The following is a 54,723-nucleotide window of genomic DNA, read 5'->3' as shown; positions in this document are numbered from 1 at the left end:
TGCGGACGGGACCTTCCGGCCCCTGGAGCCTGTCAGCCGTGAGGCCATGGCCGCTTTCCTCTACCGGATTAAGGGCAGCCCCTCCTATGCGCCGCCGGCCGCCTCCAAGTTTAGGGATATTGGCGGAAGCGAGTTCTACAAGGAAATCAACTGGCTCGCCGCCAAGGGAGTGGCTACCGGCTGGAACGGAAACACTTTCGGCCCCAAACTGGACATCAACCGTGACGCTATGGCCGCTTTCCTCTACCGCTTGGCCGGAAAGCCCGCCTACAGTGCACCGAAGGTCTCACCCTTTAGGGACGTTGCAGTGACCAACCAGTATTACAAGGAGATCAGCTGGTTGAATTCCACCGGGATTTCCACCGGATGGACCGACGGAACATTCCGTCCGTACGAGCCGATTAAGCGCGACGCCATGGCGGCTTTCCTTTACCGCTACGACGCGAAGTTCTAGTCCCTGCCCGCAGCACCCTGGCGTGGACGGCTTTGCCGTTCCGCCGGGTGCTGCAGTTTCCTGTCCGAATTCACTGAAGCACCGCCCCTTATTACCGGTACATCATTTCTGCAGTGTGGCTTGATGAACGGATGTAACGGAAGTGCAGTTAAGAAAATGACAATCATGAAAATGAAGCCCGCATTCCGGACCTTTGGCGTCCGTGTCTCCTGTGCCCTGATCCTCGCCTCTGTTGCCATTCCGGGCAGTGCTGCCGCCGCAACGGTCCACACCGTGCCGGCAGTGGCGGTGCCGGCCGTTGACGGGGCGGCACTTCCCGCTGAGCCGGAAGTTGTTGACGGGGCGGCTCTCCCCCCTGAAACGGAAGTTTCCGATGTGGCACCGGTGATGCCCGATACGCCCAGGCCGGATCCCGCCCTCCTGTCACCGGAGCAGGCCCAGGCCGCCGTCGATGCAGAGGCCGGCACCCAGCTGCCCGGTTCCAGTGCCGCCATACCCGACGGATCCGTGCAGTCGGTCCGCAGCGATGCCTACGCCGGACGGGTGTTCGACCTGATGAATGCCGAGCGCCGGAAGGTCGGGGTAGCCCCCCTCATCTGGAACCAGCAGATTGCCAATGGCTCCCAGGGCTGGGCAAACCATCTGTTAACGGCCACCGCTGATCCGAACTTTGATTGGGCCGGCATCCACCGGGCCGACGCCGGCCTGTCGATTATTCCGGCCGGCGCCAATTGGTACGGGGAGATCATTGCCTTCAACTTCACCCCCGAGTCGATAGTGAACTGGTGGATGAATTCCCCGGCGCACCGGGCAGCAATGCTGGATCCGCGGGAGACGCACACCGGCGTCGGCTATGTGGTGCCCACCAGCGGACCCTACCGGGGCTGGCACCTGGTCGTATCCAACCTGGCCGGCTATCCCAAGGCCGCACCCCTCGCCCCCGCGTCACCCTTCGCTGACCTGGTGAGCGGGCAGCAGTTCCTGGCGGAGATGAACTGGATGCATGCCAAGGGCATTTCCACAGGTTGGACAGAGCGCAACGGGACCAAGACGTACCGGCCTTTGCAGTCGGTCTCCCGCGAGGCCATGGCGGCATTCATGTACCGGCTTTCCGGTTCGCCCCAATTCACCCCGCCGAAGAAGTCCCCGTTCGCCGACGTCCCGACCTCCCACGCGTATTACAAGGAAATATCCTGGCTTGCGGCCAAGGGCATTTCCACGGGCTGGGTCCAGAAAAACGGAACCAAAGTGTTCCGCCCCTCGGCGGACGTCAACCGGGACGCAATGGCAGCCTTCCTGTACCGGCTGAAGGGCTCCCCGAACTACACGGCTCCGAAGACATCACCGTTCCGGGACGTTTCCAAGTCCAACCAGTTCTACAAGGAGATCTCCTGGCTTGAGGACCGCGGTGTGGCCGGCGGCTGGCCGGCCAGCGCCGGAGCGTCCGAATACCGGCCGGGCTCCACAATCGCCCGTGATGCCATGGCGGCGTTCATGAAGCGGTGGGCTTCCTAAGCCCAGCCGGTGTGTTCCGGGCGTCGCGGCCTGCTGTGGCCGCGGCGCCCGGTGCTGTTTAACCGCCTTTAACGGGCGGCAGCCGTCAGTTTGTCGGAAAGGGCCATGAAGCCCTGGTCCACTTTCTGCTCCGCCGGATGGGCGTCGTACCAGCGGAGAATTTCAGCGGCACCGTCCGCAAAGGGAATCCGGGCCTGATAATCCGGCACCAGGGACTTGATCTTTGTGTTGTCGAAAATGACCGAATGGGATTTGTCTCCCAGCAGGCCGGGCCCGTGGTCGGGATCATGGACGGCGATGGTCTCCGAGGAGACATGCACCAGCTCCGGTTCCGGGACCCCGGCAGCGGCGGCCATGATCCGGTAAATCTCGTTCCAGGGCAGGAACTCATCCGAGGTGATGGTGTAGGCATCGCCCACCGCAGCGGGCCGGCCCAGCAGACCGGTGAAGGCCTGAGCAAAGTCCCGGCTGTGCGTCAGCGTCCACAGGGAGGTGCCGTCCCCGTGCACCAGCACCGGCAGCCCCTCCCGCATCCGGTGCAGGTCCGTCCATCCGCCGGTGAGCGGGATCATCGTCTGGTCGTAGGTGTGGGACGGGCGGACCACGGTTCCGGGAAACCCCTCGTCCCGATACGCAGCGGTGAGCAGTTCTTCGCAGGCAATCTTGTCCCGGGAGTACTGCCAGTACGGATTGCGCAGGGGAGTGGATTCCAGGATGGGGAGCCTGGCCGGAGGCTTTTGGTAGGCGGAGGCCGAGCTGATGAACACGTACTGACCGGTCCGGCCGCGGAACAGGTCCATGCTCGCCTTGAGCTGATCCGGGACAAAGGAAATGAAGTCCGCAACGGCGTCGAACTCGCGGCCCTTCAGGACCTCCGACGCGGCGGCGGCATCGCGGATGTCCGCGTGCAGGACCTCGGTCCCGGCGGGCGCCGGCCGCGTGGCAGAGGCGCCCCGGTTCAGCAGGGTGACCCGGTGGCCCAGCCCCGCTGCGTGCTCGGCGACGGCGGAACTGATGACTCCGGTTCCCCCGATGAGAAGAATGTCCATGTGCGCTCCCTGAGTGGATGAAACGGCTGCAGATGGTGCCGGCCGCACGGAGTTTGTTCCGCCGGGCCTATTCTGCAGGACGCGCGGGGTTCTGTCCCGCGCTGTCCCCGCGGGTTATGGAGTTTCCTGGGTTCCGCCCGCGGTGCGCTCGCCGAGGCCGCTTTTCCGGCCCCCGCTGGTGCGCCGGGTGACGGCCGAAGCCCATACCCAGGTGGCCCGCCTAACGCCCGCGTCAGTCCACAGCACCTGTACCGCCCTGGCGTTCCAGGTGCAGGCCTCGCCCCTGACCCGTTCAGCCGAGCTGGGAAACCGGATCCAGGCCCACACCGGGATGCCCGGCAGCGAGGTGGTGGCCGGGTGATGCTCAAAGTCCAGCTCCTCGGGAGTGAGTTCAAGGGGCTCCGCACGCCGGGCATAGCGGGCGGCGATCCGTGCTGCCGCGTCCTGGTCCATGTTTAAAAGTAGAACACATATTCGAATACCGGGGACCTCTGGAGTTCTCCGCTGCGGCAGGCACAATGGGACTATGTGCGGACGATACGTGATGGCCAAGGCAACGTCTGACCTGGTGGCGGCGTTCGCCGCGGACCAGGCGGTGGGGGAGGAAACCGCCCCCTCATGGAACGTGGCTCCCACTGACGATGTGCCCATTGTCACCGAGCGCGCCCGCCGCGCGGAGAACGACGACGGCGGCGGCCGGGCGGCGGCGGTGCGGCGCGTGACCACGGCCAAATGGGGGCTGGTGCCGGTGTGGGCCAAGGACCCCAAAATCGGATCGCGCATGATCAATGCCCGCCGGGAAACGGTCCTGGAGAAACCGGCGTTCCGCAAGGCTGCCGTCAAGCGCCGGGCGCTGGTCCCCGCGGACGGTTACTACGAGTGGGAAAAGTCCGGCGGCACCAAGATCCCCACCTACCTGTATTCACCCATGGAGGATCCGCTGGCCTTTGCCGGGCTGTATGAATTCTGGCCTGATCCGTCCCTTCCCGAAGACCATGACCACAAGTGGCTGCTGAGCTTCACGATTATCACCACCGAGGCCAGCGACGCCCTGGGCCATATTCATGACCGCACGCCGCTGATTGTTCCGCCGGACTTGTATGCGGACTGGCTGGACCCGCAGCTGACCGAAGTACACGGCGTCCAGCAGCTGCTGGACACCATCCCCGAACCGGTGCTGACCCCGCGGGTGGTTTCCAGCGAGGTCAACTCGGTGCGCAACAACGGGCCGCAGCTGATCCGTCCGGCGGACGGGGCGGCCGACAAACCTGCCGGCAGCACTGTGCAGGGCCCCTCGGACGGGTGAAAGCCGCCCTTTACCAGGCGTAATCTTCCGGAGCCGTGCGGTGGCCGGGGAAAATGGTGTCGAGCTTGGCCAGCATCTCCGCGTCCAGCTCCGTATCCAGGGCCTTCAGCGCGTCGTCGAGCTGAGCCTGGATCCGGGGGCCCACAATCGGCGCGGTGACGGCCGGCTGGTGCAGCAGCCAGGCTAGGCCCAGGATGCCCGGAGCGATACCGATTTCGTCCGCATAATCCTCATACTGCACCAGTGCGTCGCGGTGGGTTTCCAGCTCCTCCTTGGCCCGGCCCTCCGTGCTGCGGCCGCCCTGTTCGGTCTTCTTGAGGACCCCGCCCAGCAGCCCGCCCTGAAGCGGCGACCACGGCAGCAAACCCAGCCCGTACTGCTGTGCTGCCGGAATGACTTCCAGCTCAACGGCGCGGTTGATGAGGTTGTAAATGGACTGTTCGCTGACCAGCCCGTTGAAGTTCCGCCGCTGCGCGGCTTCCTGGGCACGGGCAATGTGCCAGCCGGCAAAGTTGGAGCTGCCGTTGTAGATGATCTTGCCCTGCTGCACTGCCACCTCCATGGCCTGCCAGATCTCTTCCCACGGCGTGTTCCGGTCGATGTGGTGGAACTGGTACAGGTCGATGTGGTCGGTCTGCAGCCGGGTCAGGCTGGCATCCAGTGCCTGGCGGATGTTCAGCGCGGACAGGAAGGTGTCATTGGGGCGCTCGCTCATGGAGCCGTACAGCTTGGTGGCGATCACCGTGTCCTCACGCCGTCCGCCGCCCTTGGCGAACCAGCGGCCCACGATTTCCTCGGTCCAGCCCTTTTTGTCCCAGCCGTAGACGTTGGCGGTATCAAAGAAATTGATGCCTGCCTCCCGGGCGGAGTCCATGATCGCGTGGGCGTCCGCCTCCTCGGTCTTCGGTCCAAAGTTCATGGTGCCCAGGCACAGGCGGGAAACGCTCAGGCCGGAACGGCCCAGATGGGTGTACTGCATGAAAGTCATTCCTCATTTGGGGATAGGCAACGGTGGTACGCGGCCGGGTTCGGCGGCAGGACCCATTCTGCGCGTCCAGGCAGCCCCCGCCTAGGGGTACCGGACACTTGCTGCGGGAAATAGGGTGGAGGCAACGCGACGAAAGGCAGCCAATGACGTACGAACACATTCCCGGACTTGACCTGAACAACGGGGTCCGCATCCCCCAACTGGGGTACGGGGTTTTCCAGATTCCGGCGGAGCACACCCAGCAGGCAGTGGAAAGCGCCCTGGAAGCCGGTTACCGCCACATCGATACTGCCGCGGCCTACCGCAATGAAGCAGCCGTGGGCGCCGCCGTCGCCGCGTCCGGCCTGGCCCGGGAAGACCTGTTCATCACCACCAAGCTGCGCAACGGCGACCAGGGGCGGGCCCGTGAAGCCTTCGAGGACAGCCGCTCGGCCCTGGGCCTGGAGCAGATTGACCTGTATCTGATCCACTGGCCGGTGCCGTCGCAGGGTTTGTACCTGCAGGCATGGCGGGAGATGGAACAGATCTACTCCGACGGGCTGGTCCGGGCCATCGGCGTCTCCAACTTCCTGCCGGATCATCTGGAAGAACTCATGGGGAAAGCCACCGTCCCTCCCGCCGTGAACCAGATTGAACTGCATCCCACCTTCCAGCAGCAGGCGCTCGCGGATACGTCCCGCCGCCACGGCATGGCCGTTGAGGCCTACAGCCCGCTGGGCCAGGGGGAGGACCTGGAAAACGCTGCTGTTGCGCAGATCTCCCAGCGGCACGGGGCAACCCCGGCCCAGGTGGTGCTGGCCTGGCATTTGGCTTCGGGCAACATTGTCATCCCCAAGACGGCAACCCCGGAGCGGATGCGGGAGAACCTGGGTGCACTGAGCGTGGAACTCTCGCCCCGGGACATGGAGCAGATCAATGAGCTCGACGCCGGCAGGAGACTGGGAGCGGACCCCGCCACGGCGTCCTTCAGCCAGTACTGATCCGCCGAAGGATCCCTGAACGGCATGACGCCGAAGCGGTACTGGGAAACATAGTCACAAGAAAACCAATTAGCTATGGCATAAGCACTGGACCGTTAACGTGGGCCCCACCAAGAGGTGTCAATCCAACTGCTGACATCTCGGGCGGTAGAGCAGCAGGTTTCTCACACCTTATGGTTCTTTGAGCACGCTATCGAGAGGTTCCCATGGCTGTCAGGTCCGGAGACAGATCATTGCCAGGAACTGCCGTGTTCGCTGCCGTCATCGCAGGTGCTGTTGTCGGTGCTGTCATCGGAGCGCTGGCCATTGCATTTGATGTCGGGGATCCATCCTATTCCGGTCCGGACACACGCTCCGCTGGGTTGGCGGCTATCGCAGCGATGATCGGGGCAAGTCCGGGAGTGCTTGCCGGTCTCCTTGTGGGTTTGGGTATTTGGAAGCTGGATTATCTCCTCTTGCGCAGCTCCTCGTTCTTCTGGCGTTCGGTTATCGAGTGCGTGCTGATCGCGGCGTTCACTATCCTCTGCTCATCGCTCGCCTTCAGGGGGTTGCCTGCTGGAACGATTGCCATGGTGGTCCTTGGCGGAACCCTGGTTGCCTTGGCGCTTTCAGCCGGCTACTTCGCATGGCGTTACCGGAGATTTCATGAAACCCGGATGGTCTGATCGGCGGCGAGAGAGGGACACAAAGTGCCGCAAAACGAAGTCATTTCCCGCTGCGATTCGCAGTCGAAACCATTTTGCCGCTGTGACTCATATTGCTTGTTAGGAGAGTAGTGCCGGGATATCGCGGCGGGGGGCACGGCTTACGGAGCGAGTGGTCAGATCCCAGCCGATTACGATCTTTCGTCCAATCGTCGCAGGAAACTAACATGCGACGGCAGTTGGCTCCGATAGATTGGCCGCATGCAGCTGAGTTCCACCACCGTCCTGAGAGTTCAAGCGACTTGGGCGCAGATCCTCGGACTACCCCAAGAATCCTTGGCAGGCAACGACACGAGGATTTACCGCGAGACAAGCGATAGTTCCGTGCTCATGTTTGTTTCGTTGTTTGGGATAGGCGTTGTAACGGGACCAAAGTGGGCCGCTGAAATAGCTCGCGACCTTCCCGACCAAGAACTCGCAAGTCATACAAAACTTCTGGAAATCAGCGCTCCTTATGGTGGACGGCCATTGGGCGAGGCAGGACTCTATTTTTGTGACACCGTGCCTTCCGTCCCAGACCCCGTTCCGACCGTGAGCAGCAATCCGGAACATGCTTTCGCGTTAGAGCGTGCCTGCTCTCAGGACGACGTGGCAGAAGTCGGCCTGAGCGAGATGAAGAATACGTTCGTTCTGTTGGACAACGACGGCCCTGCGCTGCTTCCGTTGGCAGGATGTGGATACGACTCCTGGGGGTCCAGCCTGGCGCATATGGGTGTCCTCACCGCACCTAGTCAACGGCAGCAGGGATATGCTGCCAGGGCCGTTTCGGTTGCCATGGTTCAGGCCATGAAGTCGGGACTCGTCCCGCAGTGGCGTGCTAGGACGGACAATACCGCTTCCGTCCACACGGCCCTCCGTGCGGGTTTCATTCATGCTGGAACCCAGACGACTGTGCTCCTAAACGCCTAGACTCCGGATGACCGCTTATGGATCGGCTTATAGGATGTCGTTCCCTATCCCTCTTACCGAAAAGCAACACTGCTGCCGTCGACCACTAAAGCCTGACCGTCGCGTAGACCCCAGTAGGGCTGGCCCTCCCGGGTGTAAGCAGCAGCCACCCGGGTTAGGACCTCACTCTCGGGATGTTCCGGAGAACCGAGGTGAGGCACGAAGGGCCGATCCAGGATGTCGAGTCCTTCAAATTGGATGGCTCCGTACATGGATAAGGCATCCTCTGTCGAGTCGCACTCTTCGAGGCCCAACAGGGTTGGGGCGAGGACGCAGCCCCCGGCACTGAAGCCGGCATAGACCAGGGCGTCTGCCTCGAGGCGATCCGTAATGAGAGCGTCGGCCCCCGATTGCGCCAGAGCCGCCCGGAGCGTGAAGACATTGCCGCCCCGGACCCAAAGGAAGTCCGGTTGGCCAATCTTGGCAGCCAGACTCTCTGGGTCGTGGCCCCGAGGGTCAAGCTCACGGGCTGCCAGCCCAACGCCCGCGAGATTCTTAACCTGACGTTCAGTCTCTAGCCGCCGTATCTCAGGATCAGCCCCATCAAACGCGTTCATGATGACCCACCCACATTTGCTCCCGCCGACCATTCTGGTGAACACTTCAGGATGGTCACCGAGTTGGTACGACGACAGATAAAGACGCATGAGGCATTATCCCGACTTTCGGGCGCGGAGGTCGGCCGGACTCGTTCCTTCGGTACGGGATCCCCTGACCGCTACACCTAAGGGTCAGCGGCTAGGCAACTACCGCTGCTACAAGCTCAATCAATCAGGCTTCCTGCGTTGAAACCAGGTTGTGCGCGAACTCTGGCCCCGAGAGAGGTATCGAGCCCCTATCTCGCGTCCATTGCTGCTCAACCCGATGATCACCACTGTGGTGTCGGGTTTTCAAACGCAGGCCTAAGCACACTTTCGCACCAGGCACGGAAGGAGGTCGGCGTGACCGACTGTGGCTCTCGTCGCTGATAGCTGTAGATGCCGTCGTTTTGTGCCGTGGCCATGTCTGCAAGGCCCTGCACCCAAGCGCGGCTCATCCCGTACTGCGACAGAGTAGCGGCGTAGTCCTCGGTCGAGATCTGCTGGTAACGGATCGACGTGCCAAGCACCTCGGAAAGCACCTGGGCCATCTGCGTCGGAGTGAGGTGGTCCGGGCTCACCACTGGGACGACTTCCTGACCGGTCCATGTCCTGTCCGTCAGCAGACGGACCGCGACGCCGGCAATGTCCTGCGTGGCGACGGTCAGCAGTTCCTGGTCGGCTGAGTTCGGCATAAAGATCATGCCGTGCTCCTTCAACGAGGTCATCTGATTCAAGAGGTTGTCCATGAAGAACGGCATACCGAGCGACCTGTAGTCCACGCCCGTGCCCTCGAGGACCGACTCCGCTTCGAGTGCTGCGGACAGGTGGCCGGCTTCCTTGGTGTAGCCGCGGCCGAGCGTAGACACGGCGACCACCCGTCGAACGCCGTGTGAGCTGATTGCTGGAGCCGCAGCCTCAGCGAAGGCTCGATAGTGGGCGCTCACATTGTCCGTCGCGGCATCCGGCGGAACCACGTAGAACACCGCGTCGGCCCCATCGAATGCCGTCATGGTGATACCCCGGTCATTGTGGTTGCCCTGCATCACTTCCACCCGAGTGCGAACCTCGTGCGGCAGGCGGCTGGGGTCTCTAACGATGACGCGGACCGACTCACCTGCCGCCAGCAGATCCCGGACAACGTGGTGGCCTATCTGGCCGGTTGGGGTGGTAACGACGATCATGAATCCTCCAGTGGAAAGCGCGAGGCGGACTGGATCAGCGTGAATAGGAACCACGCTTCCGGTTGCGAGGGCCAACATACGGAAGTAGGATTCCGTTTGTCAAGGAGGAACCATCGACGATCAACTGCGAGCTGATGCTCGACGCAATCGGGCCGCCATTCTGGGCTCGGCCAGTCATCTTTTTGCCGAACGCGGTCATGACGTTCAGATGGGCGAGATTGCCGCGCATGCGGAGCTCGGCATCGGCTCCCTCTACCGCCATTTTCCCAATAAGCGGGCGCTTCTGACCTCGATCGTGCAGCACCGATTTCAAGACATGGTGAAGTTGGCCCTTTCTGCCGAGAAGCTCAGCGACCCCTGGGATGCTTTCAAATCGGTTCTCGTCCAATATCTCGAAGCTGCCGAAGCGGACAAGGCATTCCAGTGGGTGTTGCTCGGCTCCGATGCTGTTGATTGGGACGGCATCAAGACCGAGAAAGACGAATTCGCTGCAGTAGTCACCCGCATCATCGCCCGCGCCGTGGATGCTGGCGCTGTGCGATCTGACCTCACCTACGCCGACTTCCCCATGATGACCTGCGGAATCATGTCCACCATGTACTTCCGGCCAGGTCATAACGCCAACTGGCGCCGCCACCTGGCCTTACTTCTAGAAGGGCTACAGTTGCGGTGAGACCGCCCCCCTCGTACGCCTGAGGTTTCTTGCCTGGACCGCACTCGAAGATGTTGCGCTGGAGGATCGCCTCATGCGTCAGGCGCCTTCGGATCATCGTTGTGCTGAACGAGACCCCGAGGATCCGGTCGTTGTCTGCGGCTTCACACGGGCGTGCGGTCCGTAGCATTACGCTCGAGGGACTAATCGCTTATGAATCGTGGGGGGTAGTTATGCGTGTAGATGGATTCGGTTTCTTCATCGTCCTCTTCATCATGTGGGTCGTGGTACCGGCGGTCGTTGGCTTTATCCTGTACCTGATCGTCCGCCTCGGGGTGAAGCACGGGCTGCGGTCTTACGATTCCGACAAGAACCAGAGCACGCCTCCTGCCACGTAGGTATTTCGAATACAAGCCGTTCACCCCCATGGGCGTGCCTCTCGACGCACACTTCATCGCGTGAGGGATTCAATACAAGCTGACGAAGCTGCGACTGGTGTTCAAGGTTCGCGACGCACGCTTTGGGTTTCGCCCTGAGGGACGGTTCTGCGGGCGCCTCGCTCGACAGGCTAGGCTGCCTGGAAACCACGCGTTGAACGTCCTGCGTTCGGCCCTGGATCGCCAGGGGCCGGAGGAATATGAGCAAACGCCAAGGAAAATGGTTACGAGATCAGTGCGCGCGGCCGGATCAGTCAAACCGTTATTGAGGTGTTCAAGGCGGCTAACTCGTAGGCAAGAACTCGTTTCCCCACTAACCACGAAGAGCCGTTTTACTCCTTGGGGTTCCGGCAGAGCTGAATTCTCGCTGTGTTGCCTTGCGTTTGCGGTGGCAGGGTAAGTGTTTATCCCATAGCGTCCGGGATGATCCAACTGTCCGATGTTTCAAGCCTTACGTGCGTTGAGGTGATTCACGCGAATTCTTCCTGAGAATTCAGGGATTTCAAGAGGAGGCGCCGGAAGAATCATCACTTCAAAGCTCCGCAGAAAGGGCAGCTACCGTGCCTTCGGCATCAGTAGGTGTATTCTCAGGACGCCATCTGGACGCCGATGGTCGAAGACTCCATAAAGCAGCTGGGTTCGGAGAACCCCCGCAAGGCGGCCGAGGAATTCATTCAGATCAACTATCGGCATCCAGGTCCTGAAGGCCCTCACACCCAGCCGGATTGTCGTGGTCGAGCCATGGCATCATGGCATCACGGCATCACCGGAGAAGATTTGATGGCCCCAACGGATTGAGCCGGTACATGAAGGCCGCCATGGCATCGCGGTTGACCGGCTGGAGGGGTCGGAAGGTTCCGTCGGGCCATCCGGTCGTGACGCCATTCGCGGACATGAATGCCATCTCAAGATAAAACTGGTCGGTGGTTTTAACGTCCCTGTACGGGCTGGTCTCCGGCGCACTAAAGTGCGTGTTCTTGACTGAACGGTACATAAAGGCCACCATGGCGTCCCGCTGGACCGGCTCAAGGGGACGATAGGTGCCGTCCGGCCATCCGGTCGCTATCCCCATACTTGCCAGCCAGGTGATCTCCTTGTAGAACTTGTCGGTCGTGTTCAGGTCCGTGAACGGAGATACCGGCGGTGCTGCAAATTCCGGGGAGCCGTGGAACCGATAGAGGAAAGCCGCCATGGCGTCCCTGCGGACAGGTTCCAGCGGACGATAGGAGCCATCCTCGTAGCCGGTCGCAATGCCGGCGTTCGCCATCCAGCGGATTTCACGCTCAAACTGATCTACGCCCGAGACATCGCGAAACAGCGTGTTTTTCTCCCCGGGAATCGGCAGGACGGAGATCTTATTGTTGTTGTGCGCGATACTCGCCACAAACATTCGTCGCCCGTCGGGGCTGAGGGCAATGTCCTGGACGCCGTGGCGGTAATCCGGCAGCAGGGAATGAGCGCAGATTACTGCATCCGTGGTCAGGTCGATAACCTCAATCCGGGAGCGGCCCCCTGACGAGAGGAAGGCGCGGTCCTCGGATTCGCTCAGCAGAAGGTGCTCACCCTGCCGCGTGGAGAAGCTGTTCAGAACGGATCGGGTCGCTGTATCCAGGACAAGCAGCTTCCCATTGAACCTGTCGGTCACGTAGAGCGTCTTACCGTCTGAAGTGAGGGCCAACTGCCCTGGAGGGCCTCCCACCTCAATGGTCTGAACCACTGCACCTGAGCGTAGATCAATGACATGCACGACGTTCCTGCTCAGGCCGCCTATGTAAGCAAATGACCCCGTCGGGTCGATTGCGATGTCAACGAATGTGCCATAGGCAAGATCAAAGTTCCACGTGTCGACGACGGTGTCCGTCTTGGCGTCGATAACGGTAATGACGCGGTTGTAACCGGCGACATAGACCTTAGCTCCGTCAGGGCTAAAAGCGATTGCCTTGGAATCGAAGATCGGGACTGAAGCCGTCATCGTGTTGGTGAGGGCATCAAAGACCTGCACCGTTCCTGAATTTGTCCCCAGGTATCCTTTGGTTCCGGCGGCATTCAGGTATACCTTTCCGGCGTAGGGATAGTGTCCCGGCACCTGCATTTCCGCCACCTGCTGCAGTGTCGCAGCATCGAGAACCGATACGAAGCCGCTGCCAGGTTCCTCGTTTTTTGTCAGCGACACGTAAAGACGGGAACCGTCCGGGCTTACGGTTACCGCGCCCGGTCCCGCTCCGGCCACCGGGGCTTCCAGGAGCGGCGACGCGCCGAACGCGCCGCAGCCCGTCACGGTGGTTGGAGGAGGAGACACAGTCTCGCCATTTGCATGCGCTGGAACGGCAGTAAAGGTGAAAGACAGTGCCACTGTGCTCGCAAGCACAGCCATTTTTTGCGCAGTTGAACGGATCAACGTACGGCCCCCGGTTCTCAGATCCGCGCAAACTGAATCGCATCAGTTTGCCCTGCGGCGAAGAATTTAGACCGCAATAATTGCAGGGTACCGCGTGCGGCCGAAATTCATGCTCACGCCACTCCATCTCCTAGGTGGCATGCAACGATGGGCGGCCTCCGGGAAACCGTAGTACAAATACAGCCAGCGGTGTCCTGATGCGCTGAGGATCCCTGAGCCTGCCCTCTTGAGGCGCTCGGTGCCTAGCTCATTAGTCTTCGAAGCCCCAGATGCTGGTACGCCTTTTTGTGCCCTGTCTCGTTAGGATCAGGTGATGCAGAAGTACACGCCACGTCGGCAACCATGGGACTGGCGCGGACAGATAATTCAGCTCCTACTCATTGCTCTTGTTTGCGTGATATCAGGTGGAATCGCCTACCTTTCTGCAGTCATCACGGCTCTCCTCGTCAGTGGCGGGCCGCTGCCGGTACCGGCTGGATGGAAGAACGCAGTGGTCCTCGTCGTAGCTCTTGCAGTGTTATGTAGTTTGATGTTTGTCGGCACGGTCCGCATTGGGCGTTACTTGCGTAAAAATCGGGGCCGAATGCTGTAGACAATGCCCCGCTTCCCATGGGGGATCATCTTTCGGGCTCCTGATGTTGGTCGAGTAACGCTGCGTGCTCTCGGTTAGTGTGGGTGTATGGATGCGGCGACCACGGTGATTCAAGCTCTGACAGCGAATAAGGACGCTGGGTTGGTCATGGATTTCGACGGCGTTCTCTCTCGAATAACCGAGGATCCCGAGGCCAGCGAGTTGTTGCCTGGCACGAGGGAAATCCTTGCAAGTTTGGCGACCAGACTTTCGGTCGTCGCTCTTCTCTCCGGACGGCCGGCAAGCTTCCTCGCGGTGCGGGCAACTATCCCAGGCGTAGAACTCTATGGTTCCTACGGTCTTGAACACCTCACCGAGAACGGCATCGAGGTTGATCCCGAAGCCCAGCAGTGGATGGCAGCTGTGAGAGCAGCCACTCAGGCGTTGCACCGAGAATTAGACGATATGGAGGGCATATACGTTGAAGACAAGTCCTTGGCAGTTGCTGTCCACTGGCGGCGCGCACCAGACCGTGACAGCGCCGCGAAACTAATCTCTCCGCTCGTTCAGGAAATGATCAGCACTCATGGGCTGCGCCATGAACCGGGCAAGTTCGTCGAGGAACTCCGAATGCCCCTGAAACAGGACAAAGGCACTGCCCTTCAAAGGATCATCAGTACTGGGAAAATCCAGACGGTCGCATACGCAGGTGATGATCGAGGAGACTTGCCGGCATTCGAAGCGGCAACCGCAGCTGGAGGGCATGCGCTGGTCGTTGATGCCCCTGACATCGCTCCGGACGTACGCAAGATAGCTGGAGCTCACTTCGACAGCCCGGAACAGTTCCAGGCCTGGTTGCAGCAACTCAGCGCCGCAATGCGATAGCGAGGGGTGTCCGCTCGCACAAAGGAGGTCCGAAACGGTTCCGGCACGGAGTCTCCCAGCGCTCCTGTAGCCTGAGATCCAAATCCGAACCGCAAGGAGGGCGCATCCGTGGCCGAGTCGTATTACCGCGCCCTGGGCGAGGAAACCTTTGAGTCCACCGTCCACACCCAGGGCGCCTGGAATGAGCATGAGCAGCATATGGCACCGGTTTCCGGCCTCCTGGCCCACGCACTGGAGACCTGCAGCCCCCGCCCGGACATGCGCATTGCCCGGATCAGCTATGACATCCTGGGCGTCATTCCCGGCGGCACGTTCGACGTGCGGACCAAGGTCCTGCGGCCCGGCCGCACCATTGAGCTGTTGGAAGCGGAGCTGATTGCCGGCGGCCGGACTGCTGTCCGGGCCACCGCCTGGCGGCTGGCGCTGGGTTCCACTGCGGAGGTGGCCGGCCTGGAGGACGCGCCAATGCCCGGACCCGACGGTCTGGAGGAAGCACACGGGATGACCGAATGGCCGGGGGACTTCATCGGCTCACTGGATTTCCGTGCCGTCCCGGGACTGCGGCCCGGCAGGGGCCAGGTGTGGGTGCGCACCCCCTACGCAATGCTGGAGGGGGAAACGACGTCGGACCTGGTGCGGATGGTGGGGCTCGTGGATACAGCCAACGGCATTGCGGCCCGTGTTCCTCCGGGTGCGGACAGCTACATGTTCCCCAATGTTGACCTGCAGATCCACCTTCACCGCCCGCCCCGGGGCGAATGGCTGGGCCTGGATACCAGGGTCACCTTTGGAACCGACGGCATCGGGCTGACGTCTTCCGTGCTGCACGACGCAGACGGTCCTTTTGGCCGCAGCGAACAGATCCTGACGGTGCGCCGGCTCGACGCGCAGGCCTAGGAGACCCGCGTGCCGCAGGACCAGCCCGTGAGCTCCCGTCCGGAGCTCCTGACCGTGGTGCGGCAGGATCATCCGCTGGGCGCTGCAGCGGATCTGGACTTTGCGCTGTCCATGCTCTCCGCCGCCCGGACCGGAGGGCTGGGACCCACGCTGCGCGTGTACCGACCGCTTCCCACCGTGGCACTGGGGCAGCGCGATGCCCGCCTTCCCGGGTTTGAGTCCGCTGCTTCGGCCTGCCGGGACCAGGGATTTGAGCCGCTGGTCCGCAAGGCCGGAGGGCGTGCTGCCGCCTATCATCAGGGCTGCCTCATCCTCGATCATGTGGAACCGGGGACCGAGGCGGTGGCGGGGTCCCGGGGCAGGTTCTCGGCCTTCGGCGAGCTGTATGCCTCGGCCCTGCGGGACGCCGGCGTGGACGCAGCAGTGGGGGAGATTCCCGGCGAATACTGCCCGGGGGAGTTCACCGTCCACGGCACCACCGGCGCCGGCCGCAAAATCAAGCTGGTGGGTACCGCGCAGCGGGTGGTGTCCGGTGCCTGGCTGTTCTCCTCGGTGCTGGTGGTGCAGGACGCTGCGCCCCTGCGGCGCGTCCTGACGAGCTGTTACTCCGCTCTCGGCCTGGACTGGAATCCGGCAACGGCCGGTGCTGCGGAGGACGCCGGGAACGTTGACCTTGATACGGTCGAAGCGGCTCTGATCAAGGTTTACAGCACCTACGCACCGCTGGCCCACGGGGAATTCGGCGCGTTGGCGGATGCCGTCCGCCCGGGTGATGCCGCGGTGACGCACGGGGCGTCGGTCCGGTAACCTGCCCGATGGTCAGTAAGCTTGGAGAAGGATTTGAACAAACCGTTTTGAAAGGGTAGGACATTGGCCAAGAACACCGTCGAAAACACCGCACTGAGACTGAAGGCTGTCCTGGAGGTGCTGGCCGCTGAAGATCCGGCTGCCGAACGCCGGATCAGCCGGGGAGAAGTCCTTGCCGCCGCCGTGTCCAAGGTGCCGCTGACCGGCAGCGAGGCCGAGGTTCTGCCCACCGGTGTTGTGCGCGGCGAACGCACCTTGTCCAACGCCAGCAGCAAACTCGTTAAGGCCGGCTGGATTACCAAGGAAGGGCGTGCAGGCTGGAGCATCACCGCCTCCGGCCGCCAGGCGCTGCAGGAATTCCCGGAAACGGCAGACCTGCTGGCTGCAATGAACGGCAAGGCTCCGGCCGCATCAGCTGTGTCGCCTGCTGCCGAGGAAGTGGAAGAAGTAGTTGAAGAGGCACTGCAGGAAGCGGTGAGTGTTCCGGAGGTTCCGCAGGAACGCCACGGCGCACACCAGGAATCGGAATTCTCCGAGCCCTCCTTCCCGCAGCCGGACGCCGTCGTTATTGCCGGAAACCTGGGCAGCGCGTTGGGTGTCGCAGACTGGGACCCGACTGCCGCCGGCCTCCAGCTCACCTTCGACCGCAGCGATGAACTGTGGAAGCTCACGGCTGATGTGCCCGCCGGACACTACGAATACAAAGTGGCGCTGAACGGTTCGTGGGATGAAAACTACGGCCTGTACGGTCACCGGGACGGCGGCAACCTGGACATGGCGCACGACGGCGGTTCGCTGACGTTCCTGTACGACCACGCCACCCACACCGTGGTCACCAAGCCGGACGTCAACGCCTAACCTTCCGCAATCAGGCCGTGGCGGGTCAGGAAGCCCAGCACCGTGTCCGCGACAATCCGCCAGTTGTGGTCAATCGCCAGGGAATGTCCAGTGCCGTCGATCTCCACGTATTCGGTGGTCGACGCCGAGGACCGGTACCGGCGGGCGGCTGCCCGGACCACCGAGGCCGGGACCACACGGTCCCGGCCGGCCGCCAGCAGAAGCAGCGGCCCCCGGTTTACTGACGTATCCACGCGCACCGGGGTGCGCGGAACCAGGTTCGCCGCCGCGGCCTGAAACAGCGGCCGCCCCGGGGCGGGCATCACGCAGGTGGCATGCAGGTCATTGGACTCGCGTTCGGTGACCTCGTTGGCAAAAGTCCGGCGGAAATGCTGCGGTGTCTGGCGGGTGATCCGGCGGACGTTCAGCGGGTTGCGCAGCACCGGCAGGATGGACCTGAGCTGTGCCGGAGGCAGCCGCAGCACACCGCGAAACTGTGTGGGTGCAATGGCCACCGCCCCGGCGGCCATTCCCCGGGCCAGGAGCTGCTGGGCCAGCAGGCCGCCGAAGGAATGGCCCACCAGCACCGGAGGCTGAGGCAGGCTGCTGATGAATTTCTCGTAGTGTTCCAGAGCTTCCCGCACTCCGGTGCCGGCCATGGACCCCGGGAAAGCGTTGGCCGCCGGCAGGCTGCCCGGTTCCCCGGGCCAGCCGGGCGCAAACGCGGCGTAACCCCGCTCCTCAAAAAGCTCCACCCAGGGGTCCCAGCTGGTGGAGTGCATCCACAGTCCGTGAATGAATACCACGGGGGTGCGGTCCTCGGACTGCATCTGATCCGGGTCCAGCGTGGCCAGGGGAGTCAGCAGGCTTCCGACAGGGGTCATGGTTATGCTCCTCGCATCGGCAGTGATCCGGGCTGCAGGCTGGACTCTGCCGGCAAGTCTGCCATTTCCTGCCTGCCCGGCGGTAGGTGTCAGCCTTCGATTCGCCGGACCGGATCGGTGAGGAAGCCTACGGGCTCGCGGACCCACCACACGCCGTCGGCCCGGCGTTCTGCCGCCGTGGAAAAGCGATAGCGGTACACCCTGGCGCGCACCCAGCGCGGAGGTGCGCCGGCGAAGGGATCGGTGCGCAGCAGGGCCAGCGTGCGGCGGTCGCCGTCGAGCAGTTTCTGCAGCAGCACCGGAAACCAGGAACCGCCCGAGGCACCCAGGGCCAGGAACCACATCAGCCAGTCCAGGCGCAGGTGGTACGGGGCGAACTGGCGCGGCATCCGGGACGGGTCCCCGGGTTTCCCCTTGAACTCGTACTCCAGCCAGCGGGCGTCCGGGCCGGGCTCATCGTCGGTTCCCTCGATGACCACCTCGTTCCGGGTCCGGGTGATGGAGCCGAACGCGCCGTAGGCATTGGACAGGTGCCAGCGGTTGAAGCTCGCGTTCATCAGCTGATTCCGGCTGAACAGGTTCCGCAGCGGCTCCCACGCCCAGTAGATCATCAGTGCCGTCACGGCCAGCACGACGGCGGCAAACCAGACCGGGGTTGCCTCCGGATCCGGTGTGCTGAAGGCAGCTCCGGGCAGCAGTGCGTGAAGGTTCGAATCGGCGACTGCGCTGAAGGCCAGCAGGACGGTCAGCGCGTTCAGCCAGGCGAAGTTGCCGGACAGGATGAGCCACAGCTGGGTGATGATGACGATGAGCGCCGCAATGCCGGCGACGGGCTGCGGAAAAAACAGGAAAAAGGGCACCACCAGCTGCGCAAAGTGGTTGCCCAGGACTTCGGCCCTGTGAAGCGGCCTGGGCAGATGGTGGAAGTACCAGCTGGCCGGGTTGGGCATGGGCTGGGTCTCATGGTGGTAGTACAGCGCTGTCAGGTCCCGCCATACCCGGTCCCCGCGCATCTTGATCAGTCCGGCGCCGAATTCCAGCCGGAACACCAGCCAGCGGAAGAGGAACAGCACCGTCACCGGGGGAGCCACCTCGTTGGACCCCAGGAACGCGGCCAGGAAACCGGCCTCGAGCAGCAGTGACTCCCAGCCGAAGCCGTAGAACGTTTGGCCGATGTTCACGATGGACAGGTACAGCCCGAAGAGCAGCAGGAAGGCGGCCATGGGCAGCCACGGCGGCCCGTGCTGCGGCAGTCCGGCCACCAGCAGGGCGGCCACGGCGGCTCCGGTCCAGGCCACGGTGAGCAGGAGCCGGTCCGAGTAGTGCCAGCGGAACAGGGTGGGAATGCCGCGTCCGGCGGTCCGGGCCAGATACCGGGGTGCCGGCAGCAGGCCGTTTTCACCCAGCAGCGCCGGGAACTGGTTGACGGCGGAGATGAAGGCGATCAGGTACACGGCGGCGATTCCGCGCTGCAGCACCTGCCGCGCAAACTCGTATCCCTCGGCGCTGAAGAGCTCCATGCCTACCAACGGTAATGCCGGGGACAGGGGTTTGGCCGGAGTGCGTCAGAACCGGAACGGCATAACCTGGCCGGCACAAGAGTTCCGGAAACGGCGGAAGGCCGGCCCCAAAGGGCCGGCCTTCCGCGGTTCCTCCAGCCGGGCAGCGGCCGGAAATTCACATGTTTACTTGATGGCGGCGCGCAGTTCCTTCGCAGCCTGGGCGGGGTCCTCGGCGCTGTAGATGCCGCCGCCGACGACGGCGACCTCCGCACCCGAGGCCTGCACATCGGCGAGGGTGTCCAGCTTCACGCCGCCGGCGACGGAGAAGGCCACGCCGGCTTTCTTGCCTGCGGTCAGCAGGGTGTTGAGGTCGTAACCGTCCTGGGCCTGCTCGTCGAGTCCGGCGTGGAACTCCACGAATTCGGCGCCAAGGTCGGTGACCTCCTTGGCGCGGGCTGCCTTGTCCTCGACGCCGATGAGGTCCACGACAACGCCCTTGCCGTGGGCCTTGCCGGCCTTGATGGCTCCGGCGATGGTGGAATCGTCCGCGACGCCGAGCACCGTCACGAGGTCGGCGCCGGCCTTGAAGGCGATGTCGGCTTCGAGTTCGCCGGCGTCCATGGTCTTGAGGTCGGCAAAGACGATCTTGTCCGGGTGGGCTTCCTTGATGGCCGTCACGGCGGAGAGCCCGGCGTTCTTGACCAGCGGGGTGCCCAGTTCAATGATGTCGACGTACTCGGCGACCTTTCCGGAGAGCTCGAGGGCATCTTCGACGGTCAGTACGTCCATGGCGAGTTGCAGTTTCATGGTGTTTCCTTTGATAGCTGGGAAGGGAAGTTTTTTGGGGGCACGCGCTATTCGAGGTTCGCGTGCCGGGGCCAGAGGTCCTCGGCGGGGGTGCCGTCGGACTTCCAGAGGGCGGCGAAGACGGCGTCCAGCACCAGGAGCAGGGCCTGCTCGAAGAGGCTGCCGGAGTACTGCCGGGAGGCAGTACCGCTGTGGTCGGTCTTCTGCGCGGCGGGGATGACCACCACGCGGTGTGCGGTTTCCGCCAGCGTGGAATCGCCGTCGGTGGTCAGGGCAGCCACCCGGGCGCCGGCCGAGAGGGAGGTCTGTGCCGCCGCGACGGCACCGGCCGTGCTGCCGGACCCGGAGGCCACCACCAGCAGGTCGCCGGAACCGATGGCCGGCGTGGTGGTTTCGCCCACCACGTGCACGGTCAGTCCGAGGTGCATCAGGCGCATGGCGTGCATGCGCAGGGCGAGGCCGCTGCGGCCGCCGCCGGCCACGAAGATCCGTTTGGCCTGTCGGATTTCGGCCGCCAGGGCTGCCAGCTGGTCCTCCTGGAGGCCGTCCGCCGCAGCGGAAAGTTCGTCCAGGATGAGCCGCAGGCTGTCCCGGACGGCGGGCTCCGCTGAGATCTCAGCGGCCGTTCGGGCGGTGCTTTCCGAAGGCATCAGTTGCTGCCGCCGTGGGCTTCGACGGCCACCGGCTGCCACTGTTCCCAGGACGCCAGCCGGGACTCGTAGTCCGCTTTGGCAATGGCGAGCGGGGCTTCGCCGAAGAATGCGCGCAGTGGCGGGTTCTCGGAGTCGACGATCTGCAGGATCGGTCCGCGGGTGGCATGCGGGTCCCCGGGCGTGCCCCTGCGGCTCGGCCGGTTCGCCGCCTGCTCCCGGACGCCGTCGTACGCGGGAATAGCCGTGGCGTGCTTGGCGGAGCTGCCGCTCCAGTCGGTGGAGAATCCGCCGGGTTCGATCAGGGTGACGTGGATGCCGAAGCCGGCAACCTCCTGCGCCAGCGACTGGCTGAGTCCTTCAAGCGCCCACTTGGAGGCGTGATAAATGCCCACGGACGGGAAAGCGGAGATGCCGCCGATGGAGGAAACCTGGATGATGTGGCCGCTGCCCTGCGCGCGCAGGAACGGCAGGGCCGCCTGGGTGACCCAGAGGGCACCGAAAAGGTTCGTCTCGATCTGGTCGCGCGCCTCGGCTTCCGAAAGCTCCTCGACCATGCCGAACTGACCGTAACCGGCGTTGTTGATAACGACGTCGAGGCGTCCGAAGTGCTCATGCGCCTGCTGGACGGCGGCGAAGACCGCGTCTCGGTCCGTGACATCGAGGGACAGCGGCAGCACCCGGTCGCCGTAGGTGTCCACCAGTGCCGTCAGGCTGTCCGTGCTGCGGGCGGTGGCGGCAACGGAGTCCCCGCGTTCCAGGGCGGCTTCCGCCCATTCGCGGCCGAAACCTCGCGATGTTCCAGTAATGAACCAGACCTTGCTCATGCTGTGCTCCCTGCTAAGTATTTTATCGAATCCGTGGCGGATCGAAATTGGTGGTGTCCGTATCTGCCGGTTTGGGGTTAGTCCGCGCTGATCTGGCGGCGGAACGTGTCGCGGCCGCGATGCAGATCCCACAGCACGCCGGCGAGGACATCGGGATCCTTCTCCGGATCGCCCTCGATGATGCGGCCGCCGATGATCAGCTGCGACACGTGGATGCCTTCCTCGCCGAGGACCTCGTTAAGCAGCTGGGCGTAGGCGGCCTGGCCGGCGAACGCCACTGAGGTTCCGGTGACGTTGCGTCCGGGCTTGACGGCAGAGCCTCCGTTGACGAAGAGGATGGTGCCTCGGTTTTCGCCGAGGAAGCGCATGCCGGGAAGTACCTGGTGGACTGCGGCAACCGGGCCGTAAATGGAGAATTCGACAGGTCCCACGAGGTCCGCCGGAGTGGTCTCGAGGACGGGCCGCATGAAGTCCTTCTGCGGCAGCGGGCTGTACTGCAGGACCTCGACCGGACCGAGGCTCTCGGCGGCGGCCTCCAGGGCTGCGGCGATCGATTCCGGCTTGCGGACGTCCGCAGCGAAGCCGCGGGCCTGGATGCCGGCCTTGCCGAGGTCCTCGGCGAGTGCGTCCACCTTGGCCTGGTTCCGGGAGATCAGGGCCACGGAGAACCCCTCCGCACCGAATCGTCGTGCGACGGCGGCCCCGAGGCCCCGTCCTGCTCCAATGATCGCGATTGTTGTCATGGTGGATGGAACTGGTGCGGCCGCCAAATAATTCCGGATGTTAGCGCGCGTCGTCGAACTGCGCCTGATGCGCTGAGACCTCATCCCGGTGAGTCTCGGACCAGAGCTTGAGCTGTCGGACCGTTTGATGCAGTGATAATCCGAGGGCGGTGAGGTCGTAGGTCACTGTGACGGGGACAGTTGCGGTTGCCGTCCGGGAGATCAGCCCGTCACGTTCGAGGGTTCTCAGCGTCTGCGACAGCATCTTGGGACTCACGCCAGCGAGGACCCGCGCCAGCTCGGAGTAGCGCATCGGCCGCGGCTCCCCGTCACAGTCCGGACCGCTGCCCAGCGCAGAAAGCACCAGGGTCACCCATTTGCCGGAAACCTGAGCCAGCAACTGCTGGCTGGGGCACGCGGCGAGGAACGCGTTGTACCGCGTTTTAGCTTCCGCTTTCTTCTGTGCCGCCGTCATCGTCGCCATGGGACCTCACTCTGGGTAGCAACGCACTTTAAAGTAACTACTTCCCGATGGGTAGCAGCTCCTTCAAGATGGTGGACATCACGCAGTTCCACAAGCACTGAAAGGCTCCATGATGAACAGCACCATTCCTGCCCTGCCGGGCGGCACCTGGACCCTCGGCGACACCACCGTGTCCCGCTTCGGATACGGCGCCATGCAGCTCTCCGGTCCGGGGGCCTTCGGGCCGCCGAAGAATCGCGAGGAGGCACTCGCCGTCGTCCGTTCCGCAGTGGACAGCGGCATTACCCACATAGACACCGCAGAAGCCTACGGCCCGCGTGTTGTCAACGAACTGATCCGCGAGGCACTGCATCCGTATGCCAGGGATCTGTTCATCGCGACGAAGGTTGGGGGACGCCGCGACGCCGACGGCGGCTGGCCGGCCGCCCGCAGGCCCGATGAACTGCGGGCACAGATCGATGACAACCTTGAAACCCTTGGGACCGACGTCCTGGACCTCGTGCACCTTCGTCTCGGCGACGCCAACGGGCCGGCCCCGGAAGAGATAGGTGAAGCGTTTGAGACCCTCGTTGACCTGCAGCAGCAGGGCATCATCAGACACCTCGGCGTCAGCAACGCCACCGCCGAACAGGTTGAGGAGGCTCAGTCAATCGCACCGATCGTGTCAGTGCAGAACATGTACAACCTCGCCAACCGGTGGGACGACAACCTTGTAGACCGCCTTGCGGTGGAAAGAATCGCCTACATTCCCTTCTTTCCGCTGGGTGGCTTCACTCCGCTGCAATCCGACGCTCTTTCCGCCGTCGCTGAGCGTCTCAGCGCGAGCCCAATGTCGGTTGCCCTGGCCTGGCTGCTGCAGCGTTCCCCGAACATCCTGTTGATTCCGGGCACGTCCTCCGTGTCGCATCTGCGCGAAAACATCGCCGGGGCTGCCCTCACCCTTTCCGATGCCGACCTCAGGGAACTTGAACGGATCACCGTTTAGTTTGGCGCGGGGGGGGGCGTTCGTTGGACGATGCGGTAGACCGTGCTGCGGGCGACCTTGAAGAGCTCGGCGATCTCTGTGGTGGTGTGTTCTCCGGCTTGATACAACGAGACCACGTGTGCTTCCTGCGCTTTGGAGAGCTTGGGTTGCTTACCCCGAAGCCGGCCCTTGGCCTTGGCGAGCTGCATGCCTTCCCGGGTGCGGGCCCGTATGAGGTCGGATTCAAACTCGGCAACCATGGCGAGGACATTGAACAGCAGCCGACCAACGGGGTCCGACGGATCGTGGATGGATCCGCCGATACTCAGCTTCACGTTTTTCTTCGTGAGTTCTTCGAGGATGTCGCGGGCGTCGGGCAGGGAGCGGGCGAGGCGGTCGAGTTTGGTGATGACGAAGGTGTCCCCGTCACGGACTGCTGCCATGGCCTGACGCAGGCCTGGCCGGTCACGGTTGGTGCCGGTCAGCCCGTGGTCGGTATAAATCAGGTCCGCGGGGACACCGAGAGCTGCGAGTTGGTTCTGCTGAACCGTGAGGTCCTGCTCGTTGGTGGAGACGCGGGCGTAACCGACGATGTGGGCACTCATGGTTCTGAATGTAGCGGTTGGGCCACCTTCACCGGGCATATGCCCGGGCGGGGTATACGCGAACCACCATGTCAAGCAGGTATTTGCCGGCTCCGAAGCGAGTAAAGGTGGTCAAGCGGAAGTGCGGCGGGGGCAGGCTTGCAGGCGCTCGAGTCACGTTGTGGGGGAGGGTGATTTCTCAAAATACCAGTGGCATTTGTACCTATCCGTCGCTAAGAGGAATCCCGAGATACTCTGCGGAGCGTACGTGTCCTTTGACATCTAGATTCCAGGCGGGCCGTTTAAAGCTTTCCGAACTGAGGCGCAGGTACTGAACCTCTGTTATTTCCCCGGGTTTCCAAGATTCCCTGAAAATCCCGTTGGGCTTATAACCCAAAGATTTTGAAACGCCCAGAGAAGAAGAGTTCCAGACTGCTGCCTCGGAAACAGCGGTGTCCGCCTTCAACCAATCGAACGCGTAGAGGATGACGGCTGTCCGCATTTCCTTGCCGAGGCCTTGGCCCTGAGCATCTTGCCGGAGCCAGGAGCCCGTTGACACTGTCTTGAGAGTGCCAAACCCTTCGGCACTCAAGTCCTGACACCCGACAAAATCCTTGCCTCTCCAGACTCCGAAGTGGAGTGCCCACTTCTCCGGTGTCGATTCTGCACGTGCCCGCCAAATCCGTCGTGCAGTGTTTGCGGGAAGATCTTCAGGGCGTGCCTCCGTCCACGGATGGGAAAAAGGCATCTGCCCTGGGGGATGTATGCCAGCCTCCGCGGCTTCCACGGCAGCGGGCAAGTCCGCATCTTGGATCGGTCGCAGAACCAAACGTGGAGTGGAGAGAACTAATCCGAAGGGTGGCCACAAGGTGGCTAGGCTGGTCACGCCTAATCCTAACCAGACGTTGTGACGTTGATCCGGCTCGAAATCCGTAACCTCCTATGCGCACGGCCCGTTGAGGGACCGCTGTACGGGGGTGAGTAGAAAGCCGACAAGTATCGTCGGATCATGAAATCTCGTCTGATAGATCCTCGTGACGCGAACCTCGAGGATGATGTGCCAACGTATCGCGTGTACTTCTGGGCCGATGATGCCAGCGGTAAAGAGGAGTGGGAGCTGTCCGAGACTGATCTTGACGATGTCCTGCAATGCATACATCAGCACGGCAATGGGCGGTCACATAGCTTGTGGGCTGTCACCAGGAACCTGGGTGACGTCACCCTAGTCCGGCTGCGCGGCATAGACCTCGACGCTGCTCCTAACACTTGGCCAGACTGGGCGAAGCAGGAGTATCGATAGCCCACCGCTGATGCGGCGGCGGCGATCCCCGCGGCGCTCCACCGGGAGAGATCTGTCCCCTTGGGTAAGTATTGGCGAAGGAGTCCGTTGAGATGCTCGTTACTGCCGCGCTGCCAGGGACTCTTCGGATCAGCGAAATAGACAGGCAACCCGATCTCGGTCGTGAGCAAGCGGTGCGCGGAGAGCTCTTTACCGCGATCCCAGGTCAACCATCTGGGTTTTGAGGAAACGGGCATCAGGCGGGACCCTATCTCGATCCTGTTCATCGAGTTGGGGTTTCCGTCCTGGTAGTCGCTGAAGACCATGATCAAGTTAATAGGCGTCAAGTCTTCGCCGGAAACGTTCGTGATGTCGTACCAGGATGCGATCACCGGTTTCGAGCCGTATTCGTTGATCACATCACCGGCGTGAATAACCCGGTGCTCGGTGATCACGGTTTTCATATCAGGGGTCGTCAGAACGCCATCGACGAAAGCGGATCCCGTCTGAACAGGCTCCGCAGATTATACGGGTGCTGGGCGCTGCATTGCAGTGCGAAGAGTGAACCAGGGGGCCCTTCCGGGTCAGAGCTCGCGCCCGTTGGCAGAAGCCGGACCCGGGTCTACGGCCGGCTTTGGAATGGGCGGGTTGTAAGTGTCATCGCGCAGAACATGTTCTTGGGGAGCTTGCATGATCCTGCCGTACTCCGAGGTCACCTTCAGAGTTTCGGCTTGGGTCGGCGGTGCCGGCCACACCTCGATCAGATAATCCTCGACCGGCTCTTCAACGGTCAGGTCCGGCGCAGCATCGCGGTTGCGGGCATGGATACGAGCCCTGTACCAACCCGGCCCAAGAAAATCCAGGCGAACTCCCAGCGGTGGTTCATACCCATCTATGTTGCCGGGGACTATGGGGTCAGTCCCTGCCAGGAGGCTAACTTCCGCGACATCCTCCCAGCCCGAGGCGTTGGCCTCGGGCCGGGAGTCACAGTGGACGAGGCTGATGTTTACTGGTCCGTGCGCAATGCCGGTCAGGATCATGGGAAAACTGAGGGACAGCGCGCCCACTAGTCCGCCAGCGTAGTCGAATTCTGACGGGCAGTACCCCGGCGACAGAAGCAACTGGTGCCCGAGTGCATAGCCCACATAGGTCAGCTGCTGCACGAAATTCCCCTATCTTGCAATCACTTAGTTCAGGATTCCCTGAATTCTGACATAGAAAGGGTCTCCGTAGAGGATCCCCTTTCGTGCGCTCATGGGGAACTTGGGGCATTCTCTCCGTCGTTCAGAGTGCAATTCGAATCATCAACCATGAGGCCCATTGTCGGTTGGTTCGAGGTGCGTTCAGCCTTGACCGTGGCTGACGCGGCCCAGGTGCTTGCCTCTGCCGAACAGAAGTACGCGAGGAACTATCAGGCGGCACTTCGCGCTGACTGGACGGAATCGCACCTGCGCGGATTCGGCCTGGACGCACCGAGTAAGAAGGCCGGAGGCCGTCCCAGCACAGCAACGCGGCAGACCAAATCCGCAGAGCAGCCGTGAGCGAGAGTGGAAAGGCTGATTTCCCCAGCTCCGGCTGTGAGTAACCCCCCGCCCATATGGGCACGGCAAAAGCTATTTCCTTCGGGCTTTTCCCGCACACATGTGGACGACGGGACCCATCTGACCGGCTGCACACAATCGCCAGCTATCGTCCGCTGACACGTCTCCCAAAGTTGCGGGCGATCATGCACAGCCTTGTTTTCCCGGCTCACTAACGGTTAGGTTTCCCACCGTCCACCTTCGCGTCGCCGGCTCACCTACCGATTTGGGCCGGTTTCGGGGGCAGGTAAGGGGCGGGCCTGCCTTTAGGGGGCGTCATAACCGGCTAGAGCGATCAGCAGCAGGAGAAGTGCAGCCAGTACCCCTCCCTGCCAGATCAGGGACGGAACGATGTACAGGCGGGCGGCAAGTTTCTTGTTCCCCTTGGTGAGCTCCACGATGAATCCCGTTACTCCTCCAAGTAAGGCGATCGGACCCAAAAAAACGTAGAGGTCAATCAAGTAAAAGGAAGAGCCGCCTCCCCAGGAGAGATAGTTGACCAGGGGGCGGAAGACGATCGCCCAGCCGATCGACACGAGGACCATTCCCGTTATTGCCGCCGCGCTGAACCGTGTCTGCTTTGGGTCCGCTGCGGGAGGAACTGGGCCCGGATCTGTAGGCAGGACGTCCTCCCGATTCCGGTGCTGCGGTTCGGGCTCCTGCCCACTAAGTGTGTTGCTGTCAGCTGTCATAACCGGCCCCCTCCGATGAGTATTGTCTGGATCAAGGTATCCCTGCGCCGTCCAGTTGCCTGGAAACAGTGTGCCCCATGTGTTCTTTCAAGCCGGGACGACGCGGCCGGTGGAGTGCGCATCTGGAGTGTCAGCCCACTGCTTTCACGCTTCGACTGGCTCTGTGCGCTGGTCGTAACCGCGTCCGGCGGTGGTCAGACGGAAAGCTTCTCCACCAACATTCGGTGTAGTCCGCGCCGATGCCTCTTTCAATCCTGGCAGGCAGTCAACCATTGCCTCTCCGCGCCGCTGCGCACCATCCTTGCGGTAGACCAGCGATGCCTGGTTGCGGTTCCAGGCCCGGTTAGGGCGTTCAAGCCGGGACAGCTCTTGGTCCGCTTTGGGCTTCTCCAAGATTAACGGGTTGCCACGGGATATGGCCTTGGCCTCCGCAAAGGACAGCGTATTTTCTCCGCCGTCTTCAATCTCGCGAACGTCCAGGCAGCCTCGCATGATCTGGTCGATAAACTTGCTTTTCGCTCCAGTGTTTTGCCACATGTAGGTAGCGTCCGACAGTGAATCCTCCCCCGTGCACTCGGCCGCACCCCAAATCCGGCGCGGTGTCCGACTGGCTTGCGGGCATGGATGCAATTGCCGCCGTTGCAACGGACAGATACGGTTGCCGACATGGCGCAGATCATCGTTTACGGACACCGGGAGTCCATCAACCGACACCGGGACACGCTCTCTGACGCAATTCACGGGGCCGTCATGTCCGCGTTGGCGTACCCGCCCGAGAAGCGTTTCCACCGGTTCGTCGCTCTTGACCCCAGCGACTTTATCCACCCGCAGGACCGAGGGCAGGATTACACCATCATCGAGATCTCGATGTTCGAGGGTAGGTCTGAGGCTGCAAAGCGTGGACTAATCCAAGAGTTGTTCCTCCGGATCGAAGCAGAAGCAGGAATCGCACCTCATAGCGTCGAGATCACGATCACGGAGACACCGAAGGTGAATTGGGGAATCAGAGGCACCAACGCAGCCGACCTCGCGCTCGGATATAAGGTGAACGTCTGAATCCACCGCACCACGGCCACGAATGCAGGTTTGCCCGTTGGGCTTCCTTAGCAGGACGTGCAGGCGAGCCGCCCATGATTGTCCGTATCAGGATCCCTATTTGAGCCAGGCCTGTTATCTGCCTTCAGCTGTCGGATGCAGGGAGCCAGCCCAGCCATTCCAGTACTGGGCGGTTTGGCTCTCCTGACGAATCACGCGGTCGGGCGCCACGCGCTCAGCGGGCCAGAAGATGAGCTGATAGCTGTCGACGGGCTCCCCTGGTTCAAAGGTAGTGTCGGCTGCGCGGCCAGAGTCCATTCCCTTTGCCGAGTACCGCACGCGGTAGGTGCCAGGTGCTAGATCGATTGGATACGAGGCCTGCCCTGCCCACTCCTCAAGGAAGGGAGGTTCGTCCACTATGAATGAAACTTCGACGACGTCCTCCCATTTTCGGTCCAGCGGCGGTTCCGCATCGGAGAATCCGACACTGAAATTCACGTCACCGGTCTGCAGACCTGTGATGAGAAAAAGGAGGGTTGGGCTGGATGCTCCGCACAGGCCGTTGGACTGGCCCCAAAAAGAGAGCTCCAAGTCACGCGCAAAGTCGTTCCCTGTTACGAAGTAGGCCTGGCCATAATCCACCCGCAATCGGCCATTGAAGAGGGTCCTCACGCCAACACTCTAAACTGCCGGCGGAATCCCACACCAGATCTAAAGTACCCCGGCACGGGTGGCCCAGTGAGCGTGGTGGACGCCCTTGGCTTTGACACAACCCGATCCTTTAGCGCTACGACGGCCCGGCCTAGCTCAATGAGGAACAATGATCACAATTCTCACCAAGAGACAGAGGTTGTGAAAAGGTTCTATGTCATGTCGAGCTTCAGCAATAGAGCTTGGCATCGGGGACCGCGATTAGGATAGCGACATTCGGTAAGTCGGATTATTCCGGTCTCGTGTACCACCAGGGGGAATTAACTTGATTAAGCACGTCGTCGCACCCGTTCTTGCAGTGCTGCTGCTCGCGACCGGTTGCGCTGCGTCGTCGTCGGGCCCGGCATCCGCTACCGCCGGGGGTGAGGCGACACCCTCCCGGAGCCCCGCCTCGATTCCAGCGGACCCGACCCAGGCGCCATCTCCCACCGCCACGGAACGGCCAACATTCGGCAAGCCGGCGTCATACCAGGAAGGCTTTCCCTACGCGACCGGCGCCCTGCCGGCACAGTGGTTGAGCCAGGCCGGATGGTACGCACCGAAGGACGCGGGCGCGGAGGTCATCGGCGACCTGGCTGCGTTCGTGGACCAGGATTTGAAGACCCGAGATCAGACCCTGGTGGTGACCAACAGTGCCGGGGAGATCCTGTATCGGTCTCCGTCCCTCGGCCTGGACCCGGAGCAGCGCGTCGAACCGTCCCTGGACCGGGTCCGGCAGAACGGGAAGGAGTTCTTCACGTTCTATCAGATCGGCGTGCCGCTCCAGCCTGGTGCCGCTCAGGAGGCGGCACCTGTCGCGCAGCTGATCGTCGTCGACGCGTCAGGGAATGCCACAGTCGTGGAAGAAGATGTATCCGGCCTCCGGCCAACGTCCACTCATGACGGCAACGGCGCCCTGGCCTTTATGGCCACCGACGGCGGCCTCGGCATGCACCGCGGTGTCGCGGCCGGCCCGGAGGCTCCCGGCTTCGTTCGAGTGCTCAATGCCGAGTCGCGAATGCTGGAGCAGATTCCGGAGCCCGGGGGCCAGTCCTGGCTGGCCCGCATCGACGGGGTGGATGTGTTCCGCTCGCCCCGGGCAGGCGACCAGCAGCAGGGTCTGCCGGAGGCGAAACTTAGCGTCGGTGACTGGTCGACGACGTTCGCGGACCATGCGTCCGGGTCCATCGTCTTCGGGTCCTCGTTCGTTTCCTTCCGGAAGGCCGACGAGACGTGCGAGACGGTCGACGTGCATACCGGGAAACCGGTGTCCTTCGAGGGCGCGGCCCGGGGATGCGCCTACCCGGCGGCCCGGCTGCCCACATACGCAGCAGCTGCGAGTCCTAATGGTGAGCTGTACCTGATGCACTGGGCGGATGAGCAGGGTGTTGATGCGCAGTGGGTGGTGAACCTGAAGACCGGGGAGCAAAAGCGGATTGATCCGGCGTCGGACTTCTACCCGGCTGTGATTTCCAACGCCGGCGACGTCTATGGCCGGAACTCCGCCGGCGATGCGACTGGATATCTGAAATTCCCTGAGCAGATGGAACCGCAATTCGCCGAGCTGAAGCAGGACCTGCCGACGGCGGTCACGGATCAGGGTCTCGGGATGTTCAAGTACGAGGATCTGCCGACTTACTTCGCCGTGCCGGTCCAATAGTCCGGACCGGCCTGCAATCCGAACATATCTGGTGCCGTCGAGGGTCGCCATGTCCGAACGTGACAGGGCGGTCAAGCCGTTCCAGGAAAGGGCGCTGGTCCGGAGCTCACCTAATACGAGTAGGAACTGCCCCTCTGAGGGATCCGTGAACGGTCCACTGAGAAATTCAGGCCCTGCTGAGCTTCGGAAGGACTATGGTCGGGAAGGAAGCCCGGAAGCCGGCCCGCTTTGGTCGTGCGGAGCCGGGCGTCTGCTCGGTGCGGGAGCCCAATCAGTCTCGGCCCGCCCTCGCTCTGAACCGCCAAGGCTGGACCCGCCGCTGCTGGGCTGCAGCGCCCCGGACAGACTGCAGCAGTCGACCGCGCCACACCACCACACCTATAACCGCTGCCACTCCGAGACATATCCCGGCCATCAGACCCAAGCCCACGGCTGGGCCGCCGCTGCCCGTTTGTGGATCGCGGGCGAGGACGATCGAAATAGCGGCCAGCAGCCCCGTGCCGGCAACCAGCGCCAGGATCAGCATGTCTGTCCAACGGATAGCCCGGATACTCAGGAGGGCACCCCTCCGGGCCAGCGAAAGCAGACGCCAGATGCAGAGCAACGTCGCTTCGCCACCTGCGATCGCAAGCACCGCCAGCACTGTCAGGGGAGCCTCTAGATAGGCAACTTCGGGGAATTCCGTCGCCGCCTCCGCAGCAAGCAACGGAAGGACCGCAACCTGTACCACCACCGCGACCGTGAGCATTGCGCCGATAAGGATTTTCAGTTCGTCGATTGCCTCTGAACGCATACGAACCCCCAAGGTATCGATAAGCGATGTGGAAACATCGTTGCCCGATGCTCGCACAGCCGCCCAAGAGGTACAAGAGCTGAAAAACTGGCACTGGTGGCAGAAGCGGCCGCCATAATGCTCGCACTTACTGGATGCCAGATCGCAACTTCCCTGCGCCCGCAGACGCATGGGTTTTCGCTACGCCAAGGTGCTGCGTCTCGGAGTACGGTCGGTAGATGCGCGCAGAACTCATTGATCCACGGGATCAGACCATACAGGTCGATGATCCGACCTACAGGGTGTACTTCTGGGTGGACGGTGGCGGGAACAAGGAAGAGTGGGAACTGTCAGGAGCAGACCTTCACGAGGTGCTCAGTTGGATACCCACCCGCGCCAGAGGCCGATCACACAGCCTCTGGGCAACCACACGATCTGCGGGCGAAGTTTGTCTTATCCGCTTGCAAGGAATCGATTTAGACACGGACGCCGATTCTTGGCCCTCCTGGGCTCAACAAACATATAGCTAGGCTCACGCTGACCCATCCTTGAGCGGAGCAGGCACGCCCTTTAGACTCCTTTGATGTCGAGCAGCACGTTCCTGTATACCGGCAGTAGTAACATCGCGGCCTCCGGCGAGTTCTACTCGGAGCTGATCGGCCTTGAGCAGATTTGGGACGAGACCGACCACATCGCCTACAAGGTTGCAGGTGGAATCCAGTTTTCGATCAGCTACGACTCAACCGCTACCTTCATCCAGGAGTGGTCCTTCCAGCCCGGATGGGCTTACGGACTGGGGGCATAGAACCCAGTCCACGCAGCGCACGCGCCTCGTGGAGCTTTCCGCTCCATCCCACGATGTTTCACAGCTCTGTAGAAAGACTGCAACAGGCGAATGTGGAAGCCTTACGACCAGAGAAGTTCTGGGTCGGCTACTGGAGTTATGTGGTCAAAGACCCGATGGGTCAAACCGTCGGGCTCGCCGATCCCGTCACCATCGGCCCCTAGCCGAGTCTTTTCGCAAGGCGATCGCTTTACGGACACTCAATTGTCCGCTGAGCCAGCGGCCTACGGACAAGGCGCTCTGGTTGGAAGCTCGCCGTCGAATATGCTGGCGTGATGGCACCCCGGCGGCTCGGCATAATCCTTCTATGCGTTGGTGCGGTCAATGCGTTCATTGGAACCATGTTGGTCACCCAAATCCCGGCGGAGAGAACAGCCGGCTGGCCATACGTCATCATTATTTGTGGGCTCCTCGTAATGTTTTGCGGGTATTGCACAGGGCAGCGCAAAGCATAAAATCCAAGCTACCCATAACCCACGACATGGTCTGGATGGCCGCCAGGCCGTGCGAGTACACACGACGGACCAGGATTTTGTCCGTCCGGCTAGGGAACCGCTTGCGAACTAAGTCCTCAGGTAATCGTGCTGAACGGAGGCTCGAGCTCCGGGAAGTCCTCAATCAGCCGGGCTCTCCAGGAAATACTGCCGGGCCTCTGGCTGACCTTCGGCGTCGACACGTTCATTGACGCACTTCCCAACCGGGGTGATAGCCCACGAGCGGGAATTACGTACGAGCAGGACGGCACGATCACCTTTAGTGTTGAGCACCGTGCCCTGGAGCGGAGTTGGTACACCGGGCTGAGCAGTATGGCCAAGGCGGGGGCGCACCTGATTCTTGATGAGGTTATGCTCTCCGGCGGAGCCGGCCAGGAGCGTTTACGGTCAACGTTTGCCGGCCTGAGCATGGTGTGGGTGGGAGTGCGCTGTGCTCCTGAGGTTGCCGCGTCCCGAGAGGCACAACGGCCCGACCGGGCGGAAGGAATGGGACGGGCACAGGCTCTGAGCGTGCACAACGGAGTGATCTACGACTTTGAGGTCGACACCGCGAATCGCTCGACTGAAGACTGCGCGCGCGATGTCGCAGGCTGGCTCGCGCTAAAGAGCTAGAGGCGTTCTGACCATCCATCAAGCAGTTTGATGTCTTCACTGAGCTCGGACAGGCGCGCGGCAAGGGAGGGGCTAGTGGACATGTCTCTGCGGGCTTTGAATAGGCCCGCAGAGACTGAGGTCAGTCTATTTCCTCGAAAGAGAAGACTTCAGTGGTCATGCCAATGCGAACCGAGAGCCAGCGCATGCTCTTGGCAGCCTCTCCGATTTCGAAGTTAAACCGTGAACCCGGTGTCAGCTCTGATTCCAAGGCTTCGTTGTTGGACTCATCAACGCCTCTGATCAACACCAGCTGGCTACAGTCTGAGGTTTTGATGGTCACTCCCCAAAATGACGGGGTCTTTGAACTTCCATGTTCATATCTTCCATCCGCCTCGGTGACGGTGCATGCAATCAATGCCCGATGACTGTCGCTGCTGTCCCAGGCGGCGATCGTGAGGGGACCAGCAACGAGCAGCAGGCCCAGAAAAACGACACCGAGGATCACCGTCCGGAGAAACCAGACCTTTCTCCGTGACAGCACCGGAGGCTTGCCCGTTGGATGATGCCGACCCGCGTGCCCGGCTGACGGTGAATTGTTCATCGCATTTTCCCGGTTGGTGTTCCGAAGCGCGGAGTTCGCTCTCGGGATGCTGAGCCTGCAGGGGATTCTGTTGGGTTCATGTTCAGTATCCTTCCAGACGGGAGGCGGGCAGCGGGCCATAGTCGCTGCAATCGGAGACCGGCTGGTAAACCGTTTCTTGCGAGAGCATGACGCCAAGTGAGCCCCCGAATCCAGCTGCTGCTAAATACCGACACCGCGTACTAGGTAGCCGTGTCGGCCGGTCTCTTCAAAAGAGCGCGGATTGCGGCTTCTTCAGGAGATTCACTGGTCCTGATTGAGCCAGCCGGCACTTGAACCCCGGATATCGGAGCGCCGTCGTGAGTGCAGCAGTACCCGTTCATGGTCGATTGCACGCCGCCCGGTCAGGCGTATCCCTCGACCTGGTCAAGAATATTCCGCCGTGATCCCGGCATTGATCCTCTGGAACGACTTGCTGCCGTCGCCACCACGGTGGATTTGCCAGCACACTAGCTGTAGGGATGCCTAGAGAACGGGGACGCTATGAGCGCGGAGTTGGTCATCAGTGTTCAGGGGCTGGAGAAGGCTTTCGGAAGATTCCAGGCTCTGAACGGGCTGGACCTACAGGTTCAGCGCGGGCAGGTGCACGGTTTTCTGGGTCCAAACGGTGCAGGGAAGTCAACAACTATCCGCGTGCTCTTGGGGCTGTTGAAGGCCGACGACGGAGACCTGCATGTCCTGGGAAAGGATCCGTGGCGGGAGGCCGTGCCGCTGCATCGGCGCCTTGCCTATGTGCCGGGCGATGTCGCGTTATGGCCGGGCATGACCGGCGGCGAGGCGATCGACCTGCTGGGATCACTCCGCGGCGGGCTGGACGAGGGCCGGCGGGCGGAACTGATCCAGCGGTTTGAGCTGGATCCCGCGAAGCGGGGTCGCCAGTACTCCAAGGGCAACCGGCAAAAGGTGGCCATCGTCGCCGCCCTGGCCTCCGACGTCGAGCTCCTGATCCTCGACGAGCCAACCAGCGGTCTGGACCCGCTGATGGAGAACGTCTTCCAGGAAGTGATCGGTGAGGCGAAGCAACGCGGCACCACGGTGCTGCTCAGCAGCCATATCCTCGCCGAAGTCGAAACCCTCGCGGACCGGGTGAGCATTATCCGGGACGGACGGATCGTGGAGGAAGGCACGCTGGCCCAGCTTCGCGGGCATACCACCGCCGCCGTCCACGCCACTCTGGAACGTGACCCGCAGCCCGGCCAGCTGACCGCATTCGGGGACGTGCACCTGGACGGCGGCAAACTCACGGCTGTGGTGGAGAGCGCACGGGTAGGTGAGGCAATGGCAGCACTCACCCCGTTCGGCATCACGTCGCTGACCGTTGAACCGCCCTCGCTGGAGAGCCTCTTTCTGCGGCTGTACGACGACGCCCCCTCCACTGGGGGCGCCCATGAGTAACGCCCTGACGGGTACCGGGCCCCTGCTGCGTGCTGTTTTCCGGTTCGACGGACGTAGCTTTGTGCCGTGGATCCTGATCGCGACGGCACTCTCTGCGTCCTCCGTGCTCGTCTACCCCTGGGTTTTTCCCACCCAGCAGGACCGCCTCGGACTAGCCCTTGCCATTGGCTCCAACCCGGCACTGGGCCTGATCTTCGGGCCGGCCTACGATCTGAGCACCGACGACGGTTTCAACGCCTGGCGCAGCCTCGCCCTGGGCGGATTCCTCGCCGCACTCGGATCGATTTTCACCGTCACCCGGTCCAGCCGGGGCCAGGAGGACTCCGGACAGGCCGAGCTGCTGGCATCCGGTGTGCTGGGCAGGGGCAGCCGCCTGCTGGCGGGAGTGAGCCTGGCACTGACCGGCTCGGTGGTTCTGGGAGCCGTCGCCGGAGTCGTCACCGCCTGGTGCGGCGGCGGCTGGAATGCCTCCCTGCTGCTGGGAGCAACGTTCACTGCCACCGGTTGGATGTTCGCTGCGGTCGCCGCCGTGACCGCGCAGTTGGGATCCGATGCGCGGACGGCGAACTCGCTGGCTGTGGGTACCTTCGGCGCGCTGTTCCTGCTGCGCGGCTTCCTGTATTCGGTGGAGGCACCGGACTGGACGTCTTGGGCAAATCCGTTGAGTTGGATGACGGAAACCCGGCCGGCCAGCGGCAACCACTGGTGGCCGCTGCTCCCCGCAATGGCCCTCACCCTGGTCCTGCTCGGTATAGCCTTCCTGCTGCAGTCGCGTCGCGACTTCGGGCAGGGGACAATCGTTCCCGGACCCGGCCCCGCCCGGGGCAGGGTTGGAACTCCGTGGAGTCTGGCGGTCCGGCTGAACCGCGCCCCGTTCCTGACGTGGACCGTTGCATTCGTGATAATTGGGGTGGTCTTCGGGTTTTTTGCCCGCTCCTTTAAGGACATCCTGAGCGGTGACAGTGCAGCCGCCTCGGTTCTCGCCTCCGGTGCCGCCACGCCGGAGGCTCTCGCGCCGGCCTTCCTGGTGACGATTCTGAGCCTGGCCGGGATCATCGCGGCCATTCCCGGCGTACAGATCCTGCAGAAGGTGCGGACCGAGGAGCTGGCGGGCCGACTGGAGCCCGTTCTGGCCGCCGCCGTTTCGCGCTCCCGCTACTTCACGGCAAACGTCATGCTCGCATTGGCCGCACCAACCATCTACCTGCTTCTCGCTGGAGCCATCATCACGGCGCTGGCCTCCGGGGACCTGGGCATCGACGCCGGTAAGGTTCTGCTGCAGGCCGTCGTGACGGTTCCGGCCGTATGGACGGCCACGGCAGTCTCGGTGGCGGTCGTCGGTGCGCGGCCGCAGGTGGTAATCGCGTCCTGGGCCGGTGTGTTTATTTCCTTCGTGCTCACGTTGCTGGGCCCCACGTTCAGGCTCTGGGACTGGGTACTGGCGATCAGTCCGTTCTGGCAAGTTCCCAACGTTTCCGCCGACGACGACGGGTGGGCCGGGTTGGCGGGAATCTCCGCCGTCACCGCTGTGTTCCTGCTGATCGGTTTCACTGGTTTTCGCCGTCGGGACCTCGATGGGTAGCCATTCGTCGCCGATGGAGCCGAGGAGTGGCATTTAGACGTCGCGGCGGGGGCCCCGCCAAAGGGGCGGTGCGGCTCGCTTTTGAGGATTTGCGACGAAGCGTCGAGTCGGATGCGGCACTCCGGAACGGAGAAGCGCTCCACGTTCTCGCACCCGAGAGCTACAGCCTGACCGTCACCACCACCGAGGCCACAGCAGCAGCCCTCTTCAACGCCCAAACAGCACACCACGCATTAGCACCGCAAGTTCCCATCCGTTGAGGGATCCCTCGATACGACGCTGGGCATCTCTGGCTGGCTGCTGATGCGTTGCGACCGGTGGCGTGGAAATGATCGAACCTGCGGCAACGTCGTGCAGTAGTGTTGCGGCGGGGGAGAGTGACCTCTGGGCGGATGCTGGGTTGCGTTTATGGTGCGTAGTGGTTGCCTTTGTTATGGTCACACCAAGAATTGCACGACCATGACATGGGAGAATTTTGGTACTAGAAGCGATCGTGACCTTTCTTGTGACGCTTTTCCCATACGGCATCGGCTTTTACTTGATGTATTGGGTCGTGAGACTGGCTCTGAAGCATGGACTGAAGGCTTACTTCGAGAAGTCTGAAGCTAGCCGCACTCCTCCGGAGTAAACACTTACCAATGCGGCGTCGTTCCATGCATTTTGGCGCTCCTCTGGCGGATCCTTTTCAAGGTCACCACGCGGGGTTAGCAGGGGGGGAGGCCGCGTACTACTCACCTAAAGGCGTCCAGCCTGACGGTAAAGGCCCCCGGACGGTCGCTCGCTTGGTGTCCGCTTGAGCTGACCAGCCCTGTGCAGACTGCCCCGTATGAAAAAGGCCTTTGGCTACTCGGAGGCCGACGTCGGGATGCTTCATCCCGGGTGCTCCTCCCCGCCGCGTGGACGCTCGAACACTCCAAGGTTTGTCGGCAAATCCACCTCCACGGAAGACTCGGTAGTCTCCATATCGTGCTGGGTCGAGCAGATCCCAGCACCATTCCCAAGCGTTACCCAGCGTGTCATGCAGGCCGAAAGTGTTGGGTTGCTTCAACCCGACAGCTTGAGGTTCATCCACCTGATCCTCGGCAGTCCACGCGATCCGGTCGAGGGATCCGTAGTGCGGCCCCGTCGTTCCGGCCCGGCAGGCATACTCCCATTCGGCTTCTGTCGGCAGCCGATACCCGGAAGTTTCAGTGTGCCAAGTCACATTGTCCTCATCCATTACATAGACGGGCACGAGTCCGTCGTGAATTGATGCGGCGTTGCAGAACCTGACTGCATCCAGCCAGCTCAGATGCACCACGGGCGACATGGCGCTTGGTTTATCATCGCCCATCACCTGGGCGTATTTGGCCTCAGTAACGGGAACGATTCCGATGGAGAACGGTTCGAGCTTCACGGACCAGTGACGTCGGCGTCGCGCGTCATGCAGATCCACCGTTCCTGCCGGCAGAGGGCGAACATCGAGAGTAGCCATTCCGCCATGCTCTCACCGAAGCAAAGACGAATGTCGTATGGCGGTAGCCGATCCCCATAAGAACGTGTTTGGGCATCCTGTTATGTTGAGGTCATGGGGCATATTGGGTCATATCTATGGAAGATTCGGCAACACCTAGGATCTCAGCTCGTTCTTCTGCCAGGCGCTCAAGTGCTCGTGCTAGGAGGACAAGAAGGCCATGCTTTGTTCCAGCGCCGACTGGACAACGGAGTGTGGGAGCTGCCGGCTGGCGGCTGCGAACCCGGCCAAAGTTTCCGAACAGCGGCCGTAACCGAGTTGTTTGAGGAAACGGGCATCATCGCCCAAGCCGAAGACCTCGAACCGTTCGCCAGCCTGTCCGATCCTTCAATTCACACCCTGACCTACCCCAACGGCGATCAGGTTCAAGCCTTCGCTATGTGTTTTGTGCTCGCAAACTGGGATGGAAGCCTGTCACCGGAAGAGTCCGAGGTAAGTGACCTCGGGTTCTTCCCGCTGGTTGATCCACCATCTCCCACTCATGTCCCAACTCTGGAAGTGCTGAAGCTGTATGCGTTATTCCAGGAAACCGGCGTTTTTCAAGCAAATTAGGCGTCGCCGTGAGGGATCCCTACAGCGGTTAGGCTGTGGACATGACTGCCTGGAGCCGCCACCTGTTTTGGGTCTCGATTGTTTTCGGGGTGGGCACGATGATGCTCGCTGAGAAGCTGCCGGAGTGGTGGGGGCCGGTGGCGATCCTCGCCATGGTCCTTGCTGCTTCTGCTTTCCTAACGTGCTCCGTTCTGGAGTATCGACGTCGGAGCGCGGCAGCCGGCACTTTGGAGCAGCAGCTTTGCCCGTAACTCCTCTCTTCGGAGTAGGTAAGTGCAGCTCGGCATCGACGCGCTCGGTATTCGCTGAGGAACCCCTCAAAGGTATGACGCTCTTCGCTACTGCCACCCGCCGAGGTGACCGGAGGCTTCACCGTATCCACCGCCCATGACAGGATCTCAGCGCCGGCCACACATAGTTCAGATGCGCAGTTCTGGCCTGATATCAGCCGTGCGACGGAAGCGGATAAACGCTCCAGTACGTACCTTTGCATCATGAGAGTGAAGATAATCAATGGTTCGACATACTCGATCATCAAACGCGCACCCGCACTTGGCCGACGAGACTACGTATGGGTAGGTGATAACGGCCAGGAGATTGAGCTCACGGATGAAGAGGCTGCTGAGCTTCTTTAGGAGATCCCTCTGATCATTGCCGGGGTCGGCCGTACGCGCCGTTTCCGCATTCCTCTGGGATGGTCGGTGTTCCGTCGGGGATCCTTCAAACGCGGTACATCGCGTTATGGCGGTAGGGATGATCAGTCGATTCAGCCGGTCCGTCCCTCCTACGGGCTGTACTGCCACCGATGGCTCAGAGGCTTTCATGGCGAGTTCATGAACGAAAACGGGGGAATTAGAGACACCGGCAGCTGAGATGGGACACCCCGGGAGAATCTGTCTCGTTATCCGTATCCGATTACCTAGGGAGGAAGCTCGGTAGGCATCCCAGCCAAGGACCGGCCTGCGGGTGCACTTCGGCACAAATGTTGAGGGATTTAACGGCACCTGTAGGCTCTGGCTCATGATTGCTCAAATCCTAGGAGAAGGTCGACCGCTCGTCGTAATCCACGGATTCGGCGTCGATCATCGAATCATGCTGCCGTTGGAGGATGCTCTTGATGGGTCCGGATGGCAGCGCATCTATATCGACCTACCGTGGGCTGCAGGAAATGCTGACGGCGACATAACCAGCGCAAATCACGTTGCGCAAAGTGCTCTGAACGATATCTATGAGCATCTTGGAGACCGGTCCTTTGCGGTGATAGGCAACTCCTTCGGCGGCATGATTGCCCGGCACATCGCTCATGAGCTCCGAGATCAGGTCCTTGGCCTGGCTACTCTTGCGGGTGTGTTCGAGCCTCACCATCAGGAGCGTAGTCTTCCTAGCCGGCTGGTTGTTCGAGAGGACCCCGCGGTTCTGGCTTTGGCCGGTCAGGCGAGGAATGACTATGAAGAGATGACCGTCGTCCAGAGCGAGGCAACGCTCGAGGCATTCACTCGATATGCACTTCCTGGTCTTCGCCAAGCAAACCAATTCATTCTCGAGCGGGTGGCAGCGGAGTACGCACTCTCTGTCGAACCCGAGATCGCGCACCCCGCGCCCTTCGAGTCGCCGTCGTTGCACCTCTTCGGACGGCAGGACCATGTCACGGGATACGAGGACGGGTGGAAACTCCGCGACCACTACGTCCGGGGAACGTACGCGATCCTCGATGCCGCTGGCCATAACGCTCATCTCGAGCGCCCGGATCTTACTGCAGCACTGGTACAAGATTGGCTCGTGCGGATCAGCGCCTCGGCCCGTTGAGGGATCCCTTGCGGGATGCCCGATGAGGAGTCTTTCTCGGGCTGGGTCGACGAGTTCGGATGTCATCGAGTCGTGGCATCATGCTGAACATGACGCCTTCGGAAAAGCGGTTTATGTGGTTCCTTTGTGGGGGAGTTGTTGCCCTGTTTCCTCGTTATGCTCTTTCTCATCACGAGTGGTGTTTTGGGTTACGTTTTTGATCCTTAGAGAATTGGCGGCACCACGAACATCAACCGACAGTTCAACGAAACCGGGGCGGTCTAGGTCTTCGATGCATAGGTAAGAGGATCCATACTGGGACGCTGAACAGATTAAGAAGAGACGCCTGAAGGGAGAGCCATCATCGAACAGGTCGTGCAAACTTCAAGTGGTCGGCTGGCCCTGCGTCGACCTGTTCCCAGCGATGCCGATGAGCTGTTCCGAATGTACTCAGACGCTCTTCTCATTGAATGTGACCCATTGCTTGCTCACAACTCGATCACACATACACAAGCAGTCCTCCAACGCCGGATCGCTGAGTGGCAACAGCATGGGCACGGATTGTGGGTATTGGAAACCTTGGAAGGCGCCTCATCGGGCGAGCTGGTCGGCATGGGTGGCTGTCAGCTGCTGACACCCAATGCGTGGAATCTATCCTTTAGTCTGCGACCCCAGAGCTGGGGGCGCGGCTACGCTCAGGAAGTCGCCACGGCTGGCATCGAATATGCACAGGCGACACGTCCTGAGCTTCCCGTAACGGCGGTTGTCGCGAAGCGCAACACACGCTCCCAACGTGCGATCGAACGAGTGGGGCTTCACAAACAATGGGAGGGGCCGGACAACTATGACCCCGACCCAGCGGCAATGATGTTGCTGTACGCCGACCGCGTATTACCCCCTGAACAAATTCTGACGCTAACTCACTAACCATCACCAGCAGAGCTATTCGAACCATTTGGCTATGAAATTACTCGCCTCAAAGCGGCCTGGAGGTCCTTGCCCGGATGCTCCGGTTGTGTGAGGGACAGCCATTGGGGGAGCCGACGACGCTGACGTCCAAGTCAACGCCTTGGCTGTTACGCAGAGGGACTGGCTGTTAGAACTGGGACTGAATTGGTCTAGCGGCTTGCTTTCGTCCCGTCTCGCCAAGATTTGTCCTGTCTCATCAGCGAGCAGATAACCCCGCCTTGTGCGGAGTATATGGTCCGTATATCAAGAACCGCATACATGCCCGCAACATCCTCTTGGCTTGACTGGAGGCATGACCTACAGCGAACCGGCGCGGACAGCAACACGACCTGGTGCCCTGCCTGCATCTCCATCCTCATCCTTCGTGCCGGACGCCCCCGGCACACCAGGCGCCGCTGTCCAACAACTCGGCATCACTGTTTATGACAGCGGGCAGGACGAAACAGCCCTGTTCCGGGAGATGGGCCCTCACTGGGGCGTGACGCCGACTGTTACCAGCGCACCGGTTGGGGAAGCCAACATCGGTCTGGCCGCCGGGAACCGCCATGTCAGTGTTGGCCATAAGCACCGGATCCCGCACCCCGTGCTTTTGGCGCTGCGCGAGGCTGGCGTTCGTTATATCTCCACCCGAAGCGTGGGATATGACCATATTGACGTGGACTATGCCGAGCGCATCGGTCTTCGTGTCGGCAACGTCGCCTATTCCCCGGACAGCGTGGCCGATTACACGCTGATGCTCATGCTCATGGCGGTCAGGCACGCCAAATCCACCATCCGGCGCAGCGATCTTCACGATTACCGGTTGAGCAACGTACGCGGGAAAGAGCTTCGGGACCTGACTGTCGGAGTAGTGGGAACAGGGCGAATCGGCACAGCCGTCATAGAAAGACTCCATGGTTTTGGATGCAAAACACTGGCCTATGACAGGCGTCCGAAAACGTCCGCAACCTACGTTCCCCTGGATGACCTGCTGCAGCTGAGCGACATAGTGACGCTGCATACGCCATTGAGCGCGGATACCCATCACCTCCTGGACCGCCGACGGATCCAGCGCCTGAAAGACGGCGCCGTCGTTGTCAACACCGGACGCGGCTCCCTTCTTGACACTGATGCCCTCCTTGCAGAAATAGAAAGCGGCAGGCTCGGCGGCGCGGCATTGGATGTTATCGAAGGTGAAGAGGGGATTTTCTACGCTGACTACCGCGACAAACCGGTTGAGAACAAACACCTGCTGCGGCTGCAGGAACTGCCGAACGTGCTGGTCAGCCCGCACATCGCGTACTACACCGACCACGCACTGCGCGACACCGTAAAGCAATCAATCATCAATTGCCTGGAATTTGGAAGCGAGAACTAGTATGCGCCGGCTGAAGATAGCAGTGATATTCGGGGGAGTCTCCGACGAACATCCCATTTCCATCAAGTCCGCTCGGGAAATCGCAAAAAACCTCGACCCCGAGAAGTATGAACCGTTCTTCATCGGAATTACCCGGAGCGGCGAGTGGAAATCCTGCGACGGCCCGGACACCGACTGGGAGAAAGGCAATGGCAAGGCTGTTGTATTGTCCCCGGATCGAAGTCACCGGGGACTGCTTGTTTTGGACCAGGGGAAGTACGAGTCCATTGATGTGGACGTGGTGTTTCCCGTCCTGCACGGCAGGCAGGGTGAGGACGGCGCGATGCAGGGTTTGTTGGAACTCACCGGCATCCCTTATGTGGGATGCGACGTCCAGAGTTCCGCGCTGTGCATGGACAAGTCCCTTGCCTACGCCGTGGCCGGAAGTGCAGGGATTGCCACGCCCGGTTTCTGGGTTGTCCTACCGCAAAGCAGCATTGATCCGGACCGGTTTACCTACCCCGTCTTTGTGAAGCCGGCCCGTTCGGGCTCCTCCTTCGGGGTCAGCAAGGTGTCGGATAAGGACGAACTGCTCAGCGCTGTGGAAACAGCGCGGCAGTATGACTCGAAGGTCCTCATCGAAGAGGCCGTCGTCGGCAGCGAAGTGGGATGTGCCATCCTGGGTGACAAAATGGATGTGAGGGCCGGCGAGGTGGATCGGATTGCCCTGTCCCACGGGTTCTTCAGGATCCACCAAGAAACTGAGCCTGAACGCGGTTCGGACAATTCAAAGGCTATTGTTCCCGCAGACATCACGCCGGAATCCCGTGCACTGGTCCAGGCGACCGCAAAGGCCGTATACCGAGCGCTGGGATGCACCGGGTTGGCACGCGTGGACCTGTTCCTTAAGGAGGACGGAAGCGTGGTTCTCAACGAGGTCAACACCTTGCCGGGGATGACCTCATACAGTCGCTATCCGCGAATGATGGCGGCGGCAGGACTGCCGTTGACCGAAGTCATTGACAGGGTCATTTCGTCGGCCTTGGCAGGGGAAAAACGATGAAGGGTGACTTCGTTTTCGTCGATGAGTGTGTTCCCGGAATCCGTTGGGATGCCAAATACGCCACATGGGACAACTTCACCGGCAAACCGGTGGAGGGATATCTGGCCAACCGGATTGTCGGGACCAGGGCCTTGTGCTCAGCGCTGGAAAGCGTGCGGCGGCGGGCTGCATCCCGCGGTTTCGGGTTGCTGCTGTGGGACGGCTACCGCCCGCAGCGCGCCGTGGATTCGTTCCTGCACTGGTCGAAACAACCAGAGGACGGCGTAACTAAGCGCCGCCACTATCCAAATATTGCCCGAGCGGAAATGTTCGAAAGAGGATACGTAGCCTCCAAGTCCGGCCACAGCCGGGGCAGCACCGTCGATTTGACCCTGTATGACCTGGCTACCGGTGACCTCGTTCCCATGGGCGGCGGCCACGACTTGATGGATGAAATTTCGCATCATGGAGCGCCCGGCATCACCCGGGCCGAGACCAGCAACCGCCGCACGCTGCGTTCGCTCATGGAGGCCTGCGGTTTCAGTTCCTACGATTCCGAGTGGTGGCATTACACCCTGAAGAACGAACCCTATCCGGACACCTATTTCGATTTTCCCGTCACGGATCCGCTTCCATCAGACCAGTTTCGAACGACGACCAGGTCTCTTGCCGCACAGGGTGCTTAGGCAACGTTCTCCAGAGAAAAGAATTGTCGATGAGTGTTTCCATAGTAGTGGCCGGCGGCCATTCCGCCGGCCACATTGAGCCCGCGCTGTCCGTCGCCGACGCGCTGCGCCGGCTTGAGCCGGATGCAGTGATCACCGCCCTGGGCACAGTCCGAGGCCTGGACACCCGGCTGATCCCGGGCCGCGGGTACCCGCTTGAACTGATCCCGCCCGTGCCCCTGCCGCGGCAGATCAACGGCGATCTGCTCAGGGTGCCGGGCCGGCTGTGGACAGCGGTCCGTGCGGCGGAGAAAGTGCTCGCCGAGGTGCAGGCCGACGTCGTCGTCGGTTTTGGCGGCTACGTTGCGCTGCCTGCCTACCTGGCCGCCCGGAAACAAAAAGTGGGGATTGTGGTGCACGAAGCCAATGCCCGTCCGGGAATCACGAACAGGGGCGGTGCGCGGCTCACGGCCAACGTGCTTACCGCATCGGCCGGAGTCGGCCTCGCACACGGCGTGCCGGTCGGCATTCCGCTCCGACCGGAAATTGCCCACCTCGACCGCACCTTGATGCGCCGTCGGGCCTGTGCCCAATTTGGGTTCGACCCTGACCTGCCGGTTCTCCTGGTGACCGGAGGCTCACAGGGGGCGCAGTCGATTAACCGGGTGATAGCCCGCTGCCGTCCGTTGCTGCGCTCGGCAGGAATCCAGGTCCTGCACATCGTCGGGCCTGGGCGCGGGGCCGACGAATCCCTCGCGGGCATTGGTGACCCGGACAGCGGCGACACCGCGGCGGCGTACCGGCAGCTGCCTTTCGTTGAACATATGGAACTGGCCTACGCTGCGGCGGACTTTGTTCTCTGCCGATCCGGCGCGATGACGTGTGCCGAATTGTCAGCCGTGGGGCTGCCGGCACTATACGTTCCGTTGCCGCTGCGCGGGGGCGAGCAACGCCTCAATGCGGAGGCTATTGTGCGCGCCGGCGGGGGCCTGCTCGTCAGCGACGAGCAGCTCAGCGTGGAATGGATCTCCGAGACCCTGCTGCCGTGTCTTCTTGACCCGGCCCGGCGAGCGGAAATGTCAGCTGCCGCGCTGAGGATGGCCAGGCCGGACGCCGACGTCGTCATCGCCCGGCACGTGCTGGCGGTCGCACGCAACCGCCGGCACGTGCCGGACCTGAAGCTGGACTCTTAGTAGAACTGCTTGCCGGTCCACCGGGTATGGAGCTGCCGAAAGATCCGCTCTCCCGCCAGCCCCCATACCTTGTACCTCACCGGGCCGACCGGCAGGTCCCAGCACCCGACGAAGTCCGTTACCGTCTTGTTGAAGCTGGTTTTGAACAGCCCCAGGCCGTAATGCGGGTGCGTGGTGTCCTTCAGCCGGTCCGACGGCGGCGTGCCGCAGAAGTCGTACACGGTCACCCCCATGGCCTTGACCTCATTGATGGCAGTCCATTGGACGAGGTGCGAATCGCCGTACCGTTTCCGGCGGGCCAGTGAACCACCGTCCTTGTAAGTGCCCTTGCGTCCGTAATTGATGACAAAAGCACCCACCGCGGGCCGGCCGTCTTCGAAGACGAAATACAACTGGCCCTGGCCCCGGGCGGCGAACTCGGTCCAAAACTTCCTGTAGTAGTCGTATGAGCGGATTTCCGCGGTTCCCTTCGCTGCGATGGTCCCGCTCATCAACTCGTACATCGAGCGCATGGCGCAATCGGTCAGCTCCATACGTGACACCTCGACCCCCTCGCGCATCGCCCGACGAATGGCATTACGTCCACGTGAGGGCAGGTTGCGCAGCAGCTGGGTCTCCTCCGGGGAGACATCTAGCAGCACTGTGTGGTCATTAGGCATCAGGTTGAAGGCACGAACCAGCCCGGCGGACCGGAGAACCTGGCGGGCCTCAGCCGAATCCGTAAGGTCCGGTTCGATTTTCACCATGAAAACGTGCAGCCCGGATTGGGACAGGAAGCGCCTCAGCGCGGTCAACGCAGCGGGAAGGTCATGGATCGAGGCCAGATCCGGGCCCTTAACCAGGTACCAGAACCGGCCCAGCAGCGGGAACGACTTCTCCAGCACTAAGTTGTGGCTGGACGCCCCGGGACCGTCAAACACTAAATACCGCGGCGTCCAGCCAAAGTGCTTTTTCGTCTCTGCGAACGCGGACGACTGCAAGAAGCTGCCGCCCAGGGGATTGGATGTCACATGTGTGTCCCAATCAGCAATTTCCACTGCGGAGGCAAAGCGGACCGTCATGCCGGGTTCCCTGCCGCGCACCACCGGGGATGTCGTTGCTTCAATATCGGCTGGGCCAGGGGTAATTGCGGGCATGTTGCTCCTTTGTGAGCAGGTTCGGTGGGTGTCAGGACCGGACGACGGGATGCATCCTTGGATCCAGGGTGGGGTCGGCATACATCTCCGGACAGCCGGAGGTGACGGCTTCCGGGCGCAGTTCAAAGTGCCAGGGTTCGTTGCCGTAAATCTGGCATAACCCGTATCCGGCACCGTATGCGGACAACCATGCCGAGGCCTCCGCGTACCCGACGTCCACGGCGTCCCCTGACACGTGGGCAGAGGTCTCCGGAGTGGCCACCCACCGGGCAGCTTCCTCAGCGGAGCCGTATTCAGAGACCGCCTCCTTGAGAAGCTCATCCTGGTACTGCGGCGAACGCCAGCCGCTGGTGACCACGACGTCGATGCCGTAGTAGGCGGCGTCTTTTGCCGCCTGTTGGAGCGCGCCGAGCAGCGGAGAGCTGAGGTTGGCTATGGCTGATGCACCCTCATCGAAGGCCGAAAGACGGTCAGAAACCATACCGCCGTCACTGTACTGCTGACCGAAATCCTCAGCCAGCGGCGGGGGCTTTGGGCCCGCGCCCCCGGGGCTTCCGCGAACGCCGTCGAGCGGCGGTGCGGCCAAAGCCATGAAGGAGGCGACGGCGGCCAGGACGGCCGCGAAGACAAACCATCGGACGCGGCGGTCTGCGGCGCGCGCTGGGGAACTGTTGGTCATGCCTCCACTCAAGACTGCGGCATGTTCCCGGCACGTATGAAGTTTTTGATACGCGGAAGATACGTGCCGGCTCGTAGCATAGGGGCATGCGTGTGTTGATTGTCGAGGACGAGCCCCTATTGGCAGATGCCGTCCGCGTCGGCCTGCGTCTGGAAGCCATTGCGGCAGACATTGCCGGCGACGGCGACTCCGCCCTGGAACTGCTGAGCATCAACTCCTACGACCTGGCGATTCTGGACCGCGACATCCCCGGGCCCTCGGGCGACGAGGTCGCGCGCCACATTGTCTCCTCGGGCAGCGGCATACCGATTCTGATGCTCACTGCCGCCGACCGGATCGATGACAAGGCCTCCGGATTCGAGCTGGGAGCCGATGACTACCTCACGAAACCGTTCGAATTCCGCGAACTGGTTTTGCGGCTGAGGGCCCTCGATCGCCGGCGTGCCCATGCCCGGCCTCCGGTCACGGAAATCGCCGGGCTGCGGTTGGACCCCTTCCGCCGGGAAGTCTTCCGCGACGGGCGCTACGTGGCGCTGACCCGAAAGCAATTCGCCGTGCTCGAAATCCTGGTCGCGGCAGGAGGAGGTGTTGTCAGCGCCGAAGAACTGCTGGAAAAAGCATGGGACGAGAACGCCGACCCCTTCACCAATGCCGTGCGCATCACGGTCTCCGCCCTGCGCAAACGGCTCGGTGAACCCTGGATCATCAGTACCGTCCCCGCTGTCGGCTACCGCATCGACACCCAGCCAGCCGTCGATGCAGGAGACCGTGGATAGGCCGCGGGGGTTGAGTGTCCGTACCAAACTGGCCCTCAGCTACGCCGGATTCCTGATGTTTGCAGGCGCCCTGATCATCGCTGTGGTGTGGGTCTTCCTGCTGCGGTACACACCCGACGAGGCGGTGTTTGTCCCGGATCTGATCACGTACGGCCCCGTCACCTATGTTCCGGGCCGATCCGACCTCTGGCGCGCCTTCGCGCCCAAGGCGGCCGCAGCCCTTGGTGCCCTGCTGGTCCTCGGATTGGCTGGAGGATGGATTCTCGCCGGCCGCATGCTTGCGCCTCTGACGCACATCACCGACGCCACCCTCACGGCAATGAAGGGCACACTGTCGCATCGGATCCGGCTGGAGGGCCGCCGGGACGAGTTCCGTGAGTTGGCCGACAGATTCGACGCCATGCTCGAACAACTCGAAAAACATGTCGAGGAACAGCAACGGTTCGCTGCCAATGCCTCTCACGAACTGCGCACCCCACTGGCGATCTCGCAGACACTTCTTGAGGTGGCGCGGAATGATCCTGCGTTGGACCCGGTCCAGCTCATCGACCGGCTTCACACCGTCAACGCCCGCGCCATCGACCTCACCCAGGCGCTGCTGCTGCTCAGCCGCGCGGGCCGGAATTCCTTTGCCCGAGAAACGGTGGACCTGTCCCTGCTCATAGATGAAGCCACCGAGATTCTGCTTCCCCTTGCGGAGAAACGCCGTATCACCATCCATGCTTCCGGCGATGTCACCACCACCACAGGGTCCCGCGCCCTCCTGCAACAACTGACAACCAACCTGCTGCACAACGCCATTGTGCACAACCTGCCCGAAGACGGGGCCGTTTGGGTCACCACCAAATCCCACCCGAACAGCGTTGAACTGATCATCGAAAACAGCGGCGAACAGCTCTCGTCCCCATTGATCTCGACGCTCACCGAACCATTCCAGCGCGGTACCGAGCGCATCCGCACCGACTCTGCCGGCGTCGGCCTCGGCCTGGCCATCGTCAAAAGCATCACCCAGGCACACGAGGGAACCCTCGCCATCGCCCCGCGTCCCGAGGGCGGACTCCGGATCTCCGTTCGCCTGCAATCCCTTTTGTCAGCGCCGCTGCCACCGCCGCCACCAAGGCCACCGCTGCCGCCACCGGCAGCCGGCCCGGGGCCAGCCGTAAAGACTGCATCCTGAGCATGAGTGAGGTGGTGATGCAGAGTCTGGGACGGCAGTCCGACCCCGAAGAGGCTGATAGGAGAGAGGATGCGCTCTTCGTGTTAGCGCCGTCGTAACCGTCTTTCCACTGCCCGAGGAGCCGGTGGAGGTCCGATTTATCGTCGGCTTATGCACCCGGGGAGGTTGTCGGCGCGGAACCAAGAACCGCTTTTTGGTTTGAGGTGGTGTTCCGGTGGCCGAGTGCCGTCAGCAGTAGGATCACGCCCAGTGCGGCGCCCCATACGGTGAGGGTATCGAAAGCGAGGCGCTCCGTAATGCCGAGGTCCAGTGAAACCGATGGCCCACCGCTGATCGCATCGATGAAGAGAACAAAGCCGGCGATTGAGAGTGCGAGGCTCGCCAAGGTCAGGGCTGACGCCCATCGTGCTGCCGTGCTGCCTTTGAGTGCGTAGGCGAGGAAGGCCATTCCGATCCACTGCATCAGGGCCTGGGCAAGGGCCACAGCGTCATGAGCCTCCGGGTAAACATCCCAGGCCAGGAAGCCGACGAGCATCACGAGTACACCACCCGCTGCGAGGAATGACATCGCGGCTTTCCCTGTCCGCTGCCGAGGCCAAGCCGACCACAGAAGGATGGCTCCGACAGCCATGAGGGCTCCGTTGGCGACCGTGGAACCGTTGGCCAGCAGATGACCGGGGGAGCAGATGTAACGCTCAACGCGCGTGCCGGCGTCGAATGTCCTGCAGGCGGTCACGCCGAGATCGCTGATGAGATTTGAGGACCAGGAGTACGGGTTTGGCCACTGCGCGGCCGCAATTACCTGAGCCGGAAAGGTCAGCAGGCACAGAGTCCATAGTGCGGCGCCCCAACGAAGTCGCGTCATGCCCCCGAGCATACAATACGAACGTATGGTTTGCTTCGGAGTAATCTCGAATCATGACTTCGGCGGGCGCGCAGCGCATTCTTACGGCTGTGCAGGACATTCTGGTGGAGCGGGGCCTTGAGGATGTGACGATCCGCAACGTCGCTGCAGCTGCTGGCCTCTCGATAGGTGCTGTCCAGCATCACCATAAGACGAAAGACGATTTGATCATGGCGGCCATGAACAAGGTCTCCAGGAACTTCATCGAGCGGGTGGGCTCCGCAGCGCATCCGGAGGCATCAGCGCGGCAGAATCTGGGCGCGGTGTGCAGGATTCTCGGAGGGGTGGACGACGAATCCCGCACCGCTTCGGTCATTTGGTTGTCCTACGCCTCGAAGGCGACAACCAGCAGTGCAGTTGCCAGCGCCCATCAGGCATCTTGGCGCCTTATGGAAGAAGGCCTGACTACTCTGCTCCGGCAATGGAACCCGGACCTCACCCGGGATGACGCCGCCATGCTCATGGCACTGCTCGACGGCCTAGCCATCGCCAGGGTAACCGAGACAGACCGAATGACATCCGAGCGGGCTCAGCGCCTCATCGACCAATACCTCAACGGGCTTGAGCCTCCGTTCGGCCAGGGATCCTCGAAGGACTCGCCGGCCAACGACTTCCAGGCTCAGGACACAGACCTTACTTAGGACGCGGGTGACTCGTGGGCGGCGAGTTCCTGGACCAACTCCATGCAACGCAGGCGGGCCGGGGAGTAGTCGTAGGGCATCATTCCAACGGCCTCGATGAGGCTCACGCGCTTTTCCCCTCTGCCAGCGTCTTGGCCCGCCTCGTCCTCACCTTCAGCAGCGGTAACGGGGTGTAATGCCTCCCAAGAGTCGAAGAGCGCTTCGTCGCTCTGCGCCAGGCCGGAGTCCTCAATGACGGCGTCCAGCACCAATTCGAAGGCATGCCGTTTGGCAGCCACCTGTGCCACGCGGGGGTCGTCGTCGGCGACCGTGTCATCGAGTGCCTCTTCAGCGGCATCAACGCGGTCGGATTCCTCCCGCAGACCCGGGTGAGTGGCCAAGGCGATGCAACGGCCGGCATTGACGGCCGCACCGAGCGGTCCGAAGATCCGCTCCATGACCAGCAGGTTGTCGAGGTCCGCCTGGCGCAGCGAGCCCTCGGGCAGGCCCTTGAGGCGGCCGGTGACGAAGTCGGAGAGTAGACTCATCCTGCCATCCGGGGTGCGCATGCGCTGCACGACGGCGTCGTCGTGGCCGCTGGAGGAACCGGCAGGAGCCGTGTCAGCGAAGGCGTCATGGATGTCGTCCAGGGTGATCCCGGCTTCGGACATCTTCTGGATCCACAGCAGCCGGATCATGTCTTCGTAGCCGTACCGGCGGCGGTCGTCACCACCCCGTTCGAGCTCTGGCAGCAGGCCAGTCTCGTGGTGCTGACGAATCGCCTGCACTGTGGTGCCTACGAAGGATGCCGCGTCACCGATTTTGACCTGACGCGGCGGAGTAAGGGACGGATGCATGAGCGGGCCTTCCTAACGGGGCGTGAGTCCATAGGACCACATAAAGCTACGGAAGGTGCAACCTCAAATACCTCACCGCCGGAACCTCAACCGCCTGGCTGTTACTAGGGCAAACACGAATATTTTTTACTTCGAGGTAATGATCAGCTTATGGACACCACGGTTTCTTTACCGGGCTTGCAGCTGTCAACATACAAGATGGCAACAGCGGAGGCGACCTCAAGGTCGACGTACTCGCTTGACCCGTCGCGTTTCACTCCCGCACCGCAGTATTGCGAACATAGCCAATCCAGACCCACCACAGAGATTTACGAAGCAACCCGCGTGCGTCCGCAAGCCGATCGCCTTCGGAACCTGTGTCCCCACACCGTGCCGAAGAAGGTCTGTAGTCGTAGGGCATCATGGGCTAATGGATCCGATCACGATTGCACGCTGTTATGTCGAGGAAATGCATGCCGGAGCGGATGCATCAATCCTGGGTGGCAGCGCAGCCTTGGGTTGTTCGACTCCGACATCGGATCTTGACATAGCCATCCTCTATCGAGCTGGTGGCGCGAACTACGCGGAGACCGTCCGGTATCGGGGATGGATCGTAGAAGCCTTCATTCACACCCCCGAGAGCCTGGCCTTCTGGTACGAGAAGGAAAGGTCAATACGCTGTGCCATCCTCGGAGACATCTGTGCCCGTGGACTCTTGCTAACCGACCACGGGCCCGGCAGGCAATGGCAGGATGAGGCGCGACTTTACATGCGGCAGGGCCCCAAGCCATTAACTGATGCCGAACGCGACCTCCGCAGGTACGACCTTAGCTGTTCAGTGGATGACCTGCTGGGTTCCAGTTCTCCCGCTGAAACGTTCGCCATCGCCTCGAATGTGTTCCTCCAATCCGCCGAACTGCTGTTGCTCCGGCACCACAAATGGTTGGGCAACGGCAAATGGGTGGTTCGGCGCCTGGAACAGCTGCCCAACGATGAGGCCGCATTGGGTCTGTTGGCCTGGGCGGCTTCGACGGACTATGACCCCCAGAAGCTGGCCGGGATTGCTGGAGATGTACTGGAGCAAAATGGTGGCTACGCCATGGAGGGCTTCTTGCGGGGTACCCGCTAGGGGGCCGGGGAACTAGTGAGCCGGCCACCAGGCATCCTCGTCCTCGTGCTCAATACTGGAGAGAGGTTCCATGAAGAAAACGATGGCCTCGTCTAATGGGTGATGATGGCACGGGCCTGCGCTGTCGGCTTGATGGAACTCGCAGCCCTAAGATCGCACGAGCATTCACTCAAAGAGTGCCGCGCAGGGTGCACGGGCAGCGGATGAGGGCAGTTAAACTGAGTTTATAGCTATTGTTATAGTTTAAACATAATAATAGAATTGACTCATGCTGATCCGCCTGACGCCCGACAAAGCGTCTCCCCTCCACGCGCAAATTGCCGACGCGATCCGTCAGGGAATAATCGAGGGCTCTCTCGTTGACGGGGAGCGGCTGCCGGCAGCGAAAGCGCTCGGTGAATCGTTGGGCGTGAGCCTGCATACTGTCCTGCATGCCTACCAGGTCTTGCGTGACCAAGGCTTGGTCGAGTTACGCCGGGGACGCGGTGCCGTTGTAATCGCGCCGGAAACGGCTACCCGTGAGCAAGCCACCCGGATCCT

General features: G+C 62.0%; 58 protein-coding genes and 2 pseudogenes (2 of these 60 only partly in view). 33 read left to right on the top strand and 27 right to left on the bottom strand.

All coding sequences use genetic code 11. From position 1 onward, the window contains the following. Both AC4D2Q_RS12665 and AC4D2Q_RS12660 read left to right on the top strand, forming a co-directional pair. Positions 1 to 454 carry the final stretch of a GH25 family lysozyme gene (locus AC4D2Q_RS12665; protein WP_490946778.1) on the top strand. It extends 1,115 nt beyond the left edge of the window, so 454 of the gene's 1,569 nt are visible here — the last part of the coding sequence; the start codon falls outside the window, past its left edge; it ends in the stop codon at positions 452 to 454. A 165-nt stretch (positions 455 to 619) separates the two neighbouring features. After that, a complete protein-coding gene (locus AC4D2Q_RS12660) occupies positions 620 to 1,969 on the top strand; it encodes a CAP and S-layer homology domain-containing protein (RefSeq protein WP_490946777.1) in 1,350 nt (449 codons plus the stop codon). Between the two features lie 68 nt (positions 1,970 to 2,037). Here AC4D2Q_RS12660 and AC4D2Q_RS12655 read toward each other — a convergent pair whose 3' ends face one another. Together AC4D2Q_RS12655 and AC4D2Q_RS12650 are read right to left on the bottom strand one after the other, a co-directional pair. Further along, entirely contained in the window at positions 2,038 to 3,018 is a 981-nt protein-coding gene (locus AC4D2Q_RS12655; protein WP_490946776.1) for an NAD-dependent epimerase/dehydratase family protein, read from the bottom strand. 114 nt (positions 3,019 to 3,132) lie between these two features. Then, a complete protein-coding gene (locus tag AC4D2Q_RS12650; RefSeq protein ID WP_490946775.1) occupies positions 3,133 to 3,471 on the bottom strand; it encodes a hypothetical protein in 339 nt (112 codons plus the stop codon). 73 nt (positions 3,472 to 3,544) lie between these two features. Between AC4D2Q_RS12650 and AC4D2Q_RS12645 the strand changes: the two genes are divergently transcribed. Continuing rightward, on the top strand, positions 3,545 to 4,324 hold the full coding sequence (locus tag AC4D2Q_RS12645; RefSeq protein WP_490946774.1) for an SOS response-associated peptidase: 780 nt from the start codon (positions 3,545 to 3,547) through the stop codon (positions 4,322 to 4,324). A 10-nt stretch (positions 4,325 to 4,334) separates the two neighbouring features. On the opposite strand, the gene AC4D2Q_RS12640 is transcribed toward AC4D2Q_RS12645, so the two are convergent. Beyond that, the gene (locus AC4D2Q_RS12640; protein ID WP_400929506.1) at positions 4,335 to 5,303 is read right to left on the bottom strand and encodes an aldo/keto reductase; all 969 of its coding nucleotides are present in this window, start codon (positions 5,301 to 5,303) and stop codon (positions 4,335 to 4,337) included. Positions 5,304 to 5,455: 152 nt separating this feature from the next. On the opposite strand from AC4D2Q_RS12640, the gene AC4D2Q_RS12635 reads away from it, so the two are divergent. Further along, positions 5,456 to 6,292 carry an aldo/keto reductase gene (locus AC4D2Q_RS12635; protein ID WP_490946773.1) on the top strand — a complete coding sequence of 279 codons (837 nt, stop codon included), beginning with the start codon at positions 5,456 to 5,458 and terminating at the stop codon, positions 6,290 to 6,292. Between the two features lie 248 nt (positions 6,293 to 6,540). Beyond that, on the top strand, positions 6,541 to 6,957 hold the full coding sequence (locus AC4D2Q_RS12630; protein WP_490946772.1) for a hypothetical protein: 417 nt from the start codon (positions 6,541 to 6,543) through the stop codon (positions 6,955 to 6,957). A gap of 1,001 nt (positions 6,958 to 7,958) precedes the next feature. On the opposite strand, the gene AC4D2Q_RS12625 is transcribed toward AC4D2Q_RS12630, so the two are convergent. Both AC4D2Q_RS12625 and AC4D2Q_RS12620 read right to left on the bottom strand, forming a co-directional pair. Continuing rightward, positions 7,959 to 8,591 carry a Type 1 glutamine amidotransferase-like domain-containing protein gene (locus AC4D2Q_RS12625; RefSeq protein WP_490946771.1) on the bottom strand — a complete coding sequence of 211 codons (633 nt, stop codon included), beginning with the start codon at positions 8,589 to 8,591 and terminating at the stop codon, positions 7,959 to 7,961. Positions 8,592 to 8,812: 221 nt separating this feature from the next. Continuing rightward, positions 8,813 to 9,706 carry an NmrA family NAD(P)-binding protein gene (locus tag AC4D2Q_RS12620; RefSeq protein WP_490946770.1) on the bottom strand — a complete coding sequence of 298 codons (894 nt, stop codon included), beginning with the start codon at positions 9,704 to 9,706 and terminating at the stop codon, positions 8,813 to 8,815. A gap of 112 nt (positions 9,707 to 9,818) precedes the next feature. Here AC4D2Q_RS12620 and AC4D2Q_RS12615 point away from each other — a divergent pair, with 112 nt between their 5' ends. The 3 genes and pseudogenes from AC4D2Q_RS12615 to AC4D2Q_RS12605 all read left to right on the top strand — a co-directional run. Beyond that, the gene (locus AC4D2Q_RS12615; protein ID WP_490947064.1) at positions 9,819 to 10,379 is read left to right on the top strand and encodes a TetR/AcrR family transcriptional regulator; all 561 of its coding nucleotides are present in this window, start codon (positions 9,819 to 9,821) and stop codon (positions 10,377 to 10,379) included. 212 nt (positions 10,380 to 10,591) lie between these two features. After that, entirely contained in the window at positions 10,592 to 10,756 is a 165-nt protein-coding gene (locus AC4D2Q_RS12610; protein WP_181034562.1) for a hypothetical protein, read from the top strand. A gap of 258 nt (positions 10,757 to 11,014) precedes the next feature. Beyond that, positions 11,015 to 11,089: pseudogene (locus AC4D2Q_RS12605) on the top strand (Lsr2 family DNA-binding protein); the annotation flags it as partial. A gap of 469 nt (positions 11,090 to 11,558) precedes the next feature. Here AC4D2Q_RS12605 and AC4D2Q_RS12600 read toward each other — a convergent pair. After that, positions 11,559 to 13,163, bottom strand: coding sequence for an S-layer homology domain-containing protein (locus tag AC4D2Q_RS12600; RefSeq protein WP_490946769.1), 1,605 nt, complete (start codon positions 13,161 to 13,163; stop codon positions 11,559 to 11,561). Positions 13,164 to 13,872: 709 nt separating this feature from the next. Between AC4D2Q_RS12600 and otsB the strand changes: the two genes are divergently transcribed. The 4 genes from otsB to AC4D2Q_RS12580 all read left to right on the top strand — a co-directional run bounded on the left by otsB (position 13,873) and on the right by AC4D2Q_RS12580 (position 17,211). Continuing rightward, positions 13,873 to 14,649, top strand: coding sequence for a trehalose-phosphatase (gene otsB / locus AC4D2Q_RS12595; protein ID WP_490946768.1), 777 nt, complete (start codon positions 13,873 to 13,875; stop codon positions 14,647 to 14,649). A gap of 108 nt (positions 14,650 to 14,757) precedes the next feature. After that, positions 14,758 to 15,546, top strand: coding sequence for a thioesterase family protein (locus AC4D2Q_RS12590; RefSeq protein WP_490946767.1), 789 nt, complete (start codon positions 14,758 to 14,760; stop codon positions 15,544 to 15,546). A gap of 9 nt (positions 15,547 to 15,555) precedes the next feature. Then, positions 15,556 to 16,353, top strand: a complete 798-nt coding sequence (locus tag AC4D2Q_RS12585) for a lipoate--protein ligase family protein (RefSeq protein WP_490946766.1) — start codon at positions 15,556 to 15,558, stop codon at positions 16,351 to 16,353. Positions 16,354 to 16,416: 63 nt separating this feature from the next. Beyond that, positions 16,417 to 17,211: a pullulanase X25 domain-containing protein gene (locus tag AC4D2Q_RS12580; protein ID WP_490946765.1), complete on the top strand. Its 795-nt coding sequence runs from the start codon at positions 16,417 to 16,419 to the stop codon at positions 17,209 to 17,211. Here AC4D2Q_RS12580 and AC4D2Q_RS12575 read toward each other — a convergent pair. From AC4D2Q_RS12575 to AC4D2Q_RS12545, 7 genes are all read right to left on the bottom strand, one after another. Then, the gene (locus AC4D2Q_RS12575; RefSeq protein ID WP_490946764.1) at positions 17,208 to 18,074 is read right to left on the bottom strand and encodes an alpha/beta hydrolase; all 867 of its coding nucleotides are present in this window, start codon (positions 18,072 to 18,074) and stop codon (positions 17,208 to 17,210) included. The two genes, AC4D2Q_RS12580 and AC4D2Q_RS12575, sit on opposite strands and share 4 nt — an antisense overlap. Before the next feature lie 89 nt (positions 18,075 to 18,163). Then, the gene (locus tag AC4D2Q_RS12570; RefSeq protein WP_490946763.1) at positions 18,164 to 19,594 is read right to left on the bottom strand and encodes a lipase maturation factor family protein; all 1,431 of its coding nucleotides are present in this window, start codon (positions 19,592 to 19,594) and stop codon (positions 18,164 to 18,166) included. A 165-nt stretch (positions 19,595 to 19,759) separates the two neighbouring features. Continuing rightward, a complete protein-coding gene (gene hxlA, locus AC4D2Q_RS12565; protein WP_490946762.1) occupies positions 19,760 to 20,383 on the bottom strand; it encodes a 3-hexulose-6-phosphate synthase in 624 nt (207 codons plus the stop codon). 47 nt (positions 20,384 to 20,430) lie between these two features. Continuing rightward, entirely contained in the window at positions 20,431 to 21,033 is a 603-nt protein-coding gene (hxlB, locus tag AC4D2Q_RS12560) for a 6-phospho-3-hexuloisomerase (RefSeq protein WP_490946761.1), read from the bottom strand. Beyond that, the gene (locus tag AC4D2Q_RS12555; protein ID WP_490946760.1) at positions 21,033 to 21,860 is read right to left on the bottom strand and encodes an SDR family oxidoreductase; all 828 of its coding nucleotides are present in this window, start codon (positions 21,858 to 21,860) and stop codon (positions 21,033 to 21,035) included. The genes hxlB and AC4D2Q_RS12555 overlap by 1 nt, the downstream gene beginning before the upstream one ends. 77 nt (positions 21,861 to 21,937) lie before the next feature. Beyond that, positions 21,938 to 22,603 (bottom strand): SDR family NAD(P)-dependent oxidoreductase, encoded by a 666-nt coding sequence (locus tag AC4D2Q_RS12550; protein WP_490925791.1) that lies wholly within the window; start codon positions 22,601 to 22,603, stop codon positions 21,938 to 21,940. A 40-nt stretch (positions 22,604 to 22,643) separates the two neighbouring features. Continuing rightward, entirely contained in the window at positions 22,644 to 23,066 is a 423-nt protein-coding gene (locus AC4D2Q_RS12545; RefSeq protein ID WP_490946759.1) for a winged helix-turn-helix transcriptional regulator, read from the bottom strand. Positions 23,067 to 23,175: 109 nt separating this feature from the next. Between AC4D2Q_RS12545 and AC4D2Q_RS12540 the strand changes: the two genes are divergently transcribed. Then, the gene (locus AC4D2Q_RS12540; protein WP_490946758.1) at positions 23,176 to 24,051 is read left to right on the top strand and encodes an oxidoreductase; all 876 of its coding nucleotides are present in this window, start codon (positions 23,176 to 23,178) and stop codon (positions 24,049 to 24,051) included. Here AC4D2Q_RS12540 and AC4D2Q_RS12535 read toward each other — a convergent pair. From AC4D2Q_RS12535 to AC4D2Q_RS12520, 4 genes and pseudogenes are all read right to left on the bottom strand, one after another. Further along, positions 24,048 to 24,635: a recombinase family protein gene (locus AC4D2Q_RS12535; protein ID WP_490946757.1), complete on the bottom strand. Its 588-nt coding sequence runs from the start codon at positions 24,633 to 24,635 to the stop codon at positions 24,048 to 24,050. The genes AC4D2Q_RS12540 and AC4D2Q_RS12535 overlap by 4 nt on opposite strands. Positions 24,636 to 24,837: 202 nt before the next feature. Beyond that, positions 24,838 to 25,500, bottom strand: coding sequence for a GNAT family N-acetyltransferase (locus tag AC4D2Q_RS12530; protein ID WP_490946756.1), 663 nt, complete (start codon positions 25,498 to 25,500; stop codon positions 24,838 to 24,840). Positions 25,501 to 25,907: 407 nt separating this feature from the next. Next, a pseudogene (locus AC4D2Q_RS12525) lies at positions 25,908 to 26,129 on the bottom strand (IS30 family transposase); the annotation flags it as partial. Positions 26,130 to 26,477: 348 nt separating this feature from the next. After that, positions 26,478 to 27,056: a hypothetical protein gene (locus tag AC4D2Q_RS12520; RefSeq protein WP_490946755.1), complete on the bottom strand. Its 579-nt coding sequence runs from the start codon at positions 27,054 to 27,056 to the stop codon at positions 26,478 to 26,480. A gap of 147 nt (positions 27,057 to 27,203) precedes the next feature. Between AC4D2Q_RS12520 and AC4D2Q_RS12515 the strand changes: the two genes are divergently transcribed. After that, the gene (locus AC4D2Q_RS12515) at positions 27,204 to 27,434 is read left to right on the top strand and encodes a hypothetical protein (protein WP_490946754.1); all 231 of its coding nucleotides are present in this window, start codon (positions 27,204 to 27,206) and stop codon (positions 27,432 to 27,434) included. Between the two features lie 305 nt (positions 27,435 to 27,739). On the opposite strand, the gene AC4D2Q_RS12510 is transcribed toward AC4D2Q_RS12515, so the two are convergent. After that, positions 27,740 to 28,009, bottom strand: coding sequence for a hypothetical protein (locus AC4D2Q_RS12510; protein ID WP_490946753.1), 270 nt, complete (start codon positions 28,007 to 28,009; stop codon positions 27,740 to 27,742). 300 nt (positions 28,010 to 28,309) lie between these two features. Further along, a complete protein-coding gene (locus AC4D2Q_RS12505; RefSeq protein ID WP_490946752.1) occupies positions 28,310 to 28,702 on the bottom strand; it encodes a hypothetical protein in 393 nt (130 codons plus the stop codon). 129 nt (positions 28,703 to 28,831) lie between these two features. On the opposite strand from AC4D2Q_RS12505, the gene AC4D2Q_RS12500 reads away from it, so the two are divergent. Then, positions 28,832 to 29,221: a tautomerase family protein gene (locus AC4D2Q_RS12500; RefSeq protein WP_490946751.1), complete on the top strand. Its 390-nt coding sequence runs from the start codon at positions 28,832 to 28,834 to the stop codon at positions 29,219 to 29,221. Positions 29,222 to 29,335: 114 nt separating this feature from the next. On the opposite strand, the gene AC4D2Q_RS12495 is transcribed toward AC4D2Q_RS12500, so the two are convergent. Further along, complete coding sequence (locus AC4D2Q_RS12495; protein ID WP_490946750.1) at positions 29,336 to 29,872, bottom strand: hypothetical protein; 537 nt, start codon at positions 29,870 to 29,872, stop codon at positions 29,336 to 29,338. 304 nt (positions 29,873 to 30,176) lie between these two features. Between AC4D2Q_RS12495 and AC4D2Q_RS12490 the strand changes: the two genes are divergently transcribed. Further along, positions 30,177 to 31,550: a hypothetical protein gene (locus AC4D2Q_RS12490; RefSeq protein WP_490946748.1), complete on the top strand. Its 1,374-nt coding sequence runs from the start codon at positions 30,177 to 30,179 to the stop codon at positions 31,548 to 31,550. Between the two features lie 271 nt (positions 31,551 to 31,821). Here AC4D2Q_RS12490 and AC4D2Q_RS12485 read toward each other — a convergent pair whose 3' ends face one another. Continuing rightward, positions 31,822 to 32,343, bottom strand: coding sequence for a DUF2975 domain-containing protein (locus tag AC4D2Q_RS12485; RefSeq protein ID WP_490946747.1), 522 nt, complete (start codon positions 32,341 to 32,343; stop codon positions 31,822 to 31,824). Between the two features lie 562 nt (positions 32,344 to 32,905). On the opposite strand from AC4D2Q_RS12485, the gene AC4D2Q_RS12480 reads away from it, so the two are divergent. Together AC4D2Q_RS12480 and AC4D2Q_RS12475 are read left to right on the top strand one after the other, a co-directional pair. Further along, entirely contained in the window at positions 32,906 to 33,127 is a 222-nt protein-coding gene (locus AC4D2Q_RS12480; protein WP_490946746.1) for a hypothetical protein, read from the top strand. 620 nt (positions 33,128 to 33,747) lie between these two features. Next, on the top strand, positions 33,748 to 34,272 hold the full coding sequence (locus AC4D2Q_RS12475; protein WP_490946745.1) for a chloramphenicol phosphotransferase CPT family protein: 525 nt from the start codon (positions 33,748 to 33,750) through the stop codon (positions 34,270 to 34,272). Positions 34,273 to 34,393: 121 nt separating this feature from the next. Here the strand turns inward: AC4D2Q_RS12475 and AC4D2Q_RS12470 are convergent, their stop codons facing one another. Next, a complete protein-coding gene (locus AC4D2Q_RS12470; RefSeq protein ID WP_490946744.1) occupies positions 34,394 to 34,855 on the bottom strand; it encodes a hypothetical protein in 462 nt (153 codons plus the stop codon). A gap of 522 nt (positions 34,856 to 35,377) precedes the next feature. On the opposite strand from AC4D2Q_RS12470, the gene AC4D2Q_RS12465 reads away from it, so the two are divergent. Both AC4D2Q_RS12465 and AC4D2Q_RS12460 read left to right on the top strand, forming a co-directional pair. Next, positions 35,378 to 36,289: an ABC transporter ATP-binding protein gene (locus AC4D2Q_RS12465; RefSeq protein ID WP_490946743.1), complete on the top strand. Its 912-nt coding sequence runs from the start codon at positions 35,378 to 35,380 to the stop codon at positions 36,287 to 36,289. Continuing rightward, positions 36,282 to 37,871 carry an ABC transporter permease gene (locus AC4D2Q_RS12460; protein ID WP_490946742.1) on the top strand — a complete coding sequence of 530 codons (1,590 nt, stop codon included), beginning with the start codon at positions 36,282 to 36,284 and terminating at the stop codon, positions 37,869 to 37,871. The genes AC4D2Q_RS12465 and AC4D2Q_RS12460 overlap by 8 nt, the downstream gene beginning before the upstream one ends. Positions 37,872 to 38,598: 727 nt before the next feature. Here the strand turns inward: AC4D2Q_RS12460 and AC4D2Q_RS12455 are convergent. Then, entirely contained in the window at positions 38,599 to 39,345 is a 747-nt protein-coding gene (locus AC4D2Q_RS12455; protein ID WP_490946741.1) for a formylglycine-generating enzyme family protein, read from the bottom strand. A 171-nt stretch (positions 39,346 to 39,516) separates the two neighbouring features. Between AC4D2Q_RS12455 and AC4D2Q_RS12450 the strand changes: the two genes are divergently transcribed. From AC4D2Q_RS12450 to AC4D2Q_RS12415, 8 genes are all read left to right on the top strand, one after another. After that, the gene (locus AC4D2Q_RS12450; RefSeq protein ID WP_490946740.1) at positions 39,517 to 39,936 is read left to right on the top strand and encodes an NUDIX domain-containing protein; all 420 of its coding nucleotides are present in this window, start codon (positions 39,517 to 39,519) and stop codon (positions 39,934 to 39,936) included. Positions 39,937 to 39,977: 41 nt separating this feature from the next. After that, positions 39,978 to 40,187: a hypothetical protein gene (locus AC4D2Q_RS12445; protein WP_490946739.1), complete on the top strand. Its 210-nt coding sequence runs from the start codon at positions 39,978 to 39,980 to the stop codon at positions 40,185 to 40,187. Positions 40,188 to 40,956: 769 nt separating this feature from the next. After that, positions 40,957 to 41,742 carry an alpha/beta fold hydrolase gene (locus tag AC4D2Q_RS12440; RefSeq protein ID WP_490946738.1) on the top strand — a complete coding sequence of 262 codons (786 nt, stop codon included), beginning with the start codon at positions 40,957 to 40,959 and terminating at the stop codon, positions 41,740 to 41,742. Positions 41,743 to 42,096: 354 nt separating this feature from the next. After that, entirely contained in the window at positions 42,097 to 42,648 is a 552-nt protein-coding gene (locus AC4D2Q_RS12435; protein WP_490946737.1) for a GNAT family N-acetyltransferase, read from the top strand. Positions 42,649 to 43,027: 379 nt separating this feature from the next. Continuing rightward, the gene (locus AC4D2Q_RS12430) at positions 43,028 to 44,047 is read left to right on the top strand and encodes a D-isomer specific 2-hydroxyacid dehydrogenase family protein (RefSeq protein ID WP_490947062.1); all 1,020 of its coding nucleotides are present in this window, start codon (positions 43,028 to 43,030) and stop codon (positions 44,045 to 44,047) included. Between the two features lies 1 nt (position 44,048). After that, a complete protein-coding gene (gene vanA / locus AC4D2Q_RS12425) occupies positions 44,049 to 45,089 on the top strand; it encodes a D-alanine--(R)-lactate ligase (protein ID WP_490946736.1) in 1,041 nt (346 codons plus the stop codon). Then, entirely contained in the window at positions 45,086 to 45,754 is a 669-nt protein-coding gene (vanX, locus tag AC4D2Q_RS12420; RefSeq protein WP_490946734.1) for a D-Ala-D-Ala dipeptidase VanX, read from the top strand. The genes vanA and vanX overlap by 4 nt, the downstream gene beginning before the upstream one ends. Positions 45,755 to 45,783: 29 nt before the next feature. Next, positions 45,784 to 46,926: a UDP-N-acetylglucosamine--N-acetylmuramyl-(pentapeptide) pyrophosphoryl-undecaprenol N-acetylglucosamine transferase gene (locus AC4D2Q_RS12415; RefSeq protein ID WP_490946733.1), complete on the top strand. Its 1,143-nt coding sequence runs from the start codon at positions 45,784 to 45,786 to the stop codon at positions 46,924 to 46,926. Here AC4D2Q_RS12415 and AC4D2Q_RS12410 read toward each other — a convergent pair. Then, positions 46,923 to 47,987, bottom strand: a complete 1,065-nt coding sequence (locus AC4D2Q_RS12410) for a lipid II:glycine glycyltransferase FemX (RefSeq protein ID WP_490947060.1) — start codon at positions 47,985 to 47,987, stop codon at positions 46,923 to 46,925. The two genes, AC4D2Q_RS12415 and AC4D2Q_RS12410, sit on opposite strands and share 4 nt — an antisense overlap. A gap of 106 nt (positions 47,988 to 48,093) precedes the next feature. Beyond that, the gene (locus AC4D2Q_RS12405; RefSeq protein WP_490946731.1) at positions 48,094 to 48,741 is read right to left on the bottom strand and encodes a M15 family metallopeptidase; all 648 of its coding nucleotides are present in this window, start codon (positions 48,739 to 48,741) and stop codon (positions 48,094 to 48,096) included. A gap of 86 nt (positions 48,742 to 48,827) precedes the next feature. Here AC4D2Q_RS12405 and AC4D2Q_RS12400 point away from each other — a divergent pair, with 86 nt between their 5' ends. Both AC4D2Q_RS12400 and AC4D2Q_RS12395 read left to right on the top strand, forming a co-directional pair. Further along, entirely contained in the window at positions 48,828 to 49,517 is a 690-nt protein-coding gene (locus AC4D2Q_RS12400) for a response regulator transcription factor (RefSeq protein ID WP_490946730.1), read from the top strand. Between the two features lie 10 nt (positions 49,518 to 49,527). Further along, entirely contained in the window at positions 49,528 to 50,694 is a 1,167-nt protein-coding gene (locus AC4D2Q_RS12395; RefSeq protein ID WP_490946729.1) for a sensor histidine kinase, read from the top strand. A 148-nt stretch (positions 50,695 to 50,842) separates the two neighbouring features. On the opposite strand, the gene AC4D2Q_RS12390 is transcribed toward AC4D2Q_RS12395, so the two are convergent. After that, the gene (locus AC4D2Q_RS12390) at positions 50,843 to 51,559 is read right to left on the bottom strand and encodes a DUF998 domain-containing protein (RefSeq protein WP_490946728.1); all 717 of its coding nucleotides are present in this window, start codon (positions 51,557 to 51,559) and stop codon (positions 50,843 to 50,845) included. Positions 51,560 to 51,612: 53 nt separating this feature from the next. Between AC4D2Q_RS12390 and AC4D2Q_RS12385 the strand changes: the two genes are divergently transcribed. Continuing rightward, positions 51,613 to 52,239, top strand: coding sequence for a TetR/AcrR family transcriptional regulator (locus tag AC4D2Q_RS12385; RefSeq protein WP_490946727.1), 627 nt, complete (start codon positions 51,613 to 51,615; stop codon positions 52,237 to 52,239). Here AC4D2Q_RS12385 and AC4D2Q_RS12380 read toward each other — a convergent pair. Beyond that, positions 52,236 to 53,075, bottom strand: a complete 840-nt coding sequence (locus AC4D2Q_RS12380; RefSeq protein WP_490946726.1) for a MerR family transcriptional regulator — start codon at positions 53,073 to 53,075, stop codon at positions 52,236 to 52,238. The two genes, AC4D2Q_RS12385 and AC4D2Q_RS12380, sit on opposite strands and share 4 nt — an antisense overlap. A gap of 409 nt (positions 53,076 to 53,484) precedes the next feature. On the opposite strand from AC4D2Q_RS12380, the gene AC4D2Q_RS12375 reads away from it, so the two are divergent. Together AC4D2Q_RS12375 and AC4D2Q_RS12370 are read left to right on the top strand one after the other, a co-directional pair. Next, a complete protein-coding gene (locus AC4D2Q_RS12375; protein WP_490946725.1) occupies positions 53,485 to 54,183 on the top strand; it encodes a nucleotidyltransferase domain-containing protein in 699 nt (232 codons plus the stop codon). 268 nt (positions 54,184 to 54,451) lie between these two features. Further along, positions 54,452 to 54,723 carry the 5' portion of a GntR family transcriptional regulator gene (locus AC4D2Q_RS12370; RefSeq protein ID WP_490946724.1) on the top strand. 94 nt of this gene lie beyond the right edge of the window, so only the first 272 of its 366 coding nucleotides appear in the window; it begins with the start codon at positions 54,452 to 54,454; its stop codon lies beyond the right edge, outside the window.

The sequence above is a fragment of the Arthrobacter sp. TJ-178 genome, assembly GCF_058269275.1.
This window is presented reverse-complemented; position numbering and strand designations above follow the sequence as displayed.

What these genes read in the sequence shown, in the direction of transcription:
- AC4D2Q_RS12620 (WP_490946770.1), bottom strand. Translation starts at nt 9,706, where the DNA reads ATGATCGTCGTTACCACCCCAACCGGCCAGATAGGCCACCACGTTGTC.
- AC4D2Q_RS12465 (WP_490946743.1), top strand. Translation starts at nt 35,378, where the DNA reads ATGAGCGCGGAGTTGGTCATCAGTGTTCAGGGGCTGGAGAAGGCTTTC.
- AC4D2Q_RS12540 (WP_490946758.1), top strand. Translation starts at nt 23,176, where the DNA reads ATGATGAACAGCACCATTCCTGCCCTGCCGGGCGGCACCTGGACCCTC.
- AC4D2Q_RS12445 (WP_490946739.1), top strand. Translation starts at nt 39,978, where the DNA reads ATGACTGCCTGGAGCCGCCACCTGTTTTGGGTCTCGATTGTTTTCGGG.
- AC4D2Q_RS12485 (WP_490946747.1), bottom strand. Translation starts at nt 32,343, where the DNA reads ATGCGTTCAGAGGCAATCGACGAACTGAAAATCCTTATCGGCGCAATG.
- AC4D2Q_RS12460 (WP_490946742.1), top strand. Translation starts at nt 36,282, where the DNA reads ATGAGTAACGCCCTGACGGGTACCGGGCCCCTGCTGCGTGCTGTTTTC.
- AC4D2Q_RS12655 (WP_490946776.1), bottom strand. Translation starts at nt 3,018, where the DNA reads ATGGACATTCTTCTCATCGGGGGAACCGGAGTCATCAGTTCCGCCGTC.
- AC4D2Q_RS12625 (WP_490946771.1), bottom strand. Translation starts at nt 8,591, where the DNA reads ATGCGTCTTTATCTGTCGTCGTACCAACTCGGTGACCATCCTGAAGTG.
- AC4D2Q_RS12650 (WP_490946775.1), bottom strand. Translation starts at nt 3,471, where the DNA reads ATGGACCAGGACGCGGCAGCACGGATCGCCGCCCGCTATGCCCGGCGT.
- AC4D2Q_RS12515 (WP_490946754.1), top strand. Translation starts at nt 27,204, where the DNA reads ATGAGGCCCATTGTCGGTTGGTTCGAGGTGCGTTCAGCCTTGACCGTG.
- AC4D2Q_RS12380 (WP_490946726.1), bottom strand. Translation starts at nt 53,075, where the DNA reads ATGCATCCGTCCCTTACTCCGCCGCGTCAGGTCAAAATCGGTGACGCG.
- AC4D2Q_RS12550 (WP_490925791.1), bottom strand. Translation starts at nt 22,603, where the DNA reads ATGACAACAATCGCGATCATTGGAGCAGGACGGGGCCTCGGGGCCGCC.
- hxlB (WP_490946761.1), bottom strand. Translation starts at nt 21,033, where the DNA reads ATGCCTTCGGAAAGCACCGCCCGAACGGCCGCTGAGATCTCAGCGGAG.
- AC4D2Q_RS12555 (WP_490946760.1), bottom strand. Translation starts at nt 21,860, where the DNA reads ATGAGCAAGGTCTGGTTCATTACTGGAACATCGCGAGGTTTCGGCCGC.
- AC4D2Q_RS12405 (WP_490946731.1), bottom strand. Translation starts at nt 48,741, where the DNA reads ATGACCAACAGTTCCCCAGCGCGCGCCGCAGACCGCCGCGTCCGATGG.
- AC4D2Q_RS12640 (WP_400929506.1), bottom strand. Translation starts at nt 5,303, where the DNA reads ATGCAGTACACCCATCTGGGCCGTTCCGGCCTGAGCGTTTCCCGCCTG.
- AC4D2Q_RS12410 (WP_490947060.1), bottom strand. Translation starts at nt 47,987, where the DNA reads ATGACGGTCCGCTTTGCCTCCGCAGTGGAAATTGCTGATTGGGACACA.
- AC4D2Q_RS12440 (WP_490946738.1), top strand. Translation starts at nt 40,957, where the DNA reads ATGATTGCTCAAATCCTAGGAGAAGGTCGACCGCTCGTCGTAATCCAC.
- AC4D2Q_RS12535 (WP_490946757.1), bottom strand. Translation starts at nt 24,635, where the DNA reads ATGAGTGCCCACATCGTCGGTTACGCCCGCGTCTCCACCAACGAGCAG.
- vanA (WP_490946736.1), top strand. Translation starts at nt 44,049, where the DNA reads ATGCGCCGGCTGAAGATAGCAGTGATATTCGGGGGAGTCTCCGACGAA.
- AC4D2Q_RS12645 (WP_490946774.1), top strand. Translation starts at nt 3,545, where the DNA reads ATGTGCGGACGATACGTGATGGCCAAGGCAACGTCTGACCTGGTGGCG.
- AC4D2Q_RS12570 (WP_490946763.1), bottom strand. Translation starts at nt 19,594, where the DNA reads ATGGAGCTCTTCAGCGCCGAGGGATACGAGTTTGCGCGGCAGGTGCTG.
- AC4D2Q_RS12660 (WP_490946777.1), top strand. Translation starts at nt 620, where the DNA reads ATGAAAATGAAGCCCGCATTCCGGACCTTTGGCGTCCGTGTCTCCTGT.
- AC4D2Q_RS12575 (WP_490946764.1), bottom strand. Translation starts at nt 18,074, where the DNA reads ATGACCCCTGTCGGAAGCCTGCTGACTCCCCTGGCCACGCTGGACCCG.
- otsB (WP_490946768.1), top strand. Translation starts at nt 13,873, where the DNA reads ATGGATGCGGCGACCACGGTGATTCAAGCTCTGACAGCGAATAAGGAC.
- vanX (WP_490946734.1), top strand. Translation starts at nt 45,086, where the DNA reads ATGAAGGGTGACTTCGTTTTCGTCGATGAGTGTGTTCCCGGAATCCGT.
- AC4D2Q_RS12415 (WP_490946733.1), top strand. Translation starts at nt 45,784, where the DNA reads ATGAGTGTTTCCATAGTAGTGGCCGGCGGCCATTCCGCCGGCCACATT.
- AC4D2Q_RS12455 (WP_490946741.1), bottom strand. Translation starts at nt 39,345, where the DNA reads ATGGCTACTCTCGATGTTCGCCCTCTGCCGGCAGGAACGGTGGATCTG.
- AC4D2Q_RS12545 (WP_490946759.1), bottom strand. Translation starts at nt 23,066, where the DNA reads ATGGCGACGATGACGGCGGCACAGAAGAAAGCGGAAGCTAAAACGCGG.
- AC4D2Q_RS12635 (WP_490946773.1), top strand. Translation starts at nt 5,456, where the DNA reads ATGACGTACGAACACATTCCCGGACTTGACCTGAACAACGGGGTCCGC.
- AC4D2Q_RS12470 (WP_490946744.1), bottom strand. Translation starts at nt 34,855, where the DNA reads ATGAACAATTCACCGTCAGCCGGGCACGCGGGTCGGCATCATCCAACG.
- AC4D2Q_RS12390 (WP_490946728.1), bottom strand. Translation starts at nt 51,559, where the DNA reads ATGACGCGACTTCGTTGGGGCGCCGCACTATGGACTCTGTGCCTGCTG.
- AC4D2Q_RS12480 (WP_490946746.1), top strand. Translation starts at nt 32,906, where the DNA reads ATGTCGAGCAGCACGTTCCTGTATACCGGCAGTAGTAACATCGCGGCC.
- AC4D2Q_RS12375 (WP_490946725.1), top strand. Translation starts at nt 53,485, where the DNA reads ATGGATCCGATCACGATTGCACGCTGTTATGTCGAGGAAATGCATGCC.
- AC4D2Q_RS12500 (WP_490946751.1), top strand. Translation starts at nt 28,832, where the DNA reads ATGGCGCAGATCATCGTTTACGGACACCGGGAGTCCATCAACCGACAC.
- hxlA (WP_490946762.1), bottom strand. Translation starts at nt 20,383, where the DNA reads ATGAAACTGCAACTCGCCATGGACGTACTGACCGTCGAAGATGCCCTC.
- AC4D2Q_RS12400 (WP_490946730.1), top strand. Translation starts at nt 48,828, where the DNA reads ATGCGTGTGTTGATTGTCGAGGACGAGCCCCTATTGGCAGATGCCGTC.
- AC4D2Q_RS12610 (WP_181034562.1), top strand. Translation starts at nt 10,592, where the DNA reads ATGCGTGTAGATGGATTCGGTTTCTTCATCGTCCTCTTCATCATGTGG.
- AC4D2Q_RS12505 (WP_490946752.1), bottom strand. Translation starts at nt 28,702, where the DNA reads ATGTGGCAAAACACTGGAGCGAAAAGCAAGTTTATCGACCAGATCATG.
- AC4D2Q_RS12385 (WP_490946727.1), top strand. Translation starts at nt 51,613, where the DNA reads ATGACTTCGGCGGGCGCGCAGCGCATTCTTACGGCTGTGCAGGACATT.